The organism is Azospirillum sp. FG154, assembly GCF_057809575.1.
Genome location: NZ_JBMDKF010000022.1, coordinates 55,412 through 111,738, shown reverse-complemented (window position 1 = coordinate 111,738; position 56,327 = coordinate 55,412). Strand labels below are relative to the sequence as shown.

Here is a 56,327-nt window from a genome sequence, read left to right as displayed (position 1 = left end):
ATCTCCACCGCGTCGGCCTTGCCCAGAACGGCGGCGGCGAGCGCCCGACACAGATCGACCATGAAGCCAGTCGGACGGCCAGCCTTGTCGTTGGCGGCGAAACCGGGGTTGTAGGACACGCCGCAGCGCAGCGCCCCGCGCCGCTCAATCTCCGCGACGACGCCGCCATCCTCGCTTCCCAGCGCCGGGAGTTGGCCCGACAGGTCGGCGGCGTTTCCTGCCCCGGCCCAGGCCGTCCACAACCCGCCCGCCAAAGCCAACACGGTCGTCACGCGGCGCCAATCCATGATCTGCCCGTTCTCCACGCCCCAATGTCCCAAAGCCCATGACGCGACCCGCAAGACCGCTATGATACGCTGACGCCGCGCGCGGGGCAAAGCCGCGCCGGACGAATTGCGGGCGGGAACAGAATGAGCGACGGCGCCGGAACGAGCGACCAGGATGGCGGGCAAAGCGGCGGGCAAGCGCGCGGCGGGCTGTTCCGCATCGGCGTCGGCGCCCGGCTGTTCGGCGCGTTGGCCTTCAACGGCTTGGTCGCGCTGTTGATCGGGCTTGGCGCCTATGTCGCCTTCGATGGTCTCCACGCGGGCATCACGCGGGTGACGTCGGAACGCTTTCCCGCCGTCGTCGCCGCCGCAAGACTGGAGCGCCAGCACCAGCGGATCATGCGCAGCCTGGAGCAGTTGGCCCTGTCCAACGACAATGCCGGGCGCGAGACCATCAATCAGGGGCTGTCGGACCAGTTGGCGGGTTATGATCGCCTGTTGGCGGAGTTGGACGTCGGCGACAGCCGCCCGGCCCAGCGCATCGCCAGCCTGAAGCAGCAGCGCGACGAAATCCTGCGCCTGCGCGAAGCCATCGACCGGGGAGTCAGCGCCCGCATCGCCGCGCGGCGCGGGCTGGCCGACCGTGACCGCGACGTGCGGCAACTGGCCGACCGCTTGGCCGACCCGGCCTTGTTGGCCCAGCCGGACGCCGCCGTGCAACGCTGGTTGGCGATGGCGGAACGGCTGTTGTTCCTCGCCGCGTCGGTCCACCAGACGGAAAACAGCTTTGGCTTGGACCGCCTGAAGGACGGCGCGTCGGCGCAACTGGCCGCCCTGTCCGACCGCGCCAACCTCCCCGCCGCGACGCTGGAACGGGCTGACCGGCTGATCGCGGGCATGCGCGCGGTGGTGGAGGGCGAACGGTCGGTTTTTCGCCAGCGCCAAACCGAATTGCAGGCGTCGGAAACCCTGACCGGCCTGATCGACCGGGCCAATCAGGTCTCGCTGGTCAACACCGGCCTGAACACCGGCATCTTTGTCGAGCAGACCCGCGCGGCGGAAGACAGCCGCCAGCAGATCATCGAGGTGTCCACCACCTACACCCGCCTGTTTTTCGCTTCGGTCGGGGTGGTGGCGCTGGGCATGATCCTGTCCTTCGTCTATGTCCGGCGCAAGGTGCTGGCCCGGCTGTGGGCGGTCAGCGAGGCGATCCGCGACCGCACGGCGGGCGGCAGCGCTGAAATCCCGGCCAGCGGGGCCGACGAAATCGGCGAGCTGGCCCGCGCCCTGCGCTTTTACATCCACGAAACCGGCGTGAAGAGCGAGGCGCTGCGCCGCAACGAGCAATGGCTGCGCACGGTGCTGGAGGCCGCGCCGGTGCCGCTGGTGATCTCGGGCCGGGACGACGGGCAAATCCGCTTCGTCAACCGCCGCGCCGCCGATCTGTTCGGCGTGCGCGAGGCCAGCGCCCTGTTGGGCCGCCCCGCGTCCAGCGTCTGGTCGGCCCCGGAGGTGCGCGAGGCCTTCGTCCGCCAGGTCATCCAGACCGGCCACGCCCTGGACGTGGAGGCTGAGCTGGTGACGGAATCGGGCTGGACCATCTGGGGCCTGCTGTCCGGCATCGCCTTTGAGTTCCAGGGCGAAGAGGTGCTGCTGAGTTCGGTGGTGGACATCACCCGCCGCCGCGAGGCCGAAGAGATGCTGCGGCGGACCCAAGCCTTCCTCGACGCCGTGATCGACAATGTGCCGAGCGTGCTCTACGTGCTGGACGGCGACAGCGGGCAGGTCGTGCTGTGGAACCGCGCGGCGGAGGAGGCGTTCGGGGCCAGCCGCTCCACCATCCAAAACCACCCGTTGGTCGAGACGCTGGGCGAGGAGACGGGCCGCGCCTTGGCGGGCGGGGAGGCCGGGGCCTTGCGCTCGCTTGGCATCGAAGAGCTGGTGTTGACGCGCGACGGCGAGACGGCGGTGTTCGCCCTGCAACGCCACCCCTTTGAATGGTCGGGCGACGGGCGTTGCCACATCATCTGCATCGCCAACGACATCACCGCCTCGCGCCGGGCGCGGGAGGAGTTGCGTCAGGCCAAGGAGCGGGCGGAGCGCGCCGACGCCGCCAAAACCGAATTTCTCGCCACCGTCAGCCACGAGATGCGGACTCCGCTGAACGGCATCCTCGGCCTGTGCCGCCTGCTGCTGACCGGGCGGTTGGATCCGGGGGAGCGGCGTTACGCCGTGTCGATCATGCGCTGCGGCCATGGCCTGCTCGATCAGGTCAACGACATCCTGGATCTGCGCAAGATCGAAGACGGCAAGCTGGACCTTGACCCCGCCCCCTGCGCCATCCTGCCGGTGCTGGAGGAGGTGGTGGCGACGGTCGAAAGTCTGGCCAACGAAAAGGGCATCGCGCTGGATCTCGACATCGCGCCGGACGTGCCGGAACTGGTGGAGCTGGACCGCCAGCGGCTGCGGCAAATCCTGGTCAATCTGGTCGGCAACGCCATCAAATTCACCGAACGCGGCGGCGTCGATCTGCGGGTCGGGCTGGACCGCGAGCCGGATGGCGGCGAAACCCTGGTGATGAGCGTGCGCGACACCGGCATCGGCATTCCCGCCGACCGCCGCGCCGCCATCTTTGAAAAGCTGGAGCAGGCCGACGCCACCATCGCCCGGCGCTTTGGCGGCAGCGGGCTGGGGCTGGCCATCGTCCGCCATCTGCTGGACGCCATGCAGGGCCGGGTGACGGTGGACAGCGTGGTCGGGCTGGGCAGCCTGTTCACCGTCACCATCCCGCTGGTCCGGGTGGAGGCGCCGACCCTGCCGACCGCGCCGGGACGGCTGTTGCCGATCCACATGGTGCGCTCGCTGGCCTTGCTGCTGGTGGAGGACGACGCGATCAACCGCGAGGTGGCGATGGGCCTGCTGTCGGACGCGGGCCACCGCATCACCGTCGCCGAAACCGGGGAAAAGGCGTTGGATTTGGCGGCGCGGCGGCGGTTCGACGCCATTTTGCTGGACATCCGCCTGCCCGACATCGACGGGCCGGAGGTCGCCCGCCGCATCCGCGCCTTGCCCGACGAGGCGCACGCGATGGCCCCGATCATCGCGGTGACGGCGAACGTCTTCGCCGCCGACCGCGCCCGCTATCTGGCCGCCGGGATCGACGCGGTGATCGAAAAGCCGATCTTCCCGGAACGGCTGACGCATCTGCTGTCCAACATCGTCGGGCGGCGAACGGGGGCCGACGATCCGCCGCCGGACCCGCCGCCGCGCCCCGCCGCCCCGGCGGACGCGATGGTCAACGCGGAGATCCTGGACCGCTACGTCCAATCCCTTGGCCCGGCCCGCTTCGCCACCATCCGGGGCCTGCTGCTGGACGCGGCGGCGGAAGGCTTGCCGCGCCTGACCGCCCCCGACACCGCCGACGCCGATCTGGAGGACGTCGCCCACCGTCTGGCCGGGGCGGCCAGCCATTTCGGCCTGTCCGGCTTCGTCGGCGTGATGCGCGCCATCGAGGACGGCGTCCGCGAAGGCCGCCGCGCCGAAGCCCAGGCGCTGGCCGCCACCGCCGAAGACGGCTTCGCCCAAGCCCTGGCCGCCATGGACGCCCGCTGCGCCGCGATGGCGGGGTAGGGGCCTTTGGCGATCATCGCCCTCTCCCGTCCCGGGAGAGGGAGGGGACCCACGACGTGGGGAGGGTGAGGGGTTCCCCGAAAGGCCAGAACCGCGAGGTTTCTTGGATCACCCCTCACCCTTCCCTCTCCCAAAGGGAGAGGGCAATGTTGGCGCATGCTGTTCCTTTGCGCCGTCGCCGACCGCGATCCAGGCGCGCGCGGTCAGTGCTCCTCATGGTCCAGGCACAGGACCAGCCGGGACACGCCCGGACGGGCTGGCGGCGAGCGGTGGATCAGGCCGCGCCCCCGGTTGCCGGGCCAGGATTCGCCCTTCAGCAGGCCGACGTCCCCGGCGCTCATCCGTCGCAGCCGCCGGGCGTCGGCCAGAACGGCGGTGTTGTTCCCGCTTCCCAAACCGTCGCGCCGCGCCGCCTCGTCCGGCGCCCATTGGGTTCCCGGCCCGCGATAGGTGCAGAGCAGCCGGACCCCGACGTAATCGACGTGCAGGAATTTGCAGCCATTGCCGGTCACGCGCTCCAACCGCAGCGTCACCGACGGGCAGCCGACCAGATCGGCGTAGAGCCGCGTCAGCGCCGCGACGTCGGCCAGCAGCGGCCCGACCGCCGCCGCGTCGGTCGTCACCGTATCGGGCGTGGTGGTCAGGCGCAGATTGGCCCACCCCTCGCCCGGCCAACCGTCCAGCGCCTCGGCCAGCGCCCCGGCCAATCCGGCGGGCAGGCCGCGCCGCCACAGGGCCATGGTCACGCCGGGATCCCGGATCGCCGCCAACCCCTGGGCGTCGTCGCACACGGCAAGATAGGGGCGCGCGGATTCCCGGTTCCCGGCGGGGGCGGTCGCGCCGTTGGCCGGAGCGGCGAGGGGGGAGAGCATACGGAAACCTCAAAGCGGATGAATCACTCAAAAGTAATGATATAACATATCAAAAAAGGCAAGACCGACGCGGCGCGCTTCCCGCCAAACTTTGTGTTCCCCCAAAAACTTTGTGTTCCAATGTCAACCGGCCCCGCCGCCCCCCGTGCCATGCTGACCGCAGGATGGGACAGGGAGGGCGCCGACGATGGCGGTTTACTCGCGGGATTTGGGACGGCAGCGGCATCGGTTCGACGATTTGAAGACGGTGATGGCCTGCGCCTCGCCGCGCCGGTCGGGGGACGAGTTGGCGGGAATCGCCGCCGACAGCGACGAGCGGCGGGTCGCGGCGCGGATGGTGCTGGCCGATCTGCCCTTGAAAGCCTTCCTCAACGAGACCCTCATTCCCTATGAAACCGACGAGGTGACTCGGCTGATCGTGGACCGCCACGATGACGTCGCCTTCCGCCCGGTCGCCCACATGACGGTCGGGCAGTTCCGCGACTGGCTGCTGTCCTATCAGGCCGACACGGCGACGCTGAGCGCGCTCGGCCCCGGCTTGACGCCGGAGATGGTGGCGGCGGTGTCCAAGCTGATGCGCAACATTGATCTGGTCGGCGTCGCCGCGAAATGTTCGGTCGTCACCCGTTTCCGCACCACGGTCGGGCTGCCGGGGCGCTTGTCCAGCCGCTTGCAGCCCAACCACCCGACCGACGACCCCGCCGGAATCGCCGCCTCGACGCTCGACGGGCTGCTCTATGGGGTGGGCGACGCGGTGATTGGCGTCAACCCGGCGACCGACAACGTCCCGGCCTGCATTACGCTGTTGGAGATGCTGGATTCGGTGCGCACGCGCTTTGACATTCCGGTGCAGTCCTGCGTTCTCGCCCACGTCACCACCTCGATCCAAGCGATTGAGCGCGGGGCGCCGCTTGATCTGGTGTTCCAATCCATCGCCGGAACCGAAAAGGCCAACCGGGGGTTCGGCGTCAGCCTGTCGCTGTTGGCCGAGGCGCAGGACGCCGCCAAGTCGCTGAAGCGCGGGACCATCGGCGACAACGTCATGTATTTTGAAACAGGGCAGGGGGCGGCCCTGTCGGCGGACGCCCATTTCGGCGTCGATCAACAGACGGTGGAAACCCGCGCCTACGCCGTCGCCCGCGCCTTCGACCCGTTTCTGGTCAACACCGTGGTCGGCTTCATCGGGCCGGAATATCTCTACGACGCCAAGCAAATCACGCGGGCCGGTCTGGAAGACCATTTCTGCGCCAAGCTGATGGGCGTGCCGATGGGCTGCGACGTTTGTTACACCAACCACGCCGAAGCCGATCAGGACGACATGGATGTTCTGATGACCATGCTGGCGACGGCGGGCGTCAACTTTATCATCGCGGTGCCGGGCGCCGACGACGTGATGCTGAATTACCAAAGCCTGTCCTATCACGACGTGCTGGGCCTGCGTCACCTGCTGAAACGCCCGCCCGCGCCGGAGTTCGAGGCGTGGTTGGACAAGGCCGGTTGGCTGGACGAGCAGCGCCGCCTGCCGCCCTGGCCCGATCACAGCCTGGTGGTTCAAGCCCTGTTGGGGAGCGCGGCGGCATGAGCGACGAACAGCCGAAAGATTCCGGGCCAAAGGATCCCTGGGCGCGCTTCCGCGCCGCCACCCGCGCCCGCATCGGCTTGGGTCGGGCGGGCGACGGCATGCCGACGACGGCCTTGTTGGAGTTCCAACTCGCCCACGCCCGCGCCCGCGACGCCGTCCACAGCGCGGCGGATTTCGACCGGCTGGCCGAGGATCTGGCGCCGTTGCAAACTCTGCGCGTCCACAGCGCCGCGCCCGACCGTTTGACCTATCTGCGCCGCCCCGATCTGGGCCGCCAACTGGACGCCGCCAGCGTGGAGCGGCTAGCGTCGCATCCGGCGGCGGGCGGCGATTGGGACCTTTTGTTCGTCATCGCCGACGGGTTGTCGGCGGCGGCGGTCCAGGTCAACGCCGCGCCGCTGGTCCACGCCTGCCAGGAACGGCTGTTCGGCTGGCGGATCGGCCCGGTGGTGCTGGCCGAACAGGCGCGGGTGGCGCTGGGCGACGGGGTGGCGGCGGCGCTGGGCGCGCGGCTGCTGGTTCTGCTGGTCGGCGAGCGGCCCGGCCTGTCGGCGGCGGAATCGCTGGGGGCCTATCTGACCTGGGAGGCCAAGCCGGGCCGCGCCGATTCCGAGCGCAATTGCATTTCCAACATTCACGCCGACGGCCTGCCCATCGGGGCGGCGGCGGACAAGCTGTGCTGGCTCGCCAACGAGGCGGCGCGGTTGAAGCTGACGGGGGTCCGTTTGAAGGAGGATGCCCCGTCTTTGCCCGGCCCGGACAACGACAGCAAAAAACAGACGCCGGGCCTGATCGAAAACGCATGAGCAACCGCCTTTTGAACAGGGGCAGGAGGGACTTTCATGTCTGGGAACACGAAGCCTGAATTGAGCAAAAGCCTGACCGGCCTTCATCTGTGGGGCATCGCGGTCGGTCTGGTGATCTCTGGCGAATATTTCGGCTGGAGCTATGGCTGGGCGGCGGCGGGGACGCTGGGCTTCCTCGTCACCACGATCCTGATCGCGGCGATGTACACCACCTTCATCTTCAGCTTCACAGAACTGACCACCGCCATCCCGCACGCCGGGGGGCCGTTCGCCTACAGCTACCGCGCCTTCGGGCCGACCGGCGGGTTCGTCGCTGGTTTTGCGACGTTGATCGAGTTCGTCTTCGCCCCGCCCGCCATCGCGCTGGCCATCGGCGCCTATTTGAACGTGCAGTATCCGGCGCTGGACCCGAAGATCGCGGCGCTTGGCGCCTACGTCATCTTCATGGCGCTGAACATCGCGGGCGTGTCCATCGCCGCGACGTTTGAACTGTTCGTCACCGTGCTGGCGATCATCGAATTGCTGGTGTTCATGGGCGTGGTGACGCCGGGCTTCACCTGGGCGAACTTCACCGCGAACGGCTGGTCGGGGGAAAACACGTTCACCATCAGCAGCGTCGGCGGCATTCTGGCCGCGATCCCCTTCGCCATCTGGTTCTTCCTGGCGATCGAGGGCGCGGCGATGGCGGCGGAAGAGACCAAGGACCCCAGCCGCACCGTGCCGCGCGCCTATATTTGCGGCATCCTGACCCTGGTGTTCCTGGCCTTCGGCACCATGATCTTCGCGGGCGGCGTCGGCGACTGGAAGGCGCTGTCGAACATCAACGACCCGCTGCCCCAGGCGATGAAGGCGGTGGTCGGTGAATCGAGCGGTTGGCTGCACATGCTGGTGTGGATCGGCCTGTTCGGTCTGGTCGCGTCCTTCCACGGCATCATCATGGGCTATTCGCGCCAGATCTTCGCCCTGTCGCGCGCCGGTTTCCTGCCGCCGATCTTCGCCACCGTCCACCCGACCCGGAAGACCCCGCATTGGGCCATTCTGGCCGGCGGCGTGGTCGGCATCGCCGCCGTCTTCTCCGACGAATGGATCCAGATCGGCGGGATGCCGCTGACCGCCAACATCGTCACCATGTCGGTGTTCGGCGCCATCGTCATGTACATCATGAGCATGGCGGCGCTGTTCAAGCTGCGCGCCAGCGAGCCGAATCTGGCGCGTCCGTTCCGCGCGCCCTTCTATCCGGTGTTCCCGGCCATCTCGCTGGCCCTGGCGATGTTGGCGCTCGGCACGATGATTTACTTCAACTTCTTGGTCTTTGGCCTGTTCGTCGGGTTGTTCGCGCTGGGCTATCTGTTCTACCGCTTCACCGCCGATCTGCGGAACGACGGCGACCCGCTGTTGAACGTCGCCTTGGCCGAAGCGCGGTCGATGACCGACTGAGCGTCTCTCTCCCTTTGCCCCCTCCCTAACCCTCCCCCGCCTTTGGCGGGAGAGGGAACTCCGCCGAACGCCGACAAGGCTCAAGCCTCCCTCTCCCGCTGACAAGCGGGGAAGGGGCGGGGGGGGCAAGCGGGGCCGAACCAACGCAACGCCGATCCGAAAAGGCCGCCGTCCTCCCCCGACGGCGGCCTTTTTCGTTTCTATGCGAATTGTCAGACTATCGTGCAATGGAGAGTCCGCGCAAATTTTGTCACTCTGACCACCGGGTTCGGCACGGCGTTTGCTGCGTTGCGACAAATCGGCTTTGGAAGGGTCTGTCATGACGGCGCACGGATCGAATTCTAGGCAGATCGCCGCAGGCCGCCCAATGGATGGGCAAGCAAACCGGCGCAACATCCTGGCCGCCGCCGCGTCCGGGGTCGCCGCCTTCATCGCCCAGCAGGGCGGCCAGCCCGACCATGTGTTCCACCGCGTCGGGGTGGAGGAAAAGGCGCTGGGCCAACCAACCTCGGCGCTCGACCTCGCCGCCTATGTGGCGATGATGGAGGTGGCGGCGGGGGAGACCGGCAACGACAATTTCGGCCTGCTGTTCGGTCGCCAGTTCCAGCCCGACATGCTGGGGCTGATCGGGCGCATCGCCCTGTCGGCGCCGACGCTGGGCGCGTCGCTGGAGCATCTGGCCCGCCTCTTTCCCTTTCACCAGCAGGCGACCGAAACCCGCTTCGTCCGCGACAACGGGTTGCTACGGTTGGAATACCGCATCCTGGACGGTCGCATCGTCGAGCGACGGCAGGACGCCGAACTGACCATGGGCATGTTCGCCAACGTCGTCCGCGCCGCCCTCGGCTCGTCCTGGATGCCGGAGGAGGTGCATTTCGAGCATCCCAAGCCGGAACATTGGCGCCAGCACGAATCCCTGTTCGACGCCCCCGCCCATTTCGGCCAGCGCACCAACGCCCTGGTGCTGCGCGACCGCGATCTTGACCGGCGGATGCCCGGCGGCGACATGGCGCGGCTGACCGCGCTGTGCGGCACGCTGGTGGACATCGCGCGCGACACCGGCGAACCGGCTCTGCTCGACCGGGTGACGGCGGAAATCCGCGCGCGCCTGCCCGAAGGCTATCCCTATGTCGAGGACATCGCCGACCGGCTGGGCGTGGCGCGCTGGACCCTGCAACGCCGACTGGCCGACGAGGGTTTGAGCTTTTCCGATCTGGTGGAGCGAGTGCGGCGCGATCTGGCGGCGGTCTACATCCGGCAACGCCATGTCCCCATCGCCGACATTGGCGCGTTGCTGGGCTATTCCGAAGTCAGCGCCTTCAGCCGCGCGTTCCGCCGCTGGTTCGGCGTGTCGCCGCTGCGGATGCGGGCGCAGTAGGTCGGGAAGAGCGACGGTCATCGCTTGATCTTGGTCATGACTATGGGCATTCTCTATGCGCATGAGCATGGAAAAGTAGGATGCCGCGACACGCGGCTGTCCTTTGACGCCTCCGCGCCGAAGCGGGCGATCAACGTCAGCCTCAACAGCGATCTGTTGGAGCAGGCCAAAGCCCTTGGCGTCAATGTCTCGCGGGCCTGTGAGCGCGGTTTGGCGGCGCAGATCGCCGAATTGCGCGAAAAGCGCTGGTTGGACGAAAATCGCGCGGCCCTTGCGTCGTCGAACGCCTATGTCGAGGCGCATGGCCTTCCTTTGGCGAAGCCAGCGGCCATAATAGGTCTTAAATGATTGATGTAAAATCTATTATTTTACGCATAAATTCTCTACTGAACGAGGATACAGCCCAGAGCGTCACTTATGCTGCTCTTGAATCTCGCCTTGCCCTGGAGAAGGTCTGTTATGATCGACTTCGGCAACGACACGCCTACATTTCACACGCACAACTGCGAAAATGGCAACCTGGTGCCGTCGTCAAGACACTCATGGCAGAGGTGGATCCATTCGTCACTGAGACGGTAACTTTGTACATTGGCAAGAATCCTGACGTCCGACCGGAAAGTGATGAATTTGCCGAGATCGGAACAGAAATTGGATTTAATCCCAAATACGTAGCGGATATGTGGAACGCACTTGCCAACTTGGCGCTGCATGTCTCTCTTCCAAAGCATCAGGACGACCACATACCAGAGTATGGCAACAAAGAAAAAATACGCGAAAAAGTGAAAGAGGTTGTTGCTGAACTTGAGCGCCTATCCAAGGGAACAATGACATGGTCGGGCGTTGGTCCTGAAGTGTCATTTATATGCTCATGCGGTGAAAAAAATCGCCGTCGCGTTAAACTTCTCTGCAATGGACAGCATCTTCGGTGCATTAACCCCAATTGCAAGGAAACGTGGAAAGCAACTAAAGAGGATGATGGTTTTTATGTTGAGTCCGTGACAGTCATGGTTAACTGTGAAAAATACCAAACATCTTTACATATTCCTCGGCAAATACTTCTCGATATGAATTATGAACAACACTGCTCGGTTATTTGCCACTCCTGCCAACACAAGAACCACGTTCGTTGGCTCCTGAAACACGTACGGCCCATGGATGAAAAGTGATTCTGTGAATTGAGGCAACCTTCTGTCGGAGGACACCATCATCATCGCTGCGTTGGACCGGCTGATCGGCGCCTGACCCGCCGCCCAGTTCACACGATGGACAGCATCGCCGACACCGGGGCTTCCAGGGAATCGGCGATGGCGCGCAGGCCGCGCGCGGCTTCGTCGCGGGATCCCGGCATGCACAGGCCGACGCGGACGGCGTGGGGGGCGCTGGTGCGGCCCACGGCGAAGGCGTCGGCACCGGTGACGACCACGCCGCGCCGCCGGGTTTCGGCGATGAAATCCTCGCGCCGCCAGGGTTCGGGCAGGACCAGCCAGATGTGTTGCGCCGACGGGTGGCCATAGACGGTTTCCGTCGGCAGGATGGAGCGGGCCAGACGTTGGCGGGCCAGATCCTCGGCGCGCTGGGCCTCGACGATGCGGTCGGCGATGCCCTCCTGAATCCAGCGGCTGGCGACCTCGGCGGTCAGAGTGGGGGCGGAATATTGCAAGGCGCGGATCGCCGCCTCGACGCGGGAGCGCAGATCCGGCGGGGCGACGACGTAGCCGACGCGCAGGCCCGCCGACACGCTTTTCGACAGGCTGGTGACGTAAAGCGTGATGTCCGGGGCGATGGCCTGGATCGGCGTCGCGTCCGGCGCCATGAAGCCGAACACGTCGTCTTCGATGATGATGACGCCGTAGCGCCGCGCAATCTCAGCGATTTCGATCCGGCGGGCCTGCGGCATCACCACGGCGGTCGGGTTGTGCATGGTCGGCACGAGATAGAGCGCTTTCGGCCCCAGGCGGCGGCAAGCGCTGTCAAAGGCGTCGGGGACAAGGCCATGCTCGTCGATGGCGACGCCCTCCAGGTGATAGCCCTGGTTGGCGGCCAGCGTCTTGGCCCCGATGTTGGTCAGGCGTTCCGTCACCACGATGTCGCCGGGCCGCGCGACGGCGCACAGCGCCACCGCCATGGCGTTTTGCGCCCCGGTGGCGAGCAGCACGGCGTCCGCCGTGGTTTGCACCCGGTGTTGCCGCTCCAGCCACGCCGCCCCGGCCTCGCGGTGGGCGGGCAAACCGGCGTGCGGGGCGTAGCCGAGAAAGGCGGCGGTCTGGCCGGACGCGCCGATGGCGCCAAGCGTGTTGGCCAAGGCCTGAACCGCCAGCCCGTGTTCGGGACGAAGCGTCGTCATGTTGACGGTGGAGCCGCCGCCACCGCCCATCACCACGCCGCCCGGCAACGGCGCGCTGGGCGTGAAAGGCGGCGGAACCAGAGTGGCGCGCGGGCTTTGCACGAAGGTGCCGCGCCCAACCTCGCCGCCGATCAGGCCGCGCTTTTCCGCCTCCGCGTAGGCGCGCGTCACCGTGCCGACGGTGACGCCCAGCCGAAAGGCGAGGTCGCGGTGGGTCGGCAGGCGCGCGCCAATCGGCAACGCCTCGCGGGCGATGTCGTCGGCCAGCGCGTCGGCGATGACGCGGTACAGCGGGCCGGTGCGTCCGGCGAGATCGGGCGTCCAATTTGTCATGGAGACAATGATGGCATTGTCCCCGGCCTTTGACAAGCGCTGCCACATTGTCATCATGTTCGACAGCGCGCAAGGCGGACAATCCGCAGGGTGACGGGCGGGCGGCAAGCGGATAGTTTGGCGTCAAGGCCTTTTGCGCAGCCGATTTTTCCGTGGGGGACGATGCACACCATCGCCGTTGTTGACGACGACCCCATCACCCGCGAAACCCTGAAGTCTTACCTGGAAGGCGAAGGCTATCGGGTGATGCTGGCGCGGGATGGCGACCAGTTGTCGGCCCTGCTGGCGCGCGGGCGGATCGACCTGCTGCTGCTGGACATCCGGCTGCCCGGCAAGGATGGGCTGATGGTGACGCGCGAGCTGCGGGCGACCTCCAACATCGGGATCATCCTCATCACCGGTCGGTCGGACCGGATGGACCGCATCATCGGGCTGGAGCTGGGCGCCGACGACTACATCACCAAGCCGTTCGAGCCGCGCGAGATCCTGGCCCGCACCCGCAGCCTGCTGCGCCGGGTGGCCCGCCCCGGCCAATCGCCGACCGCCCAACCGCCAAGCGGGCGGATCAAGCGCTTTGAGGGGTGGGAACTGCACCTCGACAAACGCCGCCTGCGCGATCCGGGGGGCGAGGATGTCCGCCTGACCTCGGCGGAGTTCGATTTGCTGGCCGCCCTGGTCGAAAACCAGGGGCGCGTGCTGACCCGCGACGATCTGCTGGATCTGACCATGCGCGGCGACAATGTGCCGTATGACCGCTCCATCGACCGGCTGGTCCGCCGCCTGCGCCGGGTGATCGAAGCCGATCCGGCGGAACCAACGCGGATCGTCACCGTCCACGGCATGGGCTACCTGTTTCAGGCGGTGGTGGAGTAGGGCGCTCGTTTCCACGCCGCGCGATCCAGTCGGTGCAGGACATGGCGTTTCAACGGGTGCTGGTCGGGAACCCGTGGATGATCGAAATCATCCCGTTCGTCGCGCGTCATGCCCAGCCGCTCCATGACCCGGCGGGAACGCTGGTTGGCGGGAACGGTCAAGGCGACGATCTGCGCCAAGCCAAGGCGCGTGAAACCATCGCGCAGGGCCAGCCGGGCGGCTTCGGTCGCGTAGCCATGCCCCCAATGGGCGGAGCCAAGCCGCCAACCGATTTCGACCGCTGGCGTGAAAGGCGCCAAGTAGGTCACATGGACCAAGCCGACGAAACCGATGAAGGGGCTGACGCCAGGAATCTCGACCGCCCAAAAGCCGAACCCATGATCGGCGTGGTGCTGGCGGATGCGCGCGGCCAGCGCGTCGCACGCCTGCCGATCCGGCAGCGGCAACAGATGCTCCATCACAGCCGCGTCGGCGGACAGCGCGGCGAAGGCGTCGAGGTCGTCGTCGCGCCAGGGCCGCAGCCGCAGGCGCGCGCTTTCCAGAACCATCGACATGGAACCGCTCACCCCACCTTGCGCGGCGGCGGCGGATCGCCGCGCAGCGCGGCGCAGCGGGCGCGGCGTTGGGCGAGGTAACGGTCGCGCGTCGTGGCGTAATCGGTGAAGCCGATGGCCTTGGCCTGCGGGTCGATCTGGCGGGTGGCGACGACGTCGGCGACGATCTCCACCGTTTCGGCGATGGCGATGGTTTGCAGGCTGGCCCCGGTGCCGAACAGGCTGCCCGCCGCGATCCACAGCACGGCGTTGGTCAGCACGACGTCGGCCACCGCGTCGCGCACCGTCCGGGGGCCGACGAAGGGCAGGACCACATAACCGCCCTCGCCAACCCCGGCCCTGCACAGGCTCAGGCCCGCGTCGGTGTGGGCCGGGCGATACCCCCAATAGGTCGCCGTGTCGTAATAGCCAAGCACGCCGATGGTGCTGTTGATGCTGAACCGTTCCACCGACCGCCAACTGTTGCCAAAATCACCGACGGCCAACGCGGTGATGGCGGTCACGGGTTCATTGACCAGATTGGCGACCACGTTGGTCAGGCTGCCGCCGCCGCTGGCCGTCGCGGCGGGTTTGGCCGCCGCCTGCGGTCCCTGCCACCAGGCGGACAGTTGGTCGATCTTGCCGTATATCGCCTTGTTCATCGAAAACATGTAATGGCTGTAGACGTCGAGCACGCCGCCCGCCGCCGGATCCTTGACCGCCGGCTTTTTCCCCAGCGGCGGCGCCGCGAACGGGGCGTCCATCGTCGGCGCCAGCGGGGAGGCGGGCGTCAAGGCGGCGGGTTGCGCCGCCACCGGCCCGGACAGGGCCGCCGCCGTCAAAAGCGCGGCGACGGCAAGGCCGGGGTGGCGGCGCCCGCTCATGAACGGGCCAGGGCGGCGGCGATGCGGTCGCCCAACTTGGTGATGGCCGCGTCGGCGGCGATGCGCGCGCGCGCCTCCTTCACCCAAGGTTCGACCAGAGCCGCCGCGTCGCCGCTCATCGAGGCCAATTCGTTGACGGCGCCGGACAAATCGTTGTTTCCCAGCCGCTCCTTGACCCGGTCGGCGAGGACCGAGGCGCGCTCCACCGGCGGGAAGACGCCCGCCGGTTCCGCGCCCGGCGTCGGACGGCCCAACAGCGAATTCATCCAGGCGATGGGAATCACCTTGTAATCCCGGCGGGTCAATTCATCGGCCAACTCGTTGAACTCGGTCCGAAGCTGGGAGCCAACCAGGATGCCCGCCGCCGCCTGTTTGTCGAGCGCCTCCAGGACCGGAGCCAAAGGGCCAAGATCGGGGTTGGACGCGCGGACCAGGGCCAATTCGACGTCAAACGGGCCGGGACGGCGCAGCGCCGATTGCAGTTGGACCAAAGCGACCAAACCAACCCGCGACTCGGCGGCGGCCTGCGCCGTTTTGGCGGCGGCGGAATCCTGCTGAGCCTTGGCGAGGTTGGCGTTGACCTCGGCCAACTTGCGTTCGAGATCGGCGACCGACTGGTTCAGGCGTCCGATGTCCACATCCTGGCGCGCCGTGGTCGCGGCGTCGGGGGTGCGCAGGCGCAACAGCTTGAACAGCGGCGGCGACCAGAAGGACGACGTCACGGCGACGACCAGCGCCACCGCCGCCATCGTCGTGCCGCCGCCGACGACGCGGCGCCCCCCGGTCTGTTGGGCGACGCCCGCCTGCGTCAAAGACGGATTGTCATCACCGGACATGCATCACCTCCCAAAACCGTTCATTCTAACTACAGCCGATGAGCAGTTGCGGCAAGATCGTATGCGGCGTCGCATACCAACGCCGCCCCGCTCAAAAGGCCGCAGGCTCAAAAGGTAAGGGTCAGCACCGACACCACGGCGTGAACCATCAGCGTGACGGTCACGCCCGCGATGATCGACTGCGCGATGGCCGTGTTGATGGCGATGACCGAATCCTTGGGCCGCATGCCGATGGCGATGGCGATGGCGCTGGCCAGCAGACCGCTCAAGGCGACCTTCAACAGCACCCAACCCATCTTGGGCGACGGCGTCAGCCCGTTGAGCAGCAGCTTGCGGAAAAAATGGTCCTGCCACAGCTCGCGGTGTTGTTGAGGAAACAGCAGGTGCCAGGTTTCCATCGACCCCCAGCTCGCCACCGCCAACGACACCACCAGCAGCAGGCCGGACCCGACCACCATGTTCAGGACAATGGCGGTGAAGATGTAACCGCGCGCCGGGATTTGCAGATTGTCCATCGCCTTGAACTGCGACGACAACACCCGGTTGCCGACGTCGGCGGCGATGATGGCGTTGTTGCGGGCGACGAACAGGATGCTGCTGATGAGCGGCACGGCGACGGTGGCCTGAACCAACCCAACGCCGACCAGCGTCTCGTCATGCAGCACCGATTTCAGGAAGCCGCCGAACGAGTTGTAATTGAAGCCGAACCACATGGACACAAAGCCCATGATGAGCGCCCCCATCCCCATATAGATCAACATCAAGGGGGACGCGCACAGCACCCAGAAATATTCGGCCAGATAGCGCAGGAACCAATGCAAACGCGAGCGTCGGCCGATGGAGCCGGGCCAGGGGTTGCTTGCGGGCGGCCCGGCGCCAAACGTCTCTTCGACGCCGGTCTTGACCAATTCGGCTTCGACCAGATCGGCGTCGGGCGGCACCTCGATCAAGCGGCGTCCACGCGTGTCGAGCAGCAGCACCCGGTCGGCGATGGGCAGCAGATCTTTGACATGGTGGGCGACGATCAGCGCTGGTTTGCCCATCACCTGACACAGGCCGCGAATAAGCTCGCCCAAGCGCCGGGCCGACACGACGTCAAGACCGGAGTTCGGCTCGTCGAACAGCAGAACCGGGCGGTCGGCCAGCACGGTGCGGGCGATGGCCAACCGTTGGCGCTGTCCGCCGCTGCACGCGGCGATCCGCTTGTCCGGCCCGACGTCGGCCAACAGGGCGGTGGCGTCGCCCATCAGCGACGGATGCGTGCTGGTGGCGTGATCGGCGGCGATGCGCAGATTTTCGATGGCCGACAGATCGTCGAACAGCGCGTGATCCTGGAACACGATGCCGCCGATGTCGCTGCGCTCGCGGCTGAGGTCGATGGTCCGGTCGCCATGCCGCAGCGTGCCGGTGACGGTCCAACCGCCCTCGCCAACCTCCAGCAGGCCGCCCAGCAGCTTGACGATGGTCGATTTGCCGCCGCCGCTGGGGCCGACCAGCAACACGACCTCGTGCGCGCGCATCACAAGGTTGGTTTCGTTCAGCACACGCCCGCCGCCGGGCCGGGAAATCGTCAGATTTTCGATGACGATGTCAGCCCCGGCAGGGGCGGCGAGGGGGGAAATGGGCATCGTCACGGCGTGGCGCTCCGCACCAGAATCTTGGGCACGCTGGAATCGACGCTCAACATCGCGTCGCGCTGCTGGGGAGTCATCAGGATCACCACAGGGCCGGGATGGCCGCCAACCAACCCGTTGAACGTGTAGGCGGCCACCGCGTTCAAATCGCCGCCCTCGCGCGTGCCGAACAGGATGCGGGGCGCCATCAAGGACAGATCGCTGGCCGCCGGTCCCATCGGGGTGAGATAGGCGGTCATGCGCGGGTCGGTGGCCAGCCGCAGCAAGGTTTCCTCGATGCGGTGGTCGGCGGCCAACGCGTCGATGGCGTTGCCCGCGAACAATTGCAGAAAGGCCTTGGTCTGCCGCGTTTCGATCACCTGCGCGACGCCGCGCTCCAGAACCCCTTGGTCGCGCATGTCGCGCAGGGCGGCCTCCACCGCCTGCTCGACCGGCGCCATGTTCCAGGGGCGGGCGTTGAAGACGCTGAACACGGTGCCGACGTTCGCCTGCACGATGTCCCACAGCAACCCATCGAGTCGGCGCAGCAGCAGCGGGCGAACCTCGCGCGTCGCGACGTCGCGCAGAATGGGTTCAGCCCCGCGCAGCATCTCGTCATAGGCCGCGCGGGTGGAGGGCTGCTTCCACGCGGTTTCGATGGCGTTCCGCGCGGCGTCCTGCAACAGCGGCCGGTAATCGCTGGTGAATTCCGGCGAATGCAAAATGGCGTCGGCGGATTGGCGCAGCGACAGGGCCAGCGCGGTGACTCCGGCGCGCAGACGCGCCCGCTCCTCATCGGTCGCCAGCAGCCACAAGGCCCGCAAATCGGCGGAAAACAACACGCCTTCGCTGGCCATGGCCAACAATGGTTCGTAAGGGTCATAGAGGGTCACGCGGATCCGACCGTCCGATCCTTGAGTCGCGTAGCCCGACCGAATGGTTGAGCGGTCGGGCCGCAGCGTCAGCACCGGAAAGACGCCGTTCAGCGGCGGCAAGGTTTCCGGCGCCACCGGAACGAAGGACAGGTTGGGCGGCGCCCCGCGCAACGGCAGGGCCGCCATCCCGGCGGCGACGAACAGCGCCAGCAAACACGCGCTGGCGAGGGCTGGCAACACCCCCGAACGACCGACATCATCCATAGCTTGCCAACCCCATTGCCCGGCCACACCTCTCGCGCCGTGCAGGGAAGCATTTTAAATCACGGGGAAACAACAGAAATAAACAGCGCCGCCGCCAACGGCGAGCGTGTCATCAGGCTGTCATGACCGACTTGCCCGAACGCCGCAACCGTGATGCGCGCCTATGACCGAAGCGCCGTTGTTTTGTTGTGCGACGGCTTGGCGTTTCCCTTCGCGGCCCCGTCGCCATCGGAATTTCCCTTGCCCGGTTTGCGAAAGGTGCTGAGTTCGGCGATGCGGTTGACCGACAGCCCGCTGAGACGGCATCCGGCGACCTCGACCACCTCGAACCCCGCCCGCCGCTGAAAACGGGAGGTGACGCGGTCGCGGGCGTCACGTTCGCCATCGGCCACCAGCAAATAGCGGCGAACGCCGCTCCATCCCCGTTGGCCGCGCGATTCGACGCTGTTGGACGGCGAACAACGAACCGCGACCTCCCAAAACCGACCGGGCCGGGGTTCCTGCCGGTCGAAGACAAAATAGCGGTCGAGCGGGGCGTCTTTTTTCTTCTCAAACTCGATCAAGGTGGCCTGAAGGTCGACTTCCGCCTTTTGCACCCGCTTTTCCATCTCGGCGAAATGGTGGGCGAGCTGCGCGTAATCAGAAGCGACGTCCGCGACCTCCCGCGTCACATCCTCCACCTTGTCCTTCAGCTTGGAATTGGCGACTTTCGTCAGAACGAGCTGACGGCGCCAGTAACGATTGGACAGAACGGTCAGAACCATCAAGCCCAGCGCGAAATACAGCATCATCCCGGTCATGCGTCGCCGTTCTCCGCCGTGGGGTCGGGGGCCAAGGCCAAAGGAACGACGGGCGACGTCACCACGCCGTTGCGTTGGCCAAAGGCCATGCGCAACGTCCCATGCGCCTGGTCCGTGGAGTTGGCCAGGATGTGAACGACGTTGCGGTATTCCCAGATCTGACGCGAAAACACGATGTCCTTGCGGTCCAGTTCGGCGAACTCCGCGCCAACCGCCAGTTGCGCCCAATAGACGTCGGGGTCGCCGTCGGCGTCGCCAATCTCATGGACCAGTTCAATCTTGGAATATTCCAGCGCCTTCAATTCGCTTTGCGTCTTGTGGCGGCGCCCGTTGAATTCGGTCAAACGGGCCTGAAGCGTCGTCAGATCGACACGCTTGCGCTCGGTCTTCTGCCGCCACTCGGCCAAGGCGGCCCGTTTTTTGTCGTAGGTCCGCTGCGACATCGCTTCCCGCGCCTTTTCGGCGCTGACCCGACCGACGTCGATGACGATGGACAGGCCAAGCGCGGCGGCGCTGGTTATCAGCAGCAGCATCCCCAGAAACTCGGCGGAAACCACCATTCGTCCACCCAATCGCCGCAACGACACGCCACGTCACACTCTGCGACACCGCGTCACATCCGAACGATTGTACCACCGAGTCCGCGTGTCCGGGTTGTAATTTTTCAGGGATAATTTAAATCAACTTTGCAACAAATGGCGGCGCGACCGCAACGCGGCGGCGCGCCGCCGCCGCGCTTCACGCTCAGCCGCCCGCCTCGTCGCGGGGGGCGAAGGTCAACGCCACGCCGTTCATGCAATAGCGTTTTCCGGTCGGCTGCGGCCCATCGTCAAAACGGTGGCCCAGATGCCCGTCGCAGCGGGCGCAATGCACCTCGGTGCGCGGATAGGCCAGCTTGTAATCGGTCGATGTCGCGACCGCGCCGGGAAGCGCCTCCCAAAAGCTGGGCCAGCCTGAACCGCTGTCGTATTTGGCGGCGCTGCTGTAAAGCGGTTGGCCACAGCCCGCGCACTGATACAGACCCGCGCGTTTTTCGTGGTTCAGCGGGCTGGAACCGGGATGTTCGGTGCCATGCTCGCGCAGAACGCGGAATTGAGAGGGGGAAAGGTCGCGTTTCCAATCATCCTTGGTCTTGTCGCCGCCGCCCATGCCGATGATCTCCTTAGCTTTGGGTCGCTTCTGGGTCCATTGCGGATCCGTTCATCGGATATTGGCCGGGAACGCGCTCTTCCCAAGCCCCGCAGCGTCCGCCTCACGCGCTTGTGACCGAGCGTCGGAGGATTTTTGCAAGCTGGAAGATTGTCAGTATAACAAAAGAATCTTGAAATCATCCCGGATCGGTCATGGATCCGCCCTTTCCGGGTTTCTTCCAATCCGGTAATATCCACCGACACAGTATGCCCATTGTTGCCATTCGGAAAGGCGCGCGCCCTGTGACGTGTCTGCGGAATCGTTGCATCCAGTGCCGGGGCGGATCCATCCAATGATGGACGAGCGGTATTTGCGCGCCGTCCGCGACACTCTGGTGAAGCATCAACAATGGTTGCTGCGCGATCCCTTGGGGCAGGGACGCCGCGCCGATCTCAGCTTTTTTGATCTGACCGGCTTGGGCTTGAGCCGCATCAACCTTGCCGGAGCCAAACTGACCGGGGCCGGTTTGTCGCGCGCGCGGCTGATGGGGACCGTGTTGTCCCGCGCGGATCTGTATGGCGCCGACCTGTCGCGCGCCGATCTCAGCGGCGCGCAATTGCAAAACGTCGATTTGCGCGGGGCGCGGGTTGACGGCGCGCGTTTGCAGAACGCCAACCTTCAAGGCGCCGATCTGCGGCGCGGCATGATGATCGAGGCGGGGGACCGCCGGGCGGGCGGCAACGCCGACGGCAGCACGACCTTTGTCGGCTGCGCGATGACCCAGGCGATCCTGACCGATTGTCGGATGGCTCAATGCGATTTCTCCGGCAGCGATCTGTCCGGGGCCGACTTCACCGGCAGCGACCTGAGCGGCGCCATCCTGATTGGCGCCGACCTGACCAACGCCACGATGCGCAAGGCCACGCTCGACGGCGTTCTGATGTGCGGCGCGCGTCTGAACGAGGAGTTGCGCACGGCGCTGGAACGCAAGGGCATCGACGTGGACGGCACCGGCCTGACCACCACGGCGGCCCGCATGGCGGATTTGATTTCCGACCATCAACGTTGGGTGGACAAGGACGGCAAAAAGGGCGAGCGCATCGAGTTGCAGCGCGTTGACTTGCGCGGTTATTCCTTCGCCAATCAATTGCTGTGCGGGGCGGTGATGCGTTTTTGCGGCCTGCGCGGGGCGGATTTCTCCGGGGCCAAGCTGGCCATGGCCGATCTGTCCTTTTGCGATCTGCGCGACGCCGATTTCACCAGCGCCGATTTGTCCGGCTGCAATCTGGAAGGGGCCAACCTGACCGGGGCCAAGCTGTGGCGGGCGCGGCTGCGCGGCGTCGATCTGTCCGGCGACGGCAGCCGCGTGTGGCCGACCAACTTCACCAACGCCCGGTTGGCGGGGGCCGACCTGCGCGACGCCAGCCTGGCCGGGGCGTTGTTGGCCGGAACCGACCTGACCGGGATCAAGACCAGCTTCGCCACCCTGAAGGGGGCGGATCTGTCCAAGGCGGCGGGACGTCAACGCGCGGCGGTTCCGGCCTGACGATTGTTCGCCGCCCAAGCCGTCTTTCTTCCCCGCCGTCTCCCTTCCCAGCGTCTCATCCCATAGTACAATTTACCGGATGCCCCCTCTCGTTGGATCAATGGCGTCGACAAACGCGCCGGGCCGGACCATCACCGGCTCGCCATCCAGAGAGGAAACGGCAAATGCTCCACCAGGCTCTCGACACGCTGCAAAAGCAAATCGCGCTCCGCCCCCGCTATGACAACTACATCGGCGGTCAGTGGGTCGCCCCGGTGGACGGCCAATACTTCACCAATCTGACGCCGATCACCGGCAAGGCGCTGTGCGAGATCGCCCGTTCGCAGGCCGCCGACGTCGAGCTGGCGCTGGACGCCGCCCACGCCGCGAAAGACGCTTGGGGCCGCACCTCGCCGACCGAACGCTCGAACATCCTGTTGAAGATCGCCGACCGCATGGAAGAGCGGCTGGAAATCATCGCGCTCGCCGAGACGCTGGACAACGGCAAGCCGATCCGCGAAACCCGCGCCGCCGACGTCCCGCTCGCCATCGACCATTTCCGCTACTACGCCGGTTGCATCCGCGCCCAGGAAGGTTCGATCGCCGAGATCGACCACACCACCTACGCCTACCACTTCCACGAGCCGCTGGGCGTCGTCGGCCAGATCATTCCCTGGAACTTCCCGCTGCTGATGGCCGCCTGGAAGCTGGCCCCGGCGCTGGCCGCCGGCAACTGCGTCGTGCTGAAGCCCGCCGAACAGACCCCGATGGCCATCATGGTCCTGGCCGAGATCATCGGCGACCTGCTGCCGCCCGGCGTGCTGAACATCGTCAACGGCTTTGGCATCGAAGCGGGCAAGCCGCTGGCCACCAACAAGCGCATCTCGAAGATCGCCTTCACCGGCGAAACCTCGACCGGCCGCTTGATCCTGCAATACGCCTCGGAAAACATCATCCCCTCGACGGTGGAGTTGGGCGGCAAGTCGCCGAACATCTTCTTTGAAGACGTGATGGCGCAGGATGACGAGTTCCTGGACAAGGCGCTGGAAGGCTTCGCGATGTTCGCGTTGAACCAGGGCGAAGTCTGCACCTGCCCCTCGCGCGTGCTGATCCAGAAGTCGATCTATGACCGCTTCATCAAGCTGGCGGTTGAGCGCGTCGCCAAGATCGCCCAGGGCCATCCGCTGGACGGCGGCACCATGATCGGCGCCCAAGCCTCGCAAGAGCAGCTTGAGAAGATCCTCTCCTACATCGAAATCGGCAAGGCCGAAGGCGCCAAGGTGCTGATCGGCGGCGAGCGCGCCCATCTGGGCGGCGAGTTGGAAGGCGGCTATTACGTTCAGCCGACCATCCTGGAAGGCCACAACAAGATGCGCATCTTCCAGGAAGAGATCTTCGGCCCGGTCGTCGCCGTCACCACCTTCGAGACCGAGGAAGAGGCGCTGGCCATCGCCAACGACAGCGAATTCGGTCTGGGCGCCGGTGTGTGGAGCCGTGACGGCAACCGCGCCTTCCGCATGGGTCGCGGCATCCAGGCCGGTCGCGTGTGGACCAACTGCTACCACCTGTACCCGGCGCACGCCGCCTTCGGTGGTTACAAGAAGTCCGGCATTGGCCGCGAGACGCACAAGATGATGCTCGATCACTATCAGCAGACCAAGAACCTGCTGGTCAGCTACAGCCCGAAGGCGCTTGGTTTCTTCTAAGCGTACTCCTCCCCATCGGGTAAAACTGGGCCGGGGCGTCAAAACCCCGGCCCTTTTTCTGTTCGCGGCCTTTTTTCCGACCAGGAGATTCAAGGATGGTGGAGCGAATCATCGCGACGCCCGACGCGCTCGCCCTGCTCGACCGGCTGGCGGCCAAGCATGGGCCGCTGCTTCTGCATCTGTCGGGCGGCTGTTGCGACGGCACCGCGCCGCTGTGCCTGCCGCGCGGGGAGTTCCGCATGGGCGGCGGCGATCTGTGTTTGGGCTACGCCGGAACGACGCCCTTTTGCATGGCGGATTCAACCTTTTCCTATTGGGAACACAGCCAAGTCATTCTGGATGTGATACAGGCGCGCGGCGGCGGCTTTTCGTTGGAGGCGCCCGACGGCGTCCGCTTCGCCGCCAAGTCCCGGCTGTTCACCGACGAGGAATTGCCGGAGTTGGCCAAACCGACGGCGGCGGACGCCCTGTAAGAGCATTGGCGTAAAACCATCGGCATGGGTTTGGAAAGGCGCGTCGTTCGACCATGGTAGCATTCACCCGCCCACGAAACGGCCTTGCCCGCCGCCATCCCTGGAGTACCCTGGCCGAGCCGGAGTCCCGCGCCGAGGGAGAGGCCATGCCGGAACCAACCGCCGCCGCCACGCCCCGCCGGGGAAGCGAGATCCCGCGCGCCATGTCGCAGGCCGAGGATCCGCGCGCCGCCGCGCGCGACCTTCATGCCGGGCTGGGCGGCGAGGCGCTGGAGCTGGTGGTCGTCTTCTGCGCCCCCTGCCACGACCGCGCCGCCCTGGCCGACGCGCTGTCGGCTGAATTCGGCGCGGTGCCGGTGATCGGCTGCACCACGGCGGGGGAAATCGGGCCGTTCGGCTACATCTCCGGCTCCCTGGTCGCCGTTGGTTTTCCGTCGGAGGATTTTTCCGTCGTCACCGCGCTGGTCGATCATGTGGATCGTTTCGAGATCGCCGACAGCACGGTGATCGCCCGTTCCCTGCTGACCCGGCGCGACCGCGCGCTCGCCGCGCGCGCCGCGCCGCTGGGGAGTGAGGCCGACAGCTTCGCCATGCTGCTGATCGACGGGCTGTCGATGAGCGAGGAAACCGTGGTCAGCGCCCTGCACAACGCGCTGATCGACATTCCGCTGTTCGGCGCGTCGGCGGGGGACGATCTGCATTTCGAGCAGACCTTCGTCCTGCATGACGGGGTGTTCCACGCCAACGCGGGCGTCGTCGCGCTGTTCACCACGACGCGGCCCTTCACCGTTTTCCACACCCAGCATTTCGTCAGCTCCGACCGCAAGATGGTCGTCACCGGGGCCGACCCGCAGCGCCGCATCGTCACCGAGATCAACGCCGAACCGGCGGGGCGCGAATACGCCCGGCTGGTCGGGTTGGAGGGCGAGCCGCTGACCCCGATGATCTTCGCCTCCCACCCCGTGGTCGTCCGGGTCGGCGGGCAGTATCATGTCCGCTCGATCCAGAAGGTGAACGACGACGAAAGCCTGACCTTCTTTTGCGCCATCGACGAGGGCATCGTTCTGACCGTGGCCGAGGGCGTCGATCCCGTCGCCAATTTCGACGCGCTGATGGACGGCATCGCCGAAGAGGTCGGCTCGCCCGATCTGGTTTTGGGCTGCGACTGCATTTTGCGGCGTTTGGAAATGGAACAGCGCCAGTTGGGCGCGGTGATGTCCCAGCGCTTGGCCAACCATCGGGTGGTCGGTTTCTGCGCCTATGGCGAGCAGGTGAACGGCATGCATGTGAACCAGACCTTCACCGGCGTGGCGATTGGGGCGCGCGGCGCATGAGGACGCTCGCCCCCCCAAAATCCGACGCCGACCGCATCGCCGATCTGGAGCGGGAAAACGCCAAGCTCCAGCGCATCAACAAGGTGTTGATGGATCGGGTCGAGCGGTCGATGGATTTTCAGGGCGGCGCCTTTTCCCTGTTCCAAACCGCCATCGTGCTGGAAAACAAAATCCGCGAACGCACGCTGGAGGTCGAACGCGCCCTGCACAAGCTGGAGGACAGCAACCGCGACCTCGCCCGCGCCAAAGAACTGGCCGAAACGATGCGGACCCGCCTGTTCGAGGCCATCGAATCGGTGAACGAGGGCTTCGCCCTGTTCGACTCATCCGACCGGCTGGTGCTGTGCAATCGGAAATATCTGTCCTATTGGCCGAGCGTCGCCGACCGCATCCAGGCGGGCATCCGTTTTTCCGAACTGGTCGCCATGGTGGCGAGCGCGGGCGACGTGTGCGACCCGCCCCCTGATCTGTGGCTGCGCGAACGGATGGAGCACCGCCACGACATGCGCGGCGTCTTCATCAACCAACTGGCCGATGGCCGCTGGATCCAGGTGAACGAGCGGCGGACCCGCGACGGCGGCGTCGTCGGCGTCTACACCGACATCACCGACATCAAGGAAGACGAGGCGCGGCGGCGCGAATCCGAACAGGCGGAAAAAACCGCGCTGATGCTGCTGAACGAGCAGTTGCACCAAGCCAAGGCGCAGGCCGATCAAGCGAATCTGTCGAAAACCCGTTTCATCGCGGCGGCCAGCCACGATCTGTTGCAGCCGCTGAACGCCGCCCGCCTGTTCGTCTCGGCGCTCAGCGATCTGGAGCAGCCGGGGGCCAGCGGCGAGCTGGTGGAGAATGTCGATCTGGCCTTGGCCTCGGTCGAGGATCTGCTGTCGGCGCTGCTCGACATTTCCAAGCTCGACGCCGGGGCGGTGACGCCGGAGGTGACGGATTTCCCGCTGCGCGGCGTGCTGCTGCCGCTCGCCACCGAATACGCCGCCATCGCGGCGGAACGCGGCATCCGGCTGCGCGTCGTCGCCTCAGGATCGGTGGTGCGCAGCGACATGCGGTTGCTGCGGCGGATCGTGCAAAACTTCCTGTCGAACGCCCTGCGCTACGTCCAGGGCGGTCGGGTGGTGGTCGGCTGCCGCCGCTGCGCCGACGGCTTGCGGATCGAGGTGTGGGACAACGGCCCCGGCATCCCCGCCGACAAGATCACCGAGATTTTCCAGGAGTTCCGCCGCCTCGACACCCCCGTCACCAACGGGCGCGACCGGGGCATCGGCTTGGGGTTGGCGATTGTCGAACGGGTGGCCCGCATGCTGGATCACCCGATCACCGTCCGTTCCACGCTTGGCAAAGGATCCGTCTTCGCCGTCACCGTGCCGCGCGGGGCCGAACGCCGCGCCGTTCGCCCGCTCTGCGCCCCGGCCCCGCGCCCGCTGACCGACCGGCTGGCCGGAACCTCGGTGCTGGTGCTGGACAACGAACCGGCGGTGGTGGCGGGGATGGAGGCGCTGTTGCGCGGCTGGTCCTGTCATGTCGTGTCGGCGATGTCGGGCGATCAAGCCTTGATCCAACTGGCGACGATGGAGCGCCCGCCCGATCTGCTGATCGCCGATTATCACCTGGACGACGGCGCGCTGGGCGTCAACGAAGTGAGCCGCCTGCGCGCCGCCTGCGGCCGCGACCTGCCCGCCATCCTCATCACCGCCAACCGCACCCCCGAATTGGCCGACGAGGCCAAGGCCGCCGATTGCCTGGTGCTGAACAAGCCGGTGAAGCCCGCGCAACTGCGCGCCGTGATGTCGGGGTTGGTGGGGTAGTTTCCTTCACCCAATCAATGGGTCAAAAGCAGCCGGTCTTTTACGACTTCCGTCTCCAAAGTCTGGCCTCCCATCTGGAAGCGCCTCAGCATGGAACGCCCCACATTGACCGGAATTTCCCGGCGGAACAAGCGCGCGGGCCATTGGATTGCGCACTCCTGATCGCCCGACTTCTTCGACCCATCAATGCTGAGCGCGACAAAGACGCCACGCTTCTTGGCTGTTTCGATGCTGCGGAACAGGTCGTCGAGACTGAATCTTTGCGCGCCATACAAGATCGCTTGGCTGTGCGAATAGGGGGGGTCGCAATACACGACGTCACCCGCGCGCGCGCGTTCCAACGACTCCTCATACTCGCGGTGAAAGAAACTGGTGTTGGCGACGCGCGCGCGCCACTCATCGACGCGACGGGCGAACGTCGCTGGATGTATTGGATCATGAACGCCGCAGGGGGTGGACATGTAGCCATCGCGCATGCGGAAGCGCACGACGCCGCCGTAGCAGGAGCGGCAAAGAAACAGGAGATCGGCGGGATTGGCGGTCTCGTTGTAGCGCTGCTTGATCGCTTCGTAACGCGCCACCTTTTCGCCGCCTTTAAACTCGGTCCAGCGCTCTTGATACCACGCCTTGACGGTCGCCGGATTCGCCTTCAGCGTGGACCAAATTGCGATCAGATGACCAAAGGAATCCGCCGCTTCAGCCTTTTGCGGCGCAAGGACTCCAAGAACTCCACCGGACCCCAAAAAAGGTTCATGGTAAGTGCCAAAATTCTTTGGGAAATTCCCAATGATTTCGTGAGCGAAGCGTTGCTTGTTGCCAATCCATTTTAAGAGTTGAGTCTTGAACGGAGAAATTCCCGCCGTGCTGTTCGCGAGATGAACGTCCTCACCGACACCATGGTCAATCTTCAATGCCAACTGCACGAACTGTTTCCTTCCAAGGCGCCAAACCATCACCTGATCAGGATTTATCCGAATTTGGGATATGGCGCAAGAGGCGGCATAGCTTGCGCATGAGAAAACAGCCGCGAACCCCTCAATCAAAGGCGCTGCAAAGCCTGCTCCGCGATCTTCGGATCGAGGCTGGACTGCGCCAATCGGACATTGCTGAACGCATGGCGATTCCGCAATCGATGGTCAGTAAATACGAATCAGGGGAACGCCGCCTCGACATCCTTGAAATCCGGGCGTTGTGCAACCTGCTGGGCGTCACCTTGTCTGATTTCGTGAGTCGTCTTGAGAACAATTTGAAAGAAACAGACCGTGAAGCCGATTAGCCGTTTTTTAAACAGACCAAAATCATTTTGGGCGCTTATCCGATCTCTCAGTCAACAGATTGGTTACAGCGGAAATGGAAATATCCATGTGCCAGATATGAATGAAATATACGCTGCTTTCACAGCGCTGAATCTGGATTCAAGATCCATTATTGAAGATGGCACCCCAACACCGCTTGCCTCTGACATTCTTGATTATTTCCGTGAGCGTTCATCAGCGCTGCACAGGTGCGCTGAGAAGAATTTGCAGGACGTAGAGCAAGCACGAATGGTGTTCTTACAACTTCACAAACAGCTTAAGCCCTCTTGCCCAATTCCCATGAACAAGCAAAAAGGACCAATGAGAGCCGAGGCGTTCCTGACCGGCATTGTCAATATGTTGATTGAACAGCACGCTCAGGGCGCTTCTTGTGATTTTGATCCGCGTAAATTGGTGACAATCACCAAGAATGGCATGCCTGTCCGTACATTTGCCCGACGTCTTGATGGAGCATTCCCATCAACGATCAACCCAATCGCCGTTTGGGAAATAAAAGAATATTATTACACAACCACATTTGGCAGTCGAATCGCCGATGGTGTCTATGAAACGCTGCTCGATGGCATGGAGATCGAGGAGCTTCGCGAACATGAAGGCACCGATATAAAACATTATCTGATGGTTGACGCCTATTATACGTGGTGGAACTGCGGAAAATCTTATCTTTGCCGAATGTTTGACATGCTGCACATGGGCTATGTCGATGAAATTCTCTTTGGCAAAGAGGTTGTGGTGGAAATGCCTCGGATTGTCAGCGAGTGGGTCGCCATCCACCAGACGCAAAATCGCCATTGTTTGGGTTGACGCGCCGCCCCCCTCTCACGCCGTCAGCGCCATGTCCTCGCGGGCGAAGGCGGCCATCACCATGGCTTCGGCGGCGTCGGCGGAGACCGGGCGGGAAATCAGGTAGCCTTGCAGGCTGTCGCATCCGGCGGCGGCCAGCCAGCGTTGTTGTTCGATGGTTTCCACCCCCTCGGCCACCGTGGACAGCATCAGCCGTTGGGCGAGCGCGATGACGGTGGACGCGATGTCGGGCGCGTGCGGCAGATCGTTGACGAAGCTGCGGTCGATCTTCAGCACGTCCACCGGCAATTGCCGCAAATAGGCGAGCGAGGAATAGCCGGTGCCGAAATCGTCGATGGCGATGCGCACGCCCAAGGCCCGCAGACGGTTCAATGTCGGCAGATGGTGCAGCACGTTTTTCATGATGACGGTTTCGGTGATCTCGATTTCCAGCAACTCCGCCGGGGTGCCGTTGCGGCGCAGCGTGCTTTCCACCAAGTCGGCGAATCCGGCGTCGGCCAGTTGGCGGGCCGAGACGTTGACGGCGACCGGCAGCGGGCCATGATCCAGCGACCAGCGGGTCGCCGTGCGGCACGCCTCGTCCAACACCCAGGCGCCGATCTCGATGATGAGGCCGGTGTCTTCGGCCACGGGGATGAACTCCATCGGTGGGATCAACGCGCCGTCGAGACGCCAGCGGATCAACGCCTCGAACCCGGTCAACCGCCCGCTGGCGGCGTTGATCTTCGGCTGATAGGCCAGCTCGAAATCATGGCGTTCGGCGGCGGCGCGCAGGCTGGCCTCCAACCGCAGGCGGGCCATCGCCCGTTCGGTCATCTCGCGGGTGTAGAAAACAAATTGCCCGCCGCCGTCGGCCTTGGCCGCCTGCATCGCCGCGTCGGCCATCCGCATCAAGGCCTGCTCGTCCGTCCCGTCGTTGGGGTAGAGCGCGATGCCGACGCTGGCGGTGATGTGGATGTGGTGGCCGTCCACGTCGGACAAGCGATGCACCGCGCTCAGCAGCCGACCAGCCACCATCGCCGCCTCGTCCGATCCGGCCACCCGTTCCAGGATCACCAGAAACTCGTCGCTGCCCAACCGCCCGACGGTGTCGCAACGGCGCACGCAATCGTTCAACCGCTCGGCGACGCGGATCAGCAGGGCGTCGCCGATGTCGTGCCCCAGGCTTTCGTTGACCCGCTTGAAACGGTCGAGATCGACGTGGAGCACCGCCAGCTTGCCTTGCGTCCGGTTGACCACCTCAATGGCGTGGCCCAAGCGGTCGATCAGCAGGGTGCGGTTCGCCAACCCGGTCAGGGTGCAACGCGTCACCAGCCGCCGCAACTCGGCGTGCTCGCGCTCCAGCAGGACCAGCGTGTCGTTGAAGCGGGAAACCAGATAGCCCAACTCGTCGTCGGCGTGACCGCGCGGCACCGCCAAAACCTGGCTTTGCGGCTTGGCCGGATCGATCTGGGCGACGGCGTAACCGATGCGGACCAGCGGGCGGGTCAGCAGCCGATGAAACACCAGCGCCATCGCCAACCCAATCAGCAAGTTGCGCAGAACCCCAGCCGCCAGCGTCGTCGCGGCGTAATCCAAAAAGCCGCCAGCCACCGCCGCCGGGTCAATGCCGATGCGCAAATGGGCGAAGGTTCCGCGTGGAAGAGAATCGGGCGGCGTCAGCAGGGGGCGGTCGATCTGCGGGCGATCCACGAACAGCAAGGCGGTCGCCGCGCGTTCCAGAAATCCGCCCTGCGCCGTGGAGCGTTCCCGACGGACGAACACACGGCCAGTGTCGAGGGTGATGTCGGCCCAGCCGACGGTGCGCACGGCCATGATTCCAGTCAGCACCTGTTCGGCCAGACTTTGATCCAGGGTCCAGGCGGCGGTGGTCGCGGTTCCTTCCATCAGCATCGCCACCTCGGCGACCCGATCCAGGGCGATGGCGCGTTCCCGCGTCGCGGTCCAACCGAATTCCACCGCCGTGATGGCGAAGCCAATCACGAACGCGGCGAAAATCGCGTGAATCGCCTGCTTCAGCGTCAGGCTGCGCAGGAGCGGAATCGACATTGGCGCACACCCTTTGTGGATATTGCCGGTTGCCCAGCGCCATTCATCACCGACCGCAGCGGCGGTTGTGACGAAAGGCAACATAATGGGACGGTCGATGACTCCGACGCTGCGGAATTGTGAAATTTTTGAAACAGTGGATGGGTGCTTTGCTACAACTTGTACGCATACAAGCGCATAGGCCCATGCGCAGGCCGCATGGCTACCATTCAGCAATGGTAATACCAGTTCATGTGCGACGCAGCATATTCTGCGTTCGCCCATTCTCGGGGCGTTTCCTCCCTAGACTTTCAAGGGCCGCAGCTTTCTGCGGCCCTTTTCTTTGCCCTCACTCCGGGGCCGCGTCGCGGTGGTCCCAGCGGTCGCGGAAAATCAGATCGTCCAGATCCAACCGTTGCCGCCAGCCTTTGATCGCCAGTTCCGGCGTCGCCTCGAAATGGCTGACATGACCGACGCAGAGATAGGCGATGGGAACGATGCGCTCGGGAATCTCCAAAATCGCCTTCAGCGCCGCCTCGTGCAGAATGCTGACCCAGCCCACGCCCAAGCCTTCCGCGCGCGCCGCCAGCCAGAGATTTTGCACGGCGCAGACGCAACTGTACAAATCCATCGTCGGCATGTGGGTGCGGCCCAGCACCACCGGCCCGGCGCGCTCGCGGTCGCAGGTGACGAGCAGATTGACCGGAGCCTCCCGAATGCCTTCCAGCTTCAAGCGGCTGTAGAGCGCGCGGCGTTCGCCGTCGAACTGGCTGGCCGCCTCCTCGTTGGCCGCCGCGAAATCGGCGTGAATCCGGGCCTTCACATCCTGGTCGGTGATGACCAGGAAGTTCCAGGGCTGCATGAAGCCGACCGACGGGGCGTGATGGGCGGCCAGCAGGATGCGGCGCAACACGTCCTCGGGAATCGGATCGGGCAGGAATTGACCGCGCACGTCGCGGCGGGAAAAGATCGCCTTGTAGAGCGCGTCGCGCTCGGCCTTGGTGAAATAGAGCGCGTCGCGCTCCGCCCCGGTGAAGGCCTCCTCCATGGCTCAGCTCCCTCCGCCCGGCGGATTGAAACGGGCGATCAGGTGAAAGAAGGATCCCAGCGCCAAGCCGCGCCGCCCGCCCAACGCCCCCAGATCGCCGCCGTCCGCCGCACGGGCCGTCACCAGCGGCGCGTCGTCGCCGCGCGACAGGGTGGAGGCGTAATGGAACTCATGCCCCATCAGCACCGTCCCCGCCGTCCCCAACGGCCCGTCGGCCAGCAACGTCGCCCGGCGATAGCCAAGATGCAGCTTGCGCTTGGCGAAGCTGGTGCGCACGCCCAGCAGCCCGGCCATCGGATGGATGATTCCCTCGGCGTCCTCCAGCGTTTCGCCCATCGCCATGTAGCCGCCGCACTCGCCGTAAACCGGCTTGCTGTGCGCCGCCGCGACCAGGCCGGCGCGGAAGCGGGCGGCGGCGGACAGGCGTCCGGCGTGCAGTTCGGGATAACCGCCCGGCAGATAGACCGCGTCGCAATCGGCGGGCGGCGGCTCGTCGGCCAAGGGCGAAAAGAAACTCAATTCGGCCCCGCTGGCCCGCCAACCGTCGAGCAGATGCGGATAGACAAAGGTGAAGGCGGCGTCGTGGGCGATGGCGACGCGCTGCCCCAAGGGCGGCATGGCGGGCGTGGCGCCGCCCAGCCCGGCGCGTGACGGGGTGGCGAGCGCCGCGACCCGATCCACATCGACATGGGCGGCGACGAAGCGGCCCAGACCCGCCAGCCGCTCGGCCAGCCCGGCGGTTTCCCCCGCCTGGACCAGCCCGAGATGCCGTTCGGGCAAGGCCACGTCGGGGGAGCGGGGCAGGGATCCCAGCATGGGAATCCCCAACGCCTCGATGGCGCCGCCCGCCAAGGCGGTGTGGCGCGGGCTGCCGACGTTGTTCAGGATGACGCCGCCGATCCGCACGTCGTCGCGGTAGCTGGCGAAGCCCTTGACCAGCGCCGCCGCCGATTGCGATTGCCCCTTGGCGTTGACCACCAGCAGAACCGGCCAGCCGGTGCGCGCCGCGATCTCGGCGGTGGAGCCGGTTCCGGTCGCGCCCACCCCGGCCACGCCGTCGAACAGGCCCATCAACGCCTCGCACACCAGCAGATCGGCCCCTTCGGCGGCGCGGGCGGCCAGCCCGTCGAGCAAATCCGGCCCCATCGCCCAACTGTCGAGGTTGACGCTGGGCCGCCCGGTCGCCGCCTGATGAAAGGCCGGGTCGATGTAGTCTGGCCCGGCCTTCAGCGCGCCGACGCGCACGCCGCGTTCCCGCAGGGCGACCAGCAAGCCCAGCGTCACCGTGGTCTTGCCGGTTCCCGACGCCGGGGCGGCGACGATCAGCCCGTCAGCCATGGTGCGGCAACCAGTCCAGTTGCGGGCGCAGCCGCACCACCTCGCCCACCACGATGATGGCGGGCGGCTCCAGCCCGCTGGCGGCCAGATCGGCGACGCAGGCGCCCAGGCTGCTGACCAGGGTTTGTTGATCGGGCGTCGTCGCCTTCGTCACCACGCCCACCGGCGTGTCGGCGGGCAGGCCGCCCGCCATCAGTTCGGCGGCGATCTCCGGCAGCGCCTTCCACGCCATGTAGAGGATCAACGGCGCGCCGGTGGCGGCCAGCGCCCGCCAATCCGGCCCGCCGCCCAGCGAATGGCCGGTCGCCAGAATGACGGCCTGGTTGGCGCTGCGGTGCGTCGCCGGAATTCCGGCATAGGCCAAACCGGCGATGCCCGCCGTGACGCCCGGCACGATGCGGAAGGGGATGCCCTCCTCCGCCAACGCCTGCGCCTCTTCCCCGCCGCGCCCGAAAACGAAGGGGTCGCCGCCCTTCAGCCGCAACACCCGATGCCCTTCGCGCGCCAGTTCAATCAGGCGGCTGGTGATGTCGTCCTGATGGGCCGATGGACGCCCGCCGCGTTTTCCGGCGAACTCCAGCCTTGCCGTCGGCGAGGCCAGCGCCATGATCCGTTCGCCGACCAGCGCGTCGTGGACGATGACGTCGGCTTGCCGTAGACCTTGCAACGCCAGCAGGGTCAGCAAGCCGGGGTCGCCGGGACCGGCCCCGGCCAACCAGACGCTGCCGGGGGCGAAGGGGACCAGAAGCGATTCGGGCAGCGGTTCGGCCAGGGATTTGGGCGACGGCCCAAGGGATGACGGCGTGGTGGGCATGGACGAAGACTCTGAATCAAGCATCGAAGAGAACGGCGCCGAGGGCGACGATGAGGCGGGCGGCGGGACGGATCATGCTACACCCCTGCGGCGTGGCTGGACGACGGGAACCTGCGCGACCGCCGCCGCGCGGGCGGCGACCGAGGCGTTGTTCGGCGGCGGCTTCCCCGATCCGGTGACGGTGACGTTGCCGGGCGGGCAAACCCCGGCCTTCGCGCTCGCCTGGACCGATCAGGGGCAGGATGAACGAGGACCATGGGCGGCGGCGGGGATCGTCAAGGACGCGGGCGACGACCCCGACGTGACGCACGGCGCGCTGGTCCGCGCGCGGGTGTGGCGCGGCCCGGCGGGGTCGGGCGTGACCTACCGTGCGGGCGAAGGGGTCGGCACGGTGACGTTGCCCGGCCTGCCCCTGGCGGTCGGCGAACCGGCAATCAACCCGGTTCCCCGCGCCATGATCGCCCAAGCGGTGACGGAGGCCGCGACTCTTGTCGGACAACCCGCCGATCTGGTGGTCGAGGTCGGGGTGGAGAATGGCGCCGTCCTGGCGAAGCGGACGATGAACGGGCGGCTGGGCATTTTGGGCGGTCTGTCGATTTTGGGAACCACCGGCATCGTCGTGCCTTATTCCTGCGCGGCCTGGATCGCGTCGATCCAACGCGGCATCGACGTGGCGCGGGCGGCGGGCTTGACCCATGTCGCCGCCTGCACCGGCGATCTGTCGGAAAAGGCGGTGACGGCGCGCTACGGGCTGCCCGAACAAGCCTTGATCGACATGGGCGATTTCGCGGGCGGCACGCTCAAGCATCTGCGCCGCCAGCCGATTCCGCGCCTGAGCCTGTGCGGCGGCTTCGCCAAATTCGGCAAGCTGGCGCGCGGGTTGATGGATCTGCACTCCAAACGCCACAGCGTCGATCTGGATTGGCTGGCGGAGCGGCTGGCCGCGTTGGGCGCCTCCGCCGAGTTGATCGCCCAGGCGCGCACGGCCAACACCGCCGCCCAGGTGCTGGGCATGGCGCGCGACGCCGGGCTGCCGCTGGCCGACCATGTCGCCGAATTGGCCCGCGCCGCCGCGCTCGCCACGCTGGACGGCGCGCCGGTGGCGGTCGAGGTGCTCATCACCGACCGGCAGGGCGTGATCGTTGGGTGCGCGCCGGGTTGGTGAGCGGTCAGTCCCTCTCCCGCTTCGGGAGAGGGAGGGGACCCATGCGCAGCATGGGGAGGGTGAGGGGGCCGCCAAGGAACGCGCCCCGGTTTCTTGCCAACCCCTCACCCGTCCGCTGCGCGGACACCCTCTCCCGGAACGGGAGAGGGGATGGCGGGGAGTTCTCACAATCCTCACTCCCCCAACCCCCGATAGCGGCGGATGTGGCTGCCGTCATACAGCGCGCTGCACCGGAAATCCTCCGTGCCCAGCGCCGGGCCGACCAGGATCAGCGCGGTGCGCTCCATCGGCGACTCCGCCACCCGCTGGGCGATGTCGGCCAACGCGCCGCGCAACACCCGTTCATCGGGCCAGCTCGCCCGGTAAACCACCGCCGCCGGGCAGTCCGCGCCGTAAAGCGGGGTCAGACGTTCCACCACCCGCTCGATCACATGGATCGACAGATGGATCGCCAACGTCGCCCCGGACGCGCCCAGCACCTCCAAACTTTCGTTGGCGGGCATGGCCGAGGCCCGCCCGTCGGTTCGGGTGAGGATGAGGGTTTGGCTGACCTCCGGCAGGGTCAATTCCCGGCCCAGCGCCGCCGCCGCCGCCGCGAAGGCGGGAACGCCGGGGGTGATGCTGTAGGGGATGCCCAACTCCCGCAGCGCGCGGGTTTGCTCGCCCAGCGCGCTGTAGACCGACAGATCGCCCGAATGCAGCCGGGCCACGTCCAGCCCCGCCGCGTGCGCCGCCTGGAACTCGGCGACGATTTCCGCCAGCGTCAGCGGCGCGGTGTCGATGATCCGCGCGTCCTTGGGCGCGTGGGCGATGATCTCCACCGGCACCAGCGACCCGGCGTAGAGGCAGACCGGACAGGCGGCGATCAGGTCGCGCCCGCGCAGGGTCAGCAGATCGGGGGCGCCCGGCCCGGCGCCGATGAAGTGAACGGTCATGAGCGGATCTCCGAAACGGCAAGGGCGACGGTGGCGCGGGGGGTGGAGCGGCGGGGCAGCAGCAGGCGGCCGCCCGGCCCGACGGCGGCGAGCGCGGCGGCCTCCGCCACGCTGGCCAGCCCGACCGCCGCCTGAACCACCGCCGACCGGGTGACGGCCCGGCTTTGCGCGGCGGCGAGCGCGGCGGCGTCGATGAGGGTGATGGGCAGGTTGAGCGCGCGCGCGGCCTCGATCAGTCCGGCCTCCTCGCGCTTCATCTCCGGCACGGCGAGTCGCACGGCGGCGCGCTGGTCGGCGGTCAACGCCGCTTCGTCGAAGGCGGCGCGCGCCAGCGCGGCGATTTCCGCCCCGTCGCAGCCCTTGCGGCAGCCCAAACCGGCGGCGATCATGGCTTGTCCACCCGCCACAGAGTCACCGGCATGAAGGGGCGCCAGCCCCGGAAGCCGCCGACCGGAACGGCGCGGCTGACGGCGATCTGCGACAGCTCGCCCCCCAACCGTGTTTGCGCGTCGAACAGCCGGGCTTCGCTTTCCAGCGTCACCGCGTTGGCGACCAGACGCCCGCCCGGCTTCAACGCCGTCCAACAGGCGTCCAACACCCCGTCGTTGGTCAGGCCGCCGCCGATGAACAGCGCGTCGGGGGCGGGCAGACCGGCCAAGGCGGCGGGGGCCTTGCCGCGCGCCAGTTCAAGCCCCGGCGCGCCCAGCGCGGCGGCGTTGGCGAGGATGCGGGCTTGGCGGTCGGCGTGATGCTCCACGGCAATGGCGCGGTTGCTGGGGTCGGACAGCATCCATTCGATGCCGATGGAGCCGGACCCGGCCCCGACGTCCCACAGCAATTCGCCCCGGCGGGGGGCGAGGAAGGACAGGGTGACGGCGCGGACCTCCCGCTTGGTGATCTGGCCGTCATGGGCGAACCAATCGTCGGGCAGACCGGGGGCGAGCGGCAAAACGCGGGCGTCGGGGGCGGCGACGCACGCCACCGCCAGCGTGTTGAGGTCGGCGACGCGCTCGACGCTCCAGGAATCGGCGGCGGCGCTGACGCGGGCCTCGCGCGGGCCGCCCATCGCCTCCAGCGCCGTAAGATTGGACGCGCCGAACCCACGCGCGCGCAGCAGCGCCGCCAGCTTGGCCGGAGTCGTTCCGTCCCACGACAGAATCAGCAATTTTGCGTTTGGTTGCAGATGCGGAATGACCAGCTCCAACGGGCGGCCATGCGCGGTCAGGCAATGGACCTCCTGCAACGGCCAGCCCAGCCGGGCGCAGGCGAGGCTGAAGGCCGAAGCGTTGGGCAGCACAATCGTTTCGTCCGCTGGAACGAGTCGCGACAGGGTGGCCCCGACGCCGTACCAGGACGGATCGCCGCTGGCCAGCACGCAGACCGGCTGCCCGCGCCGGGCCAGCAAACCGGGAAAGGCGTCGGCGAGCGGCGAGGGCCACGCGATCCGTTCCTGATCCGCAACAACCGGCAGAAGATCAAGGTGCCGCGCCCCGCCTATGACGCAACGGGCCTGTTCGACCGTGGCGCGGGCGGCGGGCGACAGGCCGTCCCAACCATCCTCGCCAACGCCGACGATGGACAGCCAACGCGGCGGGAGTGTGCTATCCATGCGCGCTGCTCCTGCGGCGATCCAACGATGGGGGAACCCTGTGCTGAAAGCCCTGATCCTTGGCGGCACCACCCAGGCCACGGCGCTCGCCCGGCGGCTGGCCGGTCACGCGACGGTTCACGCCACGGTGTCGCTCGCCGGGCGCACGAAAAACCCGGTTCTGCCGCCGCTGCCGACCCGCGTCGGCGGTTTCGGCGGGGTGGAGGGGCTGGCCGCTTATCTGAGCGAACAGGGGATTCAGGCGGTGATCGACGCCACCCACCCCTTCGCCGATCAAATCTCGGCCAACGCGGCGGCGGCTTGCGCGCGGGTCAAGGTTCCGCTTCGGCTGTTGACCCGCCCGGCGTGGCGGGCCGGGCCGGGCGACCGCTGGATCGCCGTGCCGGACATGGCGGCGGCGGCGCTCGCCATCCGCGATCTCGGCGACCCGGTGTTTCTGACCATCGGTCGGCAGGAGGTCGCCGCCTTTCTCGCCACGCCCGACAAGCGTTACCTGATCCGCGCCGTCGATCCGCCCGATCCGATGCCCGCCCTGCCGAACGCCACCCTGATCTTGGCGCGCGGCCCCTTCACGGTCGAGGCCGAAACCGCGCTGATGCAGGCCCACGGCGTCGCCGTGATCGTCAGCAAGAACAGCGGCGGCGGCGCGACCGACGCCAAGCTGGAAGCCGCCCGGCGGCTGGGCCTGCCCGTGGTCATGGTGGAACGCCCGCCCGGCGACGGGGTGGCGGAACTGCCCGATGTGGACGCGGCTGTGGCGTGGTTGGAGGGGATGGCCTGACTCCCTCTCCCCCCCGGCTACCAAATTCACGCAGCGTTCAATAAAGCAAAATATTGGAAATAAAAGATTTTCTCCGTCATCCCCGCGAAGGCGGGGATCCAGAGTTTGCAAGGCGCATCGTGAGGTGAAGCCTGGATCCCCGCCTTCGCGGGGATGACGAACCCAAAAACATTTCCGGTCCGCTGCCGTGCCAAACGGGTCGATGTGAGAATCTGTTAGCCCCGGGGGGGAGAGGGCGCTGTCGTTGGGGCGGCTCATCCCCCTCACCCCCGGTAATGACGGGGGGTGTAGACCCAGGGTTGGCCATTGGCGCGCGGCGTCAGACGGGTGTGCGACGCGCCGATGATGACCAGCGTCTTCATGTCGGCCTGATCGGCCTTCACCGCGCCCAGGCTGGTGATGGTCATCGCCTCGTCCTCCCGCCCGACGGCGCGGGCCAGAATGACCGGGGTGTCCGGGCTGCGGATCGTCCGCAAGGCCTCGAACGCCGCGCCCAACTGCCAAGGTCGGGCGCGGGAGATCGGGTTGTAAAGCGCGATGACGAAATCCGCCTCCGCCGCCAGACGCAGGCGCTTCAGCACCACGTCCCACGGCTTGAGATTGTCCGACAGCGAGATGGCGCAGAAATCATGCCCCAGGGGGGCGCCCGCCCGCGCCGCCGCCGCCTGCATCGCCGACACGCCGGGATCGACGCGCAGATCCAGGGCGCGCCACGCCGGGGGGGCGTCGGGATCGTCCAGCGCCTCGAACACCGCCGCCGCCATGGCGAAGATTCCCGGATCGCCGCCCGACACCACCGCCACCTTGCGCCCCTGCGCCGCCAGATCGAGCGCGAAGCGGGCGCGGTCCAACTCCACCCGGTTGTCGGAGGCGTGGCGCACCTGCGGTCCCGGCGGAACCCGCTCCACATAGGGGAAATAGCCGACCAGATCGGTGGCCTCGGCCAGATCGCGCCGGGCCTCCGGCGTCAACCAATCCTCCGGTCCCGGCCCAAGCCCGACGATTTTCAGCCAGCCGGTCATTCATACACCCCTTCGGCCCGCTTGCCGTCGCCGGGGATGACGATTTGCGAGAAGTAGGGCGCGCTGTCCGGCGCGTCGCGCAACGGCATGACGCGCTGCTCCGCCATGCTCGCCCGCTCGACGTACCACGCCCGGTCGGTGAAACCGGCGGCGGCGACGGCGCGGCGGACCTTGGGCAGGTTGCTGCCCAGCTTCATCACCACGCAGGCCTGCGCCCCGGTGATGGCCCGCAGCAACGCCGCTTCGTCCAGCGTGCCGGGGATGACCGACAGCACGTCGTCGCGCAGCATCAGCGGGCGCGGCAGCAGGGACGCGCTCGCCACCATGCTGGTGACGCCGGGGACCACCTCGGTCGGGAAGCGGGTCGAAAGCCGCAGGAACAGATGCATGAAGGAGCCGTAGAAGAACGGATCCCCCTCGTTCAGCGCGGCGACGGAGCGCCCGGCGGCCAGATGGGCGGCGATTCGCTCAGCGGATTCGTCGAAGAAGGCTTCGATCTGGCGGCCATAATCGGGGTGATCGGGCGGTAGCTCCACCGTCACCGGGTAGACCATCGGCACTTCGATGTGGTCGGGGGTGATGACGCCGTCGGCGATGCGGCGGGCGTGGCCCTTGGTCCCGCGCTTGCAGAAATAGGCGACGACCGGGCAGTCGCCGATGCGGCGCGCGGCCTTCAGCGTCATCAACTCCGGGTCGCCGGGACCGACGCCGACGCCGTAGAGCCGACCGGGGGAAACGGAATCGCCGCTCATTCCACGTCGCTCGCCAGGGCGTTGACGGCGGCGGCGGCCATGGCGCTGCCGCCGCGCCGTCCCCGGATCGCCAGATAGGGCAGGCCGAAGGGGTTGGCGGCCAGCGCGTCCTTGCTTTCCATCGCCCCGACGAAGCCGACCGGGAAGCCCAGCACCGCCGCCGGTTTCGGCGCGCCCGCCGCGATCAGCTCCAGCAGATGGAACAGCGCCGTCGGCGCGTTGCCGATGGCGACCACCGACCCGCCCAACCGCTCCGCCCACAGATCGAGCGCGGCGGCGGAGCGGGTGTTGCCGATGCGGCGCGCCAGATCCGGCACGGCGGCGTCGCGCAGGGTGCAGACCACCGGGTTGTCGGCGGGCAGCCGGGCGCGGGTGACGCCGTGGGCCACCATTTCGCTGTCGCATAGGATCGCCGCGCCGTCGCGCAGCGCCCGGCGGGCGGCGGCCCCGACGTCGGTGGAGAACATCAGATCCTGGCCCGCGTCCACCATGCCGCAGGCGTGGATGACCCGCACCGCCACCGGCTTCAGATCGTCGGGCAGGCCCGACAGATCGGCCTCCGCCCGGATGGTGGCGAAGGACTGGCGGTAAATGGCCGCTCCGTCGCGAATGTAGTCGTAGAGCGGCTCAGACACCGGACAACTCCTCAACAGACAGGCCGACGACGCAGGACAGGGCGTCGTCGGGTGACAAATTCGCGCGCCAGGGCGCGGCCCCCGGCTTGGCGCGCAGGGCGACGTCATACCGGCCGTCATGCGCGGTCAGCGTCACGTCGGCGACGCCCGGATGGGCGCAGCCCTTGGCGCAACCCGACACATGCACCATCCGCACGCGGTCCAGCAAGGGGCCAGCGCGCTCCGCGACGGCCAGCGCGGTCGCGTGGGTGTCGGTCGTGCCGACGTCGCAGCCGGTGACGCCGCTGCACGCGGTCAACCGCAACCGCCGGTCGGCGGCGGTCAGGATCGCGCCCAGGCGTCCGGCCAGCGCCGCCGCGCCCGGCGCGGGATCGACCAGCAGCAGGGCGCGCCACGGGGTCAGGCGGATCTCACGCGCGACGTCCGACAGGGCCGACAGGGTGGCGCAGGTCAGCCGACCGAAGGGGAAGGCGACGGTGAGGAAGGAATTTTTCCCCTTCTCCCCCCCGGGGAGAAGGTCGGGATGAGGGGGTTCGGCGAAGCCGAAATGATCCATGAGATGCTCCCCCCTCACCCTGACCCTCTCCCCGGGGGGGAGAGGGGAAAGAAAGGGGGATAGGGACGCGGCGATGGCGTCGGCGCCCAGCGCGGCGACCAGACCGGTCATGCGGCGGGGCGGCTCGGGCACGGTCGCGCGCAGCTCCAGAAAGGCGCGGCCCAGCGCGGAGGCGACGTCCGCCGCGTCCTCGGCCCGGCACAGACCCACAGGCGCGGCGGTCGCCAGCGTGCCGCCCAGCGACACCCGCAGCCGCGCGCCGTCCACCGCGTCGAACCGAACGTCGGTGTCGCTGGCCGCCAGATGAGCCGCCCCGCCGCCGCAGACCAGCCAGCCGAATTTCGGCGGCAGGCGGTGGAGCGCCGCGTCCCCGGCCAAACGGGCGTCCAGCGCCAGGGCGACCGCGCGCACGTCCATCAACGCCCCGCCAGCCTGTTGGTCTAGCCCGGCGGACGGGTCGCACAGCACGTTGCGAACCGCCTCGCTGACGGCGTCCGCCGCGACGTAGCCCATGGCGCGCAGGGCGTCCGTCACCGGCGCCAGCGAATCCGCCGACAGGCCGCGCAGTTGCAGATTGCCGCGATGGCTCAGATCAATCAGCCCGTTGCCATGCCGCGCGCCCAATTCGGCGATGCGCCGGGCGTTGGCGGCGGGCAGCGCCCCCGCCGGAACCCGCACGCGCAACAGAAAGCCGTCGCCAACCTCCATCGGGGCAAGCACGCCGGGACAGGCGCCGCGCCGACGCGGCTGGTTGCGGGGACTGGTCAGGTTGGCGGCGGTCGGCTTGAGGGCGGTCATGCGGCGTTCTCCCAGCGCAGGCGCACGTCTTCCGCCGTGGCGTTGCGGCGGGGATGCCACAGGCCACGGTCGAGCGCCTCGCTCATCCGCGCGAGAATGTGCCGGGAGGCCGCCGGGTTGGCATGGGTCAAAAAGTCCCACACGGCGGAATCCTCGACATAGGCTTCAAACAACAGGTCGAAATGGGCCGGGCGCACCGCGTCGGTGGTGGCGGCGAAGGCGAACAAAGTGTCCACGCTGGCCGCCAGTTCCGCCGCGCCGCGATAGCCGTGCCGCATCATTCCGGCGATCCAACGCGGGTTGGCCGCCCGACCGCGCAGGGTGCGGGCGATCTCCTCGGCCAGGGTGCGGACGGCCAGCGCCTCGGGGTCGGCGCTGTCGAGGTGGTAAAGGGCGGGTTCGGAGGCGTCCAGCGACGCGGCGGCGGCGAATCCGCCCTCATACTGCATGAAGCCGTCGGTGGAGAGCACGTCATGCTCCCGCTGGTCCTGGTGATGCACCAGCGCGTCAGCCCCGCCGACGCGGCGGCGGAACTGGGCGGGCAGGGCCACCCCCTCCAACCCCGCGCCATAGGCGTGGCAACCGCCGTCAAGGTAGGCCATGCCGAAATCGGCCCGCGTCGCCCAATCGCCGCGCGCCACCAGGCTGGACAGCGCCGTGCCGTACACGCCGGGGGCGGCGCCGAACACCCGCGCGGTGGCGCGGCGGCGGGCCTCCTCGGCGTCCATCCCGTCGGCGATCAAGGCGGCGGTTTCGGCGCGGGCGGCGGCGCGCAGCGGGTTGACCTCGTCGCCCTCCTCCGCCAGCCCGACGACGGCGCGGACGGCTTGATCGAACAGGGCGATCTGCTGCGGGAAGACGTCGCGAAACAGGCCGGAAATCCGCAACGTGACGTCCACGCGCGGGCGGCCCAACACGCCCGACGGCATGATTTCATAGCCGGTGACGCGGCCCGAGCCGTTTTCCCAGATCGGGCGCACGCCCAACAGCGCCAGGGCCTGCGCCAATTCGTCGCCGCCGGTGCGCATCGCCGGGGTTCCCCAGCAATCGACGACCAGCCGTTGCGGCCAATCGCCGTGATCTTGCAAATAGCGGGTGATGAGCGCGTCCGCCGCCTGCCAGCCCAGCGTCCAGGCGGTGGGCGTCGGCACGCCGCGCGGGTCGAGCGCGTAGAGATTCCGCCCGGTCGGCAGCGTGTCGGCCCGCCCGCGCGCCGGGGAACCGCCGGGGCCGGGGCGCAAGAACCGCCCGTCCAACCCGTCGAGCAGCGCCGTCATTTCCGCCTCGCCGCAGGAGTCGAGCGCGACGGCGACCGTCGCCGGGTCCTGAGTGTCGCGGGCGACGGCGGCGGTCAGCCGGTCGCGCCGCTCCCCGGTCGGGCTGAGGCCGAAGACATGCAGCCCATCGCGAATCTGCAACTCCTTGATGTCGCAGAGATGGGCGTCCAGGCGGCTGAGAATGGCGTCGGGGTCGTCGTCGGGCCGCACATTGCATTCCGCCGCCAGACCGGAGCGCCAAGCCAAATCCAGAATGGTCTCGCGCAGCATCCCCAAACGGCGGGGGTCGAGGCCGGTCGCCTGGGAATATTCGTCGATGGCGGTTTCCAGATTGGCCAGATCGCCGTGCAACCCGGCCTCCACCGGCGGCGGCGTCAGATGGCCGATCAGCACCGCGCCCAGACGGCGGCGGGCCTGCACCCCCTCGCCGGGGTTGTTGACGATGAAGGGGTAGAGCACCGGCAGCGCCCCGCCGACGATCTCCGGCCAACAGTCCGCCGACAGGGCGACGGCCTTGCCCGGCAGCCATTCCAGCGTGCCGTGCGCGCCGATCTGCGCCAGGGCGTGGATTCCGAACGCATGGCGCAGCCACAGGTGAAAGGCCACATAGCCATGACTGGGCGGGGTGTCGGGGTCGTGGTGCTGCGCCGTGCTCAACGGGCCATGGCCCCGGCTGGGCTGCACGGCGACCACGGCGTTGCCGCAAACCAGCGCGCGGGCGTGGAACGCGCCGTCGGACAAGGCCGGATCGGCGGACGGCTCCCCCCACGCCGCGACGATGCGGGCGCGGATGTCGGGCGGGATCAATCCTTCGTAGGCGTCGAGCGTCAGGATCGGGCGGGTCGGGCCGGTCAGATGGTCCATCAGCGCCGCGCCGTCCGTCGGCAGGCCGGACAGGCTGTAGCCCTCGGCGGACAGGCGGTTCAGCATGGCGACCGTGCTGGCTGGGCTGTCCAGCCCCACGGCGTGGCCGATGCCGCCGCCGGGGCCGGGGTAATCCGACAGAACCAGCGCCAACCGCCGCTCGGCGCGCGGCGTCCGCGCCAACCGAACCCAGGCGGCGGCCAGATCGGCGGTGAAGGCCACCCGGTCGGCGACGGGGCGCAGCAGCGGGGCGGCGAATTGCAGGTCGGGGTCCGGCTCCCCCGCCGTTTTAAAGGCGATGGCGCGGGCGATGATCCGCCCATCCATTTCCGGCAGCACCACATTCATCGCCAGATCGGACGGCCCCAGCCCACGGGCCGACCCGCGCCAGCCTTCTTCCGGCGTGGTCGAGAGGATGGCTTGCAGCACCGGCGTTCCGTTCGCCTCCAGCGGCGACCCGCCCAGGCTTGAGTCATTGGCGCGCGCGGCGGAAAAGCCGGTGGTGTTGATGACGATGGCGGCGTGGCGCCGGGTCAGCGTCGCCCGCATCCAGGCGGCGCAATCGGGTTCCTTCAGGCTGGCGACGAACAGCGGCAGCGGGGCCAGCCCGCGCGCGGCCAGCGCGTCGCACAGCGCGTCAATCGGGGCCAAATCCCCCGCCAGCAGATGGGAGCGGTAGAAGACGACGGCGGCGACCGGCGCGTTTGGCGGCGCCGCGCCGCGCCAACCCTCATGCGCGCCGAAACGAGGGACCGGGGCCGGGTCGCTCCAAGGCGCAGGATGACCGGCCAGCGTCGCGGCGCAGGCCAGCAGATGGCCGATGTTCTGCGGCCCGCCTTCGGTGAAGAAACGCCAGAGCCGTTGCGAATCCGCCGCCGTCACCGTGCCGAAGCCGCTCAAATTGGGATCGGGCGTCGCCTCGCCGGGCAGAACGGCCAACGGGATGGAGCGGTCGCGGCAGATTTCGGCGACGCGGTCCAGCCCATAACGCCAATAGCCGGTCCCGCCGAGCAGGCGCAGAACCACCATCCCCGCCTTGGCGATCACCGAGTCGACGTAGAGATCGACCGACAGCGGATGGCCCAGCCGGTTCAGATTGACCAACCGCAGCGTCGGCAACCGATCACGATTCGCCCGCCACGCCGAGGCCAGCGCGGTCAGATCGCTGTCGGAAAAGGACAGCATGACCAGCGTCGCCGGAGTTTGCCCCAGATCTTCGGCCTGGGGTCCGGCGTCGAGGTCATCCTGTCGGGCGGCGAGCAGATGCATGGGCGTTGTTCAGGTCCAGGGCAAACAGGCGACGTGCCGCACTTCCTCCCCTCTCCCGCCTGCGGGAGTTACAGCGTTCACACATCTTTTCCTTGCCGCAAATAATTGAAATAAAACGAATTTCCCGTCATCCCCGCGAAGGCGGGGATCCAGAGTTTGCCAGACGAACCTTATGGATAAGCCTGGATTCCCGCCTTCGCGGGAATGACGGAGGAAAGTTCTTTTTCTTTCAATGAGTTGCCCATGCCAAAGATGTGTGAATGCCGTAGCGCCTGCGGGAGAGGGATTCTTAAGGTGGGGGAGAAAAGCCTCCCCCGCGACCCTATCCCGCGATGGCCCGTCGCACGGCGTCGTGGTCCAGGCCGGTTTCGCCGATCACCACCAGACGGCTGCGGCGCTCCTCGCCCGCTTTCCACAGGCGGTCGTAATGGGTTTGCACCCGCGCGCCGACGCCCTGGACCAGCAAGCGCATCGGCTTGCCCGGCACGTCGATGAAGCCCTTCAGCCGCAACACGCCATGCACCGCCGCGACCTCGGCCAGCGACGCCGCCAGCGCGTCGGGGTCGGGCTGCGGCGGCAGTTCCACCACGAAGCTGGTGAAGTCGTCGTGGTCGTGGCCCTCTTCCTCGTCATGGTGGCTGGGGCGGTTGGCGAGGTCGTCCTCGACCGCCGCGCCGACGCCCAGCAGGACCAGCGGATCCACCGCGCCGTGCGCCGCGCGGACCAGCTTGGCGTCGCGGTTCAGGGCGTCGCCGATCAACCCCTCCACGCGCGCCAGATCGGCGGCGTCGATCAGGTCGGTCTTGTTGACCACGATCAGATCGGCGCAGAGCAATTGATCCTCGAACACCTCCTCGACCGGGGTTTCGTGATCGACCGTGCCGGAGGCTTCGCGTTGGGCGGCCAGAACCGCCGGATCGGGGGCGAAGCGCCCTTCCGCCGCCGCCGCCGCGTCCACCACGGCGATCACGCCATCGACCGTCACCCGGCTTTTGATCGCGGGCCAGTGGAAGGCCTGGACCAGCGGCTTGGGCAGAGCCAGACCGCTGGTTTCGATGATGATGTGCTCCGGCGGGTTCGGGCGGGCCAGCAGCTTTTCAATCGCCGGGACGAAATCATCGGCGACGGTGCAGCACAGACAGCCGTTCGCCAGTTCGATGACGTCGTCGTCGGTGCAGGTCGGGTTGCCGCAGGCGCGCAGGATGTCGCCGTCGATGCCGACGTCGCCGAACTCGTTGATGATGAGCGCCAGACGCCGCCCGTCGGCCCGCTCCAGCAGGCCACGGATCAGCGTGGTTTTTCCGGCCCCGAGAAAGCCGGTGATGACGGTGGCGGGCGTCTTGCCGACCACCGCTTTGTTTTGTGCGGACATGCGCCTTCGCCCTTAAAAATCATCGTCGGAATCGTTGGAGCCGATGACGCGGCTCATCATCATGCCGGAAACGCTGCCGAGAACCGCCCAGAACAGCGCCGCCGTTCCCAGCGACAAGGTGACGAAACGCGCCGCCAATTCCGGCGGAACCGCGCCAGCGGCTGATTCCGCGTGGGGGGCGCCGACCAGATGCGGCAGGGCCGCCAGCAGGACGCCGCCAGCCAGAATGACCGGGTTGCGCGAAAACGCCACCGCCAGCAAACCGCCCGCCGCGCAGATCGCCGTCGCGAACCACCAGAGTTGCCGCGCTTCCAGATCAGCGCCCGCCATGCCCGGCAATTCGGGCGGCAAACCATAGGCCGGAGCCAGGGAAAAGGCGATGAAACCGCCCAAACCCCACAACAAGCCACGGCGCGCGTCCACCCGCTCGCCGATCAGCAGCATGACGCCGCCGATCAACAGGGCGTAGCCGACGCCCGCCAGCAAATTGGACGCCACGGTGGTCCACAGCCGTTGAAAGGCTTCTTCGGCGGTGGTCGGCACGCCTTCGCCAATTTCGCGAACCGGGGCGGCGGCGTGGTGATGCGCGTGGTCTGAGGACGCGGGCGCCAACGCCGCCATGGCGGCCTGAGCCACCGGGCCGACCATCGCGGGGGCGGGGGCGGCGGCCACGGGCGGAGTCACCACCTCGTATTTTTCAGCCTCAAGGATCAGCGGGACGGTCGTCACCTGCTGAACGACGGAAGCGGCCGTGCCGGAAAGCACGCCCGCGACCAAGGCGGCTGTAAACAGCCGCCGGAACAATTCCATGATCCTGGCTTAGTGGCAGGGGAACGCGAAAGAGTGACGGGCGTCGTGCGCCGCGTCGTGGATCTGCTGCGGCTGGGCGAAGCCGACGCCGTACAGCAGGAAGCTGCCCAACAGCATGGCGGCGAAGGCCGCGACGGCGGTGCGGGCGGAGGTTCCGGCGGTGGCGCGAAGCGAACGGCTGGTCATCATGGCATATCCTTCTGTCCCGCCACACCCGGCGGGGTTGGAATGAACGTCATCGTCCGGCGGCAGGTTTCCTGGCTCGCGGGTCGTCGCTCCTTGGTCTTCGGCCTTCCCAGCCCGTTTTAAGGCCAGTGGCGTAGCGAAGAGGAACTCGCCGCACACAGTTGCGGGGGCAGCCACGGCGTAAGGTTCTGGGGCAACCCGGAACCCGCACCGTATTCCCTATTATCCCGGCCATTCCGCAAGCGGCGTGGCCCGGCACCGTCGGTTTCTCACCATCGCAGCCGTTCGTCCGATTTGCAAGCCGCATCGACCCAGGGCAATCGGGTGAAGGCTTGAAATTCCTTCATTGGGAAATTCGTCATCCCCGCGAAGGCGGGGATCCAGAGTTCGCAGAGAGAATCTGACCGAAAAGCCTGGATCCCCGCCTTCGCGGGGATGACGGAAAATCCTCTATACAGGTTTATAACCCTTCACCCGATTGCCCTGCGCTTCGACCATACGGAAACGTCCGTCATCCTGACGGTGTTGGTGACGAACGCTTCGCGTGGTGTCATGTTGGTTGGACAGAGTGTCCGAGATTCTGACGCTTTCCTAAGTGCGCCGCTTTCACGACCGAAACGGCCAGCCCTTGGGACGCAAAGGGATTCGGGCGCTTTGCGATCATGGCCGCCGGTTGGCACGCTTCATGCTTACCAACAACGGCAAACGTCCCACCGGAGAAGCGGCCGGGAACCACGAGGACGACAGGGGAGGGGATTGCACAGCCGATGACCGACGACATCATCCTGGAAGCGCGCGGCCTGACGAAAGAGTTCAAGGGCTTCGTCGCGGTGAAAGAGGTGAACCTCCAGGTTCGCCGGGGCGCCATCCACGCGCTGATCGGGCCGAACGGAGCGGGCAAGAGCACGGTGTTCAACCTGCTCACCAAGTTCCTGACGCCGACCCGTGGGCAAATTCTCTACAAGGGCCGGGACATCACCGGCGCCAAACCGGCGGACATCGCGTTGATGGGGCTGGTGCGCTCCTTCCAGATCTCGGCGGTCTTCCCGCATCTGAGCGTGCTGGAGAATGTCCGCGTCGCCCTGCAACGCCCGCTCGGCACCAGTTTTCATTTCTGGAAATCGGAATCGACCCTGCACGACCTGCACCAGCGGGCGCTGGAACTGATCGAGGACGTCAATCTGTCGCCGTGGGCCTATCATCTGGCCGCTGAACTGCCCTATGGCCGCAAGCGCGCGCTGGAAATCGCCACCACCCTGGCGCTCGATCCCGAAGTGATGCTGCTGGACGAACCGCTGGCCGGCATGGGGCATGAGGACATCGAGGGAACCGCCGCGCTCATCAAACGGGTGGCGGCCAGCCGCACCGTGCTGATGGTGGAGCACAATCTGTCGGTCGTCGCCCATCTGTCGGACACCATCACCGTCCTGCGGCGCGGCGAAATCCTCGCCGAAGGTCCATACGACGTCGTATCGCGCAACGCCCAGGTCATGGAAGCCTATATGGGCACGGGTGGGGGAGCAGGGCATGCCTGACGGTTCGATCACCAAGACAGCCATGCTGGAAATCAACGATCTGCACGGCTTTTACGGCGAAAGCCACGTCCTGCACGGCGTCAGCCTGGAGGTTCGTCAGGGCGAGGTCGTGACCCTGTTGGGCCGCAACGGGGCGGGCAAGACGTCCACCATGCGCTCGATCATGGGCATCATCGGGCGGCGCACCGGCTCCATCCGCTTCCAGGGGAGCGAACTGATCGGCATGGCCCAGCACAAGATCCCGCGTCTGGGCATCGGTTACGTCCCGGAAGAGCGCGGCATCTTCTCCAGCCTCAGCGTCGATGAAAACCTGACCCTGCCGCCGGTCATCAAGGAAGGCGGCATGACGGTGGAGCAGATTTACGATCTGTTCCCCAATCTGAAAGGGCGTGGAACGACGCAAGGCACCCGCTTGTCGGGCGGCGAACAGCAGATGCTGGCCATCGCCCGCATCCTGCGCACCGGCGCCAATCTGATTTTGCTGGACGAGCCGACGGAGGGTCTGGCCCCGGTCATCATCGAACAAATTGGCGTCGCCGTCCGCGCCTTGAAAGCGCGCGGCTTCACCATCGTCCTGGTGGAGCAGAATTTCCGCTTCGCCGCCACCATCGCCGACCGTCACTATGTGATGGAAGAGGGGCATGTCGTGGACATGATCCCGAACGACCAGCTCGACGCCAACATGGACAAGCTCCACACCTATCTCGGCGTCTGACACCCCGTTTTTGACCAAAAGCGACTGCGGCGACGCCGTTCCTCCCGATTGCGGAGGAACGGCGAACCCCGGCGGCTTGCCACATGTCCTGTCGTCAAAGCCACGCGCGGACCCAACCGCGCGAACGAACGAACATGACCAAACCCAACCAAAACCCCTGAGGGAGAGAACCCGTAATGCGCAGCCTTCTTCTTGCCGGAACCGCCCTGCTCACGCTCGCCAGCGGCGCGGCTCAGGCCCAAGTGTCGAACGACGTCGTCCGCATCGGCGTGCTGAACGACCGTTCGGGCATTTACGCCGATCTCGCCGGGGAAGGATCGGCCATCGCCGCGCGGATGGCGGCGGAAGAGTTCGGCGGCAAGGTCGCCGGGGCGCCGATCGAAATCGTCGTCGCCGACCATCAGAACAAGGCCGACATCGCCGCCAGCAAGGCGCGCGAATGGGTGGACACCGGCAACGTCGACGTCATCGCCGACGTGCCGAACTCCGCCGCCGCCCTGGCGGTGCAGGGCATCACCAAGGAGAAGAAACGCATTTTCCTGATGTCCGGCCCCGGCGCCACGGCGCTGACCGGCGCGCAATGCAGCCCCTATGGCTTCCACTGGGCCTACGACAATTACGCGATGGCCGCCGGAACCGGCCGCGCGCTGTTCGAGCAGGGCAAGAAGAACTGGTACTTCGTGACCGCCGACTACGCCTTCGGCCAGTCGCTGGAGGAAGAGACCACCAAGATGGTCAACAAGCTGGGCGGCAAGGTGGTCGGCGCCGTCCGCCATCCGCTGGGGTCGGCGGATTTCTCGTCCTTCCTGTTGCAGGCCCAGGCGTCGAAGGCCGACGTCATCGGCTTCGCCAACGCGGGCGGCGACGCCACCAACGCGGTCAAGCAGGCCGCCGAGTTCGGCATCACCCAAAGCGGCCAGAGCCTGGCCGGGCTGCTGCTGTTCATCACCGACATCCACGCGCTGGGCCTGTCGGCGGCGCAAGGCCTGATGTTCACCGAAGGATTCTATTGGAACCTCGACGACCAGACCCGCGACTGGTCGAAGAAGTTCGAGGCCAAGGCGGGCAAGAAGCCGACCATGGTGCAGGCGGGCGTCTATTCGGCGGTCAAGCATTACCTGAAGGCGGTGGAGGCCGCGAAGACCGACGATTCCGACAAGGTCGCCGCCAAGATGCGCGAATTGCCGGTTGAGGACATGTTCGCCAAAAAGGGCAAGGTCGCCGCCAATGGCCGCATGTTCCACGACATGTATCTGGTCCGCGTCAAGAAGCCCGGCGAGTCCAAGGGGCCGTGGGATTATTACGACGTCGTGAAGACGATCCCGGCAGAAACCGCCTTCCTGGATCCGGCGCTGAGCGGCTGCCCGCTGGTGAAGTGACGCCGGACTCGCGGTTGCCCCCTCCCTAACCCTCCCCCGCCGCTGGCGGGAGAGGGAACGACCAACCCCCTCTCCCGCTGTCAAGCGGGCTACGGCATTCACACATCTTTTTCTTGCTGCAACTAATTGAAATGAAACGGATTTTCCGTCATCCCCGCGCAGGCGGGGATCCAGAGTTTGCCAGACGAACCCTATGGATAAGTCTGGATTCCCGCCTTCGCGGGAATGACGGAGAAAAGTTCTTTTTCTTCCAATGAGTTGCCTAAACCGAAGATGTGTGAATGCCGTAGGTCAAGCGGGGGAGGGATGGGGAGGGGGCGTCGCGCGCCAATCAATCAAGAAACCGCCACGCGCGACATTCGGGGGCGCGACATTCGGGGAGGGATGGCATGTTCGATCTGTTGGGGGCGCCGCCCCAAGCGTTGTTTGGCCAGCTTTTGCTGGGCCTTATCAACGGCTCGTTCTACGCGCTGCTCAGCCTGGGGCTGGCGGTGATTTTCGGGATGCTCAACGTCATCAACTTCGCCCATGGCGCGCTTTACATGGTCGGCGCCTTTGTGGCGTGGCTGCTGCTGAGCTATCTGGGGCTGGGCTATTGGTGGGCGCTGTTCCTGGCGCCGACTCTGGTCGGGTTGATCGGCGTCGTTCTGGAAAAGACGATGCTGTCGCGGCTCTACAAGCTCGATCATCTCTATGGGCTGCTGCTGACCTTTGGTCTGGCGCTGATTTTTGAAGGGGCGTTCCGGCATTTTTACGGCGTGTCGGGCCAACCCTACCCGATTCCCGATCTGCTGAAGGGCGGGCAAAATCTGGGCTTCATGTTCCTGCCGAATTATCGCGGCTGGGTCGTCGTGTCCTCGTTGATCGTCTGCTTCGGCACCTGGTTCGCCATCGAGCGGACGCGGTTGGGGGCTTACCTGCGCGCCGCCACGGAAAACCCGGTTCTGGTCCAGGCCTTTGGAATCAACGTGCCGGTGATGGTGTCGGCGACCTACGCCTTCGGCGTGGCGTTGGCCGGGCTGGCCGGGGTGCTGGCCGCGCCGATCTATCAGGTGTCGCCGCTGATGGGATCCAACCTCATCATCATCGTCTTCGCCGTGGTCGTCATCGGCGGCATGGGGTCGATCCTGGGGGCGATCCTCACCGGGCTGGGGCTGGGGCTGATGGAGGGGTTGACCAAGGTCTTCTACCCCGAGGCGTCCAACATCGTCGTGTTCGTCGTGATGGCGATCGTTCTTCTCATCAAGCCTGCGGGCCTTTTCGGACGGGAGCGTTGATCCATGACCGCCGCAAGCCAAACCACGGCCAAAACCACCACGGTGGCCCTGCGCGGGCCGGACGCCGGAACCGCCCGCACCGCCCTGCTGTTCGCCGTCGGGTTGGCGGTGGCCGGGGCCGCGCCCTTCGCGCTCTATCCGGTCTTCGTCATGAAGGTGCTGTGTTTCGCGCTGTTCGCCTGCGCCTTCAACCTGTTGATCGGCTTCGCCGGTCTGCTCAGCTTTGGCCACGCCGCGTTTTTCGGCGGCGCGGCCTACGTCACCGCCCATTCGGTCAAGGTTTGGGGGCTGCCGCCGGAGGCGGGCTTGCTGTTGGGCGTTCTCGCCGGGGCCTTTCTCGGCTTGATCTTCGGGATCATCGCCATCCGCCGCCAGGGCATCTATTTCGCCATGATTACGCTGGCGCTGTCGCAGATGGTCTTCTTCATGGCCCTGCAAATGAAATTCACCGGCGGCGAGGACGGCATCCAGGGCGTGCCGCGCGGCGTTCTGTTCGGAATCTTCGACCTGACGCAGCCCTTGACCATGTATTACGTGGTGCTGGCGGTCTTCGTCGTCGGCTTCGCGCTGATCTGGCGCACGGTGCATTCGCCCTTCGGCCAGGTGTTGAAGGCGATCCGCGAGAATGAGCCGCGCGCCATTTCGCTGGGCTACCGCACCGACCGTTACAAGCTGGTCGCCTTCGTCCTGTCGGCGTCGCTGGCCGGGTTGGCGGGCGGAACCAAGGCGTTGGTCTTCCAACTGGCCTCGCTGACCGACGTGCAATGGCAGATGTCGGGCGAGGTGGTGTTGATGACGCTGCTGGGCGGCATGGGCACCCTGTTCGGGCCGGTGGTCGGGGCCGGGTTGGTGGTGACGCTGGAAAGCTATCTGGCGGCGACCAGCCTGCCGGTTCCGGTGGTCATCGGCGCCATCTTCGTCGTCTGCGTGCTGTTGTTCCGGCGCGGCATCGTTGGCGAGATCCTCGCCCGTCTGCCGGGGCGTGCGCGCTGACCGGGGCATATTTTCAACGGAACCTTCCCCAAGGGGGCCTTCTGGCCCCCTTCTTTTTCCCCACGCGCGCCATTTCAAGAGTTCATTCGTTTTTTCTTTTGCCACGGCGACGCCGACGTTTGTCCAGAACTGTGACGCGACGTCCAGAATTGCGGACAGAGACAACAAAGGACGCCCGATCCCCCAATCATCATGTCCAATCATTTCCGTATGTTGCCGTTTTTTCACAGGGCCTTGTCCCGCTGGCACGCGATTTGCGCAAGTTAGCGAAAACACCACGCAATTCCGGGCCGACGGGTCTCCAGCGAAACGCCGGAGGCTTCAACCAGCGCGGCCCAGCCAGCGCGACAAGGGAGGTTATCATCACCATGGACGGTTCCAGCGTCATCGCCTCATCCCTTCACGACCGACATCTCGACCGGATCGCCGACGCGGCGGGCGGCATGTCGGTGGACATCGCCGAGATCTCCGGGCGGATCGAGGACATCAGCGCGCGCATGGATCGCGGGGCGGCGACGCTGGGCGATTTGCACGCCGCGTCCATCGCCATGGCGCAAGCGGGGGAACGCATCGCCGGATCGGCCCGCGCCACCTGCGGGGAGGTGGAGGCGGCGCGGGGCCGGGTTGACGGGTCGCGGGCGACGCTGGACGGGGCCATCGGCTCGATCAACGCGCTGGTCTCCACCGTCGGGGCCATCGACGCCGAGTTGAACGAACTGCGCGAGGTGATGAAGGGCGTCGGCAAGGTGGCGCGCGAGATCAACGCCATCGCCCGGCAAACCAACCTGCTGGCGCTGAACGCCACCATCGAAGCGGCGCGCGCCGGGGACGCCGGGCGCGGCTTCGCCGTCGTCGCCACCGAAGTCAAGGCGCTGTCGCGCAAGACCGCCGAGGCGACGGTGGAGATCGAAGGCACCCTGCGCACGCTGGACGAACGGGCGCGCCGCCTGCTGGACCATGGCGCGGCGGGGACCGAGCGCGCCGCCGCCGTCCGCAGCGGCGCCGACGCCATCGCCGGGGTGTTCTCGACGGTGTCCGAGGTGATGGACATGGTGGCCACCGAATCCACCCGCATCGACGGCGAAGCGGCGACCATCCATGACCAGTGCCGCGACATGGAAAGCCGCATGAGCCAGATCGCGGGCGACATCGCGTCGTCGAGCGCCGACGTCGGGCGGGCGCGCGATCAGGTCGCCTCCCTGCTCAGCCTGGGCGAGGCCTTGATTGAGGCGACGGTGGACATGGGCGTCGAGACCGTCGACAGCCCGTTCCTGCGCCGGGCGCGGCAGGTCGCCATCCAACTCGCCACCCGGCTGGAGGCTGGTCTGGCCATCGGCGAAATCAGCGAGGCCGACCTGTTCGACGAGGAGTATGTCCCGGTGGCCAACAGCAACCCGCGCCAGTTCAAGACCCGCTTCACCGACTTCACCGACCGGGCGCTGCCCGACATTCTGGAACCGGCCTTCGCCGCCGACCCGCGCACGGCGTCTTGCGTCGCGGTGGACCGCAACGGCTATCTGCCGACCCACAACCAGCGTTACGCCAACCCGCAAGGCCCCGATCCGGTGTGGAACGCCGCCCATTGCCGCAACCGCCGCATCTTCGACGACCGCGCCGGGCTGGCGGCGGCGCGCAACCGGAAGCCCTTCATTCTGCAAACCTACCGCCGCGACATGGGCGGCGGGCAATTCGTGACCATCAAGGAAGTGTCGGCGCCGATCCTGGTGCGCGGCC

The 56,327-nt window shown here is 66.8% G+C and carries 50 protein-coding genes and 1 riboswitch (2 of these 51 running past the window's edge); of the genes, 23 read left to right on the top strand and 27 right to left on the bottom strand.

Going from position 1 to position 56,327, the window contains the following annotated elements; all coding sequences use genetic code 11:
* Positions 1 to 287: the beginning of a transporter substrate-binding domain-containing protein gene (locus tag ACODS4_RS21595; protein WP_488867395.1), read on the bottom strand. It extends 790 nt beyond the left edge of the window; 287 of the gene's 1,077 nt are visible here — the first part of the coding sequence; the start codon lies at positions 285 to 287; its stop codon lies off the left edge, out of view.
* Between the two features lie 123 nt (positions 288 to 410).
* On the opposite strand from ACODS4_RS21595, the gene ACODS4_RS21590 reads away from it, so the two are divergent.
* Positions 411 to 3,896 (top strand): ATP-binding protein, encoded by a 3,486-nt coding sequence (locus tag ACODS4_RS21590; protein WP_488867393.1) that lies wholly within the window; start codon positions 411 to 413, stop codon positions 3,894 to 3,896.
* A 203-nt stretch (positions 3,897 to 4,099) separates the two neighbouring features.
* On the opposite strand, the gene ACODS4_RS21585 is transcribed toward ACODS4_RS21590, so the two are convergent.
* Complete coding sequence (locus ACODS4_RS21585; protein WP_488867390.1) at positions 4,100 to 4,768, bottom strand: DUF1826 domain-containing protein; 669 nt, start codon at positions 4,766 to 4,768, stop codon at positions 4,100 to 4,102.
* 187 nt (positions 4,769 to 4,955) lie between these two features.
* Between ACODS4_RS21585 and ACODS4_RS21580 the strand changes: the two genes are divergently transcribed.
* The 6 genes from ACODS4_RS21580 to ACODS4_RS21555 all read left to right on the top strand — a co-directional run bounded on the left by ACODS4_RS21580 (position 4,956) and on the right by ACODS4_RS21555 (position 11,137).
* Positions 4,956 to 6,350 (top strand): ethanolamine ammonia-lyase subunit EutB, encoded by a 1,395-nt coding sequence (locus ACODS4_RS21580; protein WP_488867388.1) that lies wholly within the window; start codon positions 4,956 to 4,958, stop codon positions 6,348 to 6,350.
* Positions 6,347 to 7,156 carry an ethanolamine ammonia-lyase subunit EutC gene (gene eutC, locus ACODS4_RS21575; protein WP_488867386.1) on the top strand — a complete coding sequence of 270 codons (810 nt, stop codon included), beginning with the start codon at positions 6,347 to 6,349 and terminating at the stop codon, positions 7,154 to 7,156. Before ACODS4_RS21580 ends, eutC begins: the two co-directional genes overlap by 4 nt.
* A gap of 36 nt (positions 7,157 to 7,192) precedes the next feature.
* Complete coding sequence (eat, locus tag ACODS4_RS21570) at positions 7,193 to 8,593, top strand: ethanolamine permease (protein ID WP_488867384.1); 1,401 nt, start codon at positions 7,193 to 7,195, stop codon at positions 8,591 to 8,593.
* A gap of 367 nt (positions 8,594 to 8,960) precedes the next feature.
* Positions 8,961 to 9,971, top strand: a complete 1,011-nt coding sequence (gene qhpR, locus ACODS4_RS21565) for an AraC-like transcriptional regulator QhpR (protein ID WP_488867382.1) — start codon at positions 8,961 to 8,963, stop codon at positions 9,969 to 9,971.
* A gap of 36 nt (positions 9,972 to 10,007) precedes the next feature.
* Entirely contained in the window at positions 10,008 to 10,319 is a 312-nt protein-coding gene (locus ACODS4_RS21560; protein WP_488867380.1) for a type II toxin-antitoxin system CcdA family antitoxin, read from the top strand.
* The gene (locus ACODS4_RS21555; RefSeq protein WP_488867378.1) at positions 10,316 to 11,137 is read left to right on the top strand and encodes a hypothetical protein; all 822 of its coding nucleotides are present in this window, start codon (positions 10,316 to 10,318) and stop codon (positions 11,135 to 11,137) included. Before ACODS4_RS21560 ends, ACODS4_RS21555 begins: the two co-directional genes overlap by 4 nt.
* Before the next feature lie 89 nt (positions 11,138 to 11,226).
* On the opposite strand, the gene ACODS4_RS21550 is transcribed toward ACODS4_RS21555, so the two are convergent.
* Complete coding sequence (locus ACODS4_RS21550) at positions 11,227 to 12,648, bottom strand: aminotransferase-like domain-containing protein (protein ID WP_488867376.1); 1,422 nt, start codon at positions 12,646 to 12,648, stop codon at positions 11,227 to 11,229.
* 162 nt (positions 12,649 to 12,810) lie between these two features.
* Here ACODS4_RS21550 and ACODS4_RS21545 point away from each other — a divergent pair, with 162 nt between their 5' ends.
* Positions 12,811 to 13,521, top strand: coding sequence for a response regulator (locus ACODS4_RS21545; protein ID WP_488867374.1), 711 nt, complete (start codon positions 12,811 to 12,813; stop codon positions 13,519 to 13,521).
* Here ACODS4_RS21545 and ACODS4_RS21540 read toward each other — a convergent pair.
* The 8 genes from ACODS4_RS21540 to msrB all read right to left on the bottom strand — a co-directional run bounded on the left by ACODS4_RS21540 (position 13,503) and on the right by msrB (position 20,475).
* Entirely contained in the window at positions 13,503 to 14,075 is a 573-nt protein-coding gene (locus ACODS4_RS21540; RefSeq protein ID WP_488867372.1) for a GNAT family N-acetyltransferase, read from the bottom strand. The genes ACODS4_RS21545 and ACODS4_RS21540 overlap by 19 nt on opposite strands.
* 8 nt (positions 14,076 to 14,083) lie before the next feature.
* Entirely contained in the window at positions 14,084 to 14,938 is an 855-nt protein-coding gene (locus tag ACODS4_RS21535; protein WP_488867370.1) for an MlaA family lipoprotein, read from the bottom strand.
* Positions 14,935 to 15,774 (bottom strand): hypothetical protein, encoded by an 840-nt coding sequence (locus ACODS4_RS21530; RefSeq protein WP_488867368.1) that lies wholly within the window; start codon positions 15,772 to 15,774, stop codon positions 14,935 to 14,937. The genes ACODS4_RS21535 and ACODS4_RS21530 overlap by 4 nt, the downstream gene beginning before the upstream one ends.
* 107 nt (positions 15,775 to 15,881) lie before the next feature.
* On the bottom strand, positions 15,882 to 17,402 hold the full coding sequence (locus ACODS4_RS21525) for an ATP-binding cassette domain-containing protein (protein WP_488867403.1): 1,521 nt from the start codon (positions 17,400 to 17,402) through the stop codon (positions 15,882 to 15,884).
* Between the two features lie 2 nt (positions 17,403 to 17,404).
* Positions 17,405 to 18,526, bottom strand: coding sequence for a hypothetical protein (locus tag ACODS4_RS21520; RefSeq protein ID WP_488867366.1), 1,122 nt, complete (start codon positions 18,524 to 18,526; stop codon positions 17,405 to 17,407).
* A 161-nt stretch (positions 18,527 to 18,687) separates the two neighbouring features.
* Positions 18,688 to 19,326, bottom strand: a complete 639-nt coding sequence (locus ACODS4_RS21515; RefSeq protein ID WP_488867364.1) for a hypothetical protein — start codon at positions 19,324 to 19,326, stop codon at positions 18,688 to 18,690.
* On the bottom strand, positions 19,323 to 19,886 hold the full coding sequence (locus ACODS4_RS21510) for a hypothetical protein (RefSeq protein ID WP_488867362.1): 564 nt from the start codon (positions 19,884 to 19,886) through the stop codon (positions 19,323 to 19,325). The genes ACODS4_RS21515 and ACODS4_RS21510 overlap by 4 nt, the downstream gene beginning before the upstream one ends.
* 184 nt (positions 19,887 to 20,070) lie before the next feature.
* Positions 20,071 to 20,475 carry a peptide-methionine (R)-S-oxide reductase MsrB gene (gene msrB / locus ACODS4_RS21505; RefSeq protein ID WP_488867360.1) on the bottom strand — a complete coding sequence of 135 codons (405 nt, stop codon included), beginning with the start codon at positions 20,473 to 20,475 and terminating at the stop codon, positions 20,071 to 20,073.
* Between the two features lie 334 nt (positions 20,476 to 20,809).
* Here msrB and ACODS4_RS21500 point away from each other — a divergent pair, with 334 nt between their 5' ends.
* The 5 genes from ACODS4_RS21500 (at position 20,810) to ACODS4_RS21480 (ending at position 27,315) form a co-directional block, all read left to right on the top strand.
* Positions 20,810 to 22,003: a pentapeptide repeat-containing protein gene (locus tag ACODS4_RS21500; RefSeq protein ID WP_488867358.1), complete on the top strand. Its 1,194-nt coding sequence runs from the start codon at positions 20,810 to 20,812 to the stop codon at positions 22,001 to 22,003.
* A 164-nt stretch (positions 22,004 to 22,167) separates the two neighbouring features.
* Complete coding sequence (gene adh / locus ACODS4_RS21495) at positions 22,168 to 23,688, top strand: aldehyde dehydrogenase (protein WP_488867357.1); 1,521 nt, start codon at positions 22,168 to 22,170, stop codon at positions 23,686 to 23,688.
* 95 nt (positions 23,689 to 23,783) lie between these two features.
* On the top strand, positions 23,784 to 24,161 hold the full coding sequence (locus ACODS4_RS21490; protein ID WP_488867356.1) for a DUF779 domain-containing protein: 378 nt from the start codon (positions 23,784 to 23,786) through the stop codon (positions 24,159 to 24,161).
* 146 nt (positions 24,162 to 24,307) lie between these two features.
* Positions 24,308 to 25,495 (top strand): nitric oxide-sensing protein NosP, encoded by a 1,188-nt coding sequence (gene nosP, locus ACODS4_RS21485; RefSeq protein WP_488867355.1) that lies wholly within the window; start codon positions 24,308 to 24,310, stop codon positions 25,493 to 25,495.
* Positions 25,492 to 27,315, top strand: coding sequence for a hybrid sensor histidine kinase/response regulator (locus ACODS4_RS21480; RefSeq protein ID WP_488867354.1), 1,824 nt, complete (start codon positions 25,492 to 25,494; stop codon positions 27,313 to 27,315). The genes nosP and ACODS4_RS21480 overlap by 4 nt, the downstream gene beginning before the upstream one ends.
* A 14-nt stretch (positions 27,316 to 27,329) precedes the next feature.
* On the opposite strand, the gene ACODS4_RS21475 is transcribed toward ACODS4_RS21480, so the two are convergent.
* The gene (locus tag ACODS4_RS21475; protein WP_488867353.1) at positions 27,330 to 28,238 is read right to left on the bottom strand and encodes a DNA adenine methylase; all 909 of its coding nucleotides are present in this window, start codon (positions 28,236 to 28,238) and stop codon (positions 27,330 to 27,332) included.
* Between the two features lie 89 nt (positions 28,239 to 28,327).
* On the opposite strand from ACODS4_RS21475, the gene ACODS4_RS21470 reads away from it, so the two are divergent.
* Together ACODS4_RS21470 and ACODS4_RS21465 are read left to right on the top strand one after the other, a co-directional pair.
* Positions 28,328 to 28,591, top strand: coding sequence for a helix-turn-helix domain-containing protein (locus tag ACODS4_RS21470; protein ID WP_488867401.1), 264 nt, complete (start codon positions 28,328 to 28,330; stop codon positions 28,589 to 28,591).
* Positions 28,578 to 29,435 (top strand): DUF7687 domain-containing protein, encoded by an 858-nt coding sequence (locus ACODS4_RS21465; RefSeq protein WP_488867351.1) that lies wholly within the window; start codon positions 28,578 to 28,580, stop codon positions 29,433 to 29,435. The genes ACODS4_RS21470 and ACODS4_RS21465 overlap by 14 nt, the downstream gene beginning before the upstream one ends.
* Before the next feature lie 15 nt (positions 29,436 to 29,450).
* Here the strand turns inward: ACODS4_RS21465 and ACODS4_RS21460 are convergent, their stop codons facing one another.
* The 4 genes from ACODS4_RS21460 to cobA all read right to left on the bottom strand — a co-directional run bounded on the left by ACODS4_RS21460 (position 29,451) and on the right by cobA (position 34,663).
* Entirely contained in the window at positions 29,451 to 31,484 is a 2,034-nt protein-coding gene (locus ACODS4_RS21460; RefSeq protein ID WP_488867349.1) for a putative bifunctional diguanylate cyclase/phosphodiesterase, read from the bottom strand.
* 328 nt (positions 31,485 to 31,812) lie between these two features.
* A complete protein-coding gene (gene bluB, locus ACODS4_RS21455; protein ID WP_488867347.1) occupies positions 31,813 to 32,511 on the bottom strand; it encodes a 5,6-dimethylbenzimidazole synthase in 699 nt (232 codons plus the stop codon).
* Positions 32,512 to 32,514: 3 nt separating this feature from the next.
* Positions 32,515 to 33,849 carry a cobyrinic acid a,c-diamide synthase CobB gene (locus ACODS4_RS21450; protein WP_488867345.1) on the bottom strand — a complete coding sequence of 445 codons (1,335 nt, stop codon included), beginning with the start codon at positions 33,847 to 33,849 and terminating at the stop codon, positions 32,515 to 32,517.
* Complete coding sequence (cobA, locus tag ACODS4_RS21445; RefSeq protein ID WP_488867343.1) at positions 33,842 to 34,663, bottom strand: uroporphyrinogen-III C-methyltransferase; 822 nt, start codon at positions 34,661 to 34,663, stop codon at positions 33,842 to 33,844. Before cobA ends, ACODS4_RS21450 begins: the two co-directional genes overlap by 8 nt.
* Between cobA and ACODS4_RS21440 the strand changes: the two genes are divergently transcribed.
* The gene (locus ACODS4_RS21440) at positions 34,662 to 35,828 is read left to right on the top strand and encodes a cobalt-precorrin-5B (C(1))-methyltransferase (RefSeq protein WP_488867341.1); all 1,167 of its coding nucleotides are present in this window, start codon (positions 34,662 to 34,664) and stop codon (positions 35,826 to 35,828) included. The two genes, cobA and ACODS4_RS21440, sit on opposite strands and share 2 nt — an antisense overlap.
* A 173-nt stretch (positions 35,829 to 36,001) precedes the next feature.
* Here the strand turns inward: ACODS4_RS21440 and cobM are convergent, their stop codons facing one another.
* The 3 genes from cobM to cbiE are packed head-to-tail and all read right to left on the bottom strand — an operon-like array spanning position 36,002 to position 38,372.
* A complete protein-coding gene (gene cobM, locus ACODS4_RS21435; protein ID WP_488867339.1) occupies positions 36,002 to 36,763 on the bottom strand; it encodes a precorrin-4 C(11)-methyltransferase in 762 nt (253 codons plus the stop codon).
* Positions 36,760 to 37,152 (bottom strand): cobalamin biosynthesis protein, encoded by a 393-nt coding sequence (locus ACODS4_RS21430; protein WP_488867337.1) that lies wholly within the window; start codon positions 37,150 to 37,152, stop codon positions 36,760 to 36,762. Before ACODS4_RS21430 ends, cobM begins: the two co-directional genes overlap by 4 nt.
* Positions 37,149 to 38,372 (bottom strand): precorrin-6y C5,15-methyltransferase (decarboxylating) subunit CbiE, encoded by a 1,224-nt coding sequence (gene cbiE / locus ACODS4_RS21425; RefSeq protein ID WP_488867335.1) that lies wholly within the window; start codon positions 38,370 to 38,372, stop codon positions 37,149 to 37,151. The genes ACODS4_RS21430 and cbiE overlap by 4 nt, the downstream gene beginning before the upstream one ends.
* Before the next feature lie 40 nt (positions 38,373 to 38,412).
* Between cbiE and ACODS4_RS21420 the strand changes: the two genes are divergently transcribed.
* On the top strand, positions 38,413 to 39,153 hold the full coding sequence (locus ACODS4_RS21420; protein WP_488867333.1) for a cobalt-precorrin-6A reductase: 741 nt from the start codon (positions 38,413 to 38,415) through the stop codon (positions 39,151 to 39,153).
* Between the two features lie 263 nt (positions 39,154 to 39,416).
* On the opposite strand, the gene cobJ is transcribed toward ACODS4_RS21420, so the two are convergent.
* From cobJ to ACODS4_RS21380, 8 genes are all read right to left on the bottom strand, one after another.
* Positions 39,417 to 40,175, bottom strand: a complete 759-nt coding sequence (gene cobJ / locus ACODS4_RS21415; RefSeq protein WP_488867331.1) for a precorrin-3B C(17)-methyltransferase — start codon at positions 40,173 to 40,175, stop codon at positions 39,417 to 39,419.
* Positions 40,172 to 40,927 carry a precorrin-2 C(20)-methyltransferase gene (locus ACODS4_RS21410; RefSeq protein ID WP_488867329.1) on the bottom strand — a complete coding sequence of 252 codons (756 nt, stop codon included), beginning with the start codon at positions 40,925 to 40,927 and terminating at the stop codon, positions 40,172 to 40,174. Before ACODS4_RS21410 ends, cobJ begins: the two co-directional genes overlap by 4 nt.
* A complete protein-coding gene (locus ACODS4_RS21405; RefSeq protein WP_488867327.1) occupies positions 40,924 to 41,562 on the bottom strand; it encodes a precorrin-8X methylmutase in 639 nt (212 codons plus the stop codon). The genes ACODS4_RS21410 and ACODS4_RS21405 overlap by 4 nt, the downstream gene beginning before the upstream one ends.
* The gene (gene cobG / locus ACODS4_RS21400; protein ID WP_488867325.1) at positions 41,555 to 42,916 is read right to left on the bottom strand and encodes a precorrin-3B synthase; all 1,362 of its coding nucleotides are present in this window, start codon (positions 42,914 to 42,916) and stop codon (positions 41,555 to 41,557) included. Before cobG ends, ACODS4_RS21405 begins: the two co-directional genes overlap by 8 nt.
* Positions 42,913 to 46,326, bottom strand: coding sequence for a cobaltochelatase subunit CobN (gene cobN, locus ACODS4_RS21395; RefSeq protein ID WP_488867323.1), 3,414 nt, complete (start codon positions 46,324 to 46,326; stop codon positions 42,913 to 42,915). Before cobN ends, cobG begins: the two co-directional genes overlap by 4 nt.
* Before the next feature lie 322 nt (positions 46,327 to 46,648).
* Entirely contained in the window at positions 46,649 to 47,698 is a 1,050-nt protein-coding gene (gene cobW, locus ACODS4_RS21390) for a cobalamin biosynthesis protein CobW (protein ID WP_488867321.1), read from the bottom strand.
* A 12-nt stretch (positions 47,699 to 47,710) separates the two neighbouring features.
* Positions 47,711 to 48,508: a CbtA family protein gene (locus ACODS4_RS21385; RefSeq protein WP_488867319.1), complete on the bottom strand. Its 798-nt coding sequence runs from the start codon at positions 48,506 to 48,508 to the stop codon at positions 47,711 to 47,713.
* A gap of 9 nt (positions 48,509 to 48,517) precedes the next feature.
* Positions 48,518 to 48,697, bottom strand: coding sequence for a CbtB domain-containing protein (locus ACODS4_RS21380; RefSeq protein WP_488867317.1), 180 nt, complete (start codon positions 48,695 to 48,697; stop codon positions 48,518 to 48,520).
* A 41-nt stretch (positions 48,698 to 48,738) separates the two neighbouring features.
* Positions 48,739 to 48,972, bottom strand: a riboswitch (cobalamin riboswitch).
* Between the two features lie 489 nt (positions 48,973 to 49,461).
* On the opposite strand from ACODS4_RS21380, the gene ACODS4_RS21375 reads away from it, so the two are divergent.
* The 6 genes from ACODS4_RS21375 to ACODS4_RS21350 all read left to right on the top strand — a co-directional run.
* Complete coding sequence (locus ACODS4_RS21375) at positions 49,462 to 50,229, top strand: ABC transporter ATP-binding protein (RefSeq protein ID WP_488867315.1); 768 nt, start codon at positions 49,462 to 49,464, stop codon at positions 50,227 to 50,229.
* Positions 50,222 to 50,944, top strand: a complete 723-nt coding sequence (locus ACODS4_RS21370; RefSeq protein ID WP_488867313.1) for an ABC transporter ATP-binding protein — start codon at positions 50,222 to 50,224, stop codon at positions 50,942 to 50,944. The genes ACODS4_RS21375 and ACODS4_RS21370 overlap by 8 nt, the downstream gene beginning before the upstream one ends.
* 176 nt (positions 50,945 to 51,120) lie before the next feature.
* The gene (locus ACODS4_RS21365; protein ID WP_488867311.1) at positions 51,121 to 52,323 is read left to right on the top strand and encodes an ABC transporter substrate-binding protein; all 1,203 of its coding nucleotides are present in this window, start codon (positions 51,121 to 51,123) and stop codon (positions 52,321 to 52,323) included.
* Positions 52,324 to 52,712: 389 nt separating this feature from the next.
* Complete coding sequence (locus ACODS4_RS21360; protein WP_488867309.1) at positions 52,713 to 53,600, top strand: branched-chain amino acid ABC transporter permease; 888 nt, start codon at positions 52,713 to 52,715, stop codon at positions 53,598 to 53,600.
* 3 nt (positions 53,601 to 53,603) lie between these two features.
* Positions 53,604 to 54,593 carry a branched-chain amino acid ABC transporter permease gene (locus tag ACODS4_RS21355; RefSeq protein ID WP_488867307.1) on the top strand — a complete coding sequence of 330 codons (990 nt, stop codon included), beginning with the start codon at positions 53,604 to 53,606 and terminating at the stop codon, positions 54,591 to 54,593.
* Positions 54,594 to 54,961: 368 nt separating this feature from the next.
* Positions 54,962 to 56,327, top strand: the 5' portion of a protein-coding gene (locus ACODS4_RS21350) for a methyl-accepting chemotaxis protein (RefSeq protein WP_488867305.1). Its footprint extends 83 nt past the window's final position; 1,366 of the gene's 1,449 nt are visible here — the first part of the coding sequence; the start codon lies at positions 54,962 to 54,964; its stop codon lies beyond the right edge, outside the window.

What these genes read in the sequence shown, in the direction of transcription:
- ACODS4_RS21540 (WP_488867372.1), bottom strand. Translation starts at nt 14,075, where the DNA reads ATGTCGATGGTTCTGGAAAGCGCGCGCCTGCGGCTGCGGCCCTGGCGC.
- cobA (WP_488867343.1), bottom strand. Translation starts at nt 34,663, where the DNA reads ATGCCCACCACGCCGTCATCCCTTGGGCCGTCGCCCAAATCCCTGGCC.
- ACODS4_RS21365 (WP_488867311.1), top strand. Translation starts at nt 51,121, where the DNA reads ATGCGCAGCCTTCTTCTTGCCGGAACCGCCCTGCTCACGCTCGCCAGC.
- ACODS4_RS21585 (WP_488867390.1), bottom strand. Translation starts at nt 4,768, where the DNA reads ATGCTCTCCCCCCTCGCCGCTCCGGCCAACGGCGCGACCGCCCCCGCC.
- ACODS4_RS21480 (WP_488867354.1), top strand. Translation starts at nt 25,492, where the DNA reads ATGAGGACGCTCGCCCCCCCAAAATCCGACGCCGACCGCATCGCCGAT.
- ACODS4_RS21380 (WP_488867317.1), bottom strand. Translation starts at nt 48,697, where the DNA reads ATGATGACCAGCCGTTCGCTTCGCGCCACCGCCGGAACCTCCGCCCGC.
- ACODS4_RS21470 (WP_488867401.1), top strand. Translation starts at nt 28,328, where the DNA reads ATGAGAAAACAGCCGCGAACCCCTCAATCAAAGGCGCTGCAAAGCCTG.
- ACODS4_RS21555 (WP_488867378.1), top strand. Translation starts at nt 10,316, where the DNA reads ATGATTGATGTAAAATCTATTATTTTACGCATAAATTCTCTACTGAAC.
- bluB (WP_488867347.1), bottom strand. Translation starts at nt 32,511, where the DNA reads ATGGAGGAGGCCTTCACCGGGGCGGAGCGCGACGCGCTCTATTTCACC.
- cobJ (WP_488867331.1), bottom strand. Translation starts at nt 40,175, where the DNA reads ATGACCGGCTGGCTGAAAATCGTCGGGCTTGGGCCGGGACCGGAGGAT.
- ACODS4_RS21545 (WP_488867374.1), top strand. Translation starts at nt 12,811, where the DNA reads ATGCACACCATCGCCGTTGTTGACGACGACCCCATCACCCGCGAAACC.
- cobG (WP_488867325.1), bottom strand. Translation starts at nt 42,916, where the DNA reads ATGACCGCCCTCAAGCCGACCGCCGCCAACCTGACCAGTCCCCGCAAC.
- msrB (WP_488867360.1), bottom strand. Translation starts at nt 20,475, where the DNA reads ATGGGCGGCGGCGACAAGACCAAGGATGATTGGAAACGCGACCTTTCC.
- ACODS4_RS21500 (WP_488867358.1), top strand. Translation starts at nt 20,810, where the DNA reads ATGATGGACGAGCGGTATTTGCGCGCCGTCCGCGACACTCTGGTGAAG.
- ACODS4_RS21490 (WP_488867356.1), top strand. Translation starts at nt 23,784, where the DNA reads ATGGTGGAGCGAATCATCGCGACGCCCGACGCGCTCGCCCTGCTCGAC.
- ACODS4_RS21410 (WP_488867329.1), bottom strand. Translation starts at nt 40,927, where the DNA reads ATGAGCGGCGATTCCGTTTCCCCCGGTCGGCTCTACGGCGTCGGCGTC.
- ACODS4_RS21440 (WP_488867341.1), top strand. Translation starts at nt 34,662, where the DNA reads ATGGACGAAGACTCTGAATCAAGCATCGAAGAGAACGGCGCCGAGGGC.
- cbiE (WP_488867335.1), bottom strand. Translation starts at nt 38,372, where the DNA reads ATGGATAGCACACTCCCGCCGCGTTGGCTGTCCATCGTCGGCGTTGGC.
- ACODS4_RS21525 (WP_488867403.1), bottom strand. Translation starts at nt 17,402, where the DNA reads ATGCCCATTTCCCCCCTCGCCGCCCCTGCCGGGGCTGACATCGTCATC.
- ACODS4_RS21515 (WP_488867364.1), bottom strand. Translation starts at nt 19,326, where the DNA reads ATGACCGGGATGATGCTGTATTTCGCGCTGGGCTTGATGGTTCTGACC.
- cobW (WP_488867321.1), bottom strand. Translation starts at nt 47,698, where the DNA reads ATGTCCGCACAAAACAAAGCGGTGGTCGGCAAGACGCCCGCCACCGTC.
- ACODS4_RS21370 (WP_488867313.1), top strand. Translation starts at nt 50,222, where the DNA reads ATGCCTGACGGTTCGATCACCAAGACAGCCATGCTGGAAATCAACGAT.
- ACODS4_RS21520 (WP_488867366.1), bottom strand. Translation starts at nt 18,526, where the DNA reads ATGGATGATGTCGGTCGTTCGGGGGTGTTGCCAGCCCTCGCCAGCGCG.
- nosP (WP_488867355.1), top strand. Translation starts at nt 24,308, where the DNA reads ATGCCGGAACCAACCGCCGCCGCCACGCCCCGCCGGGGAAGCGAGATC.
- ACODS4_RS21530 (WP_488867368.1), bottom strand. Translation starts at nt 15,774, where the DNA reads ATGTCCGGTGATGACAATCCGTCTTTGACGCAGGCGGGCGTCGCCCAA.
- cobN (WP_488867323.1), bottom strand. Translation starts at nt 46,326, where the DNA reads ATGCATCTGCTCGCCGCCCGACAGGATGACCTCGACGCCGGACCCCAG.
- ACODS4_RS21580 (WP_488867388.1), top strand. Translation starts at nt 4,956, where the DNA reads ATGGCGGTTTACTCGCGGGATTTGGGACGGCAGCGGCATCGGTTCGAC.
- eutC (WP_488867386.1), top strand. Translation starts at nt 6,347, where the DNA reads ATGAGCGACGAACAGCCGAAAGATTCCGGGCCAAAGGATCCCTGGGCG.
- cobM (WP_488867339.1), bottom strand. Translation starts at nt 36,763, where the DNA reads ATGACCGTTCACTTCATCGGCGCCGGGCCGGGCGCCCCCGATCTGCTG.
- ACODS4_RS21590 (WP_488867393.1), top strand. Translation starts at nt 411, where the DNA reads ATGAGCGACGGCGCCGGAACGAGCGACCAGGATGGCGGGCAAAGCGGC.
- adh (WP_488867357.1), top strand. Translation starts at nt 22,168, where the DNA reads ATGCTCCACCAGGCTCTCGACACGCTGCAAAAGCAAATCGCGCTCCGC.
- ACODS4_RS21375 (WP_488867315.1), top strand. Translation starts at nt 49,462, where the DNA reads ATGACCGACGACATCATCCTGGAAGCGCGCGGCCTGACGAAAGAGTTC.
- ACODS4_RS21460 (WP_488867349.1), bottom strand. Translation starts at nt 31,484, where the DNA reads ATGTCGATTCCGCTCCTGCGCAGCCTGACGCTGAAGCAGGCGATTCAC.
- qhpR (WP_488867382.1), top strand. Translation starts at nt 8,961, where the DNA reads ATGGATGGGCAAGCAAACCGGCGCAACATCCTGGCCGCCGCCGCGTCC.
- ACODS4_RS21385 (WP_488867319.1), bottom strand. Translation starts at nt 48,508, where the DNA reads ATGGAATTGTTCCGGCGGCTGTTTACAGCCGCCTTGGTCGCGGGCGTG.
- ACODS4_RS21355 (WP_488867307.1), top strand. Translation starts at nt 53,604, where the DNA reads ATGACCGCCGCAAGCCAAACCACGGCCAAAACCACCACGGTGGCCCTG.
- ACODS4_RS21360 (WP_488867309.1), top strand. Translation starts at nt 52,713, where the DNA reads ATGTTCGATCTGTTGGGGGCGCCGCCCCAAGCGTTGTTTGGCCAGCTT.
- ACODS4_RS21510 (WP_488867362.1), bottom strand. Translation starts at nt 19,886, where the DNA reads ATGGTGGTTTCCGCCGAGTTTCTGGGGATGCTGCTGCTGATAACCAGC.
- ACODS4_RS21560 (WP_488867380.1), top strand. Translation starts at nt 10,008, where the DNA reads ATGACTATGGGCATTCTCTATGCGCATGAGCATGGAAAAGTAGGATGC.
- ACODS4_RS21550 (WP_488867376.1), bottom strand. Translation starts at nt 12,648, where the DNA reads ATGACAAATTGGACGCCCGATCTCGCCGGACGCACCGGCCCGCTGTAC.
- ACODS4_RS21430 (WP_488867337.1), bottom strand. Translation starts at nt 37,152, where the DNA reads ATGATCGCCGCCGGTTTGGGCTGCCGCAAGGGCTGCGACGGGGCGGAA.
- ACODS4_RS21450 (WP_488867345.1), bottom strand. Translation starts at nt 33,849, where the DNA reads ATGGCTGACGGGCTGATCGTCGCCGCCCCGGCGTCGGGAACCGGCAAG.
- ACODS4_RS21535 (WP_488867370.1), bottom strand. Translation starts at nt 14,938, where the DNA reads ATGAGCGGGCGCCGCCACCCCGGCCTTGCCGTCGCCGCGCTTTTGACG.
- eat (WP_488867384.1), top strand. Translation starts at nt 7,193, where the DNA reads ATGTCTGGGAACACGAAGCCTGAATTGAGCAAAAGCCTGACCGGCCTT.